This window comes from Microcoleus sp. Pol7_B2, from assembly GCF_036701035.1.
In the GTDB taxonomy this organism is placed as follows: domain Bacteria; phylum Cyanobacteriota; class Cyanobacteriia; order Cyanobacteriales; family Microcoleaceae; genus Microcoleus.
On the sequence record NZ_JAUBQB010000011.1, the window covers coordinates 1 to 56666 of the forward strand.

Here is a 56666-nt window from a genome sequence, read left to right on the forward strand (position 1 = left end):
AATACTTGGGCTGATGTGATCAACCGCGCTAACTTGGGTATGGAAGTAATGCACGAGCGCAATGCTCACAACTTCCCGCTTGATTTGGCTGCTGGTGAAACAACTCCCGTAGCTTTGGTTGCTCCTTCTATCAATGGCTAAGTTTTAGCTTGAGATTACAAAAAGCGCTCCTAGAAATAGGGGCGCTTTTTGTTTGGAGAAAAATATTTTTAGAGACTTTATTGTGATATCTAGTCCGGTAGCATGGGGAGCATCCCAATTTGGGTTTTAGAGGAGTGTTGGCTGTGAGAGTACGAAGCGAGATATATAAACTTTTCTGTGCGGGACGCTCGCAGGGTCTAAGCATACTTGCACATAAGCTAAGGCATATATCAGCAGCGGATAAGCAGCAACAGTTCAAATGATTCGCTGCCGGAGATTCCTAGGAATGGAAGGATTTTTATTTTTTATTTAATAGTTAATTTTGCTTCGCTAGTGCGATCGCCCATTCCCCCAGTAATCGTAACAGTTCCAGGTCGCAGCGCTTGAAATGTGCCCGCTGATTGCGTTTGAGCGAGCAACGGCTCCGGATTGGGATATTTGCTGGGTGCACCAGGTATTGGTTGCTGATAGTAGGGAGTCGAAAATCGGAAATGAGTCACTGGCGGAAGCAATCTCCCCTTTGAATCGGAGAGAATTATTTTAAAGGTAATACGATCGCCCACGCGCACGGTTGCAACTTCTGGTAGAATCCGAAGTGTCCAATCAGGCGGGTAAACAATACCGGACATAGAGAGTGTTTCTCCACCTTTTTTGGCAAACACGGCAAACTTTCCCGGCGCAATACCCGTCACAGTTCCATCTGGGGAAACTTTGACGACTTCTTCATAATCGGACGACCACACCCACTGTTTCTCGGACTGCGTAGAATCTCCTGGAATACACCCTGAAGCGGCGTCGGTACTCCCGATTTTTAGCTTAGTCGTTTGACCCACAATTAAAGGCTCAACTTCCCAAGAATTGTAGTTAAGGCAAGGGGGATTATATATACCTAGAAATTCTCTCAACTCCCATACCGTAATACCTATGAATCCGAATAACAGGACGATCGCTGTTACGCAGCCGAACCCGATAAATTCCTTCTGTTTGTTATTCATATTTAATATTGATTTTTTTTGTATCTATAACTTTATGAACCAGTGCGCCGAGCGCTCTAGCTTTGTATGCCACCGAGAAAAGTGGCACAGAAATAAATAAAATGCTATTATTTTTTACAGTGGGAATAATGCGCTAAAGTATCTCGGAATAAATTGGTGATTTCATAGCAGATAAAATAGCATTCATTCACTCACTTTTATTAAAAATATCGGCGTTAATTTGTGTGGCATCTGCCTTAAATCTGCGGTTGACATATCAAAATTTTATGCAATAGGTATTGTAAAGTTGAATCGCTAAGTATAACATTACGGTCAGCCAAGGGTAATATAATGGATGCACAAAAACATCGAATAATATAGGTAAGTTATCCTAAAAAAATAACCGACATGATACTTAAAACTCAGAGATTGGTTTTGAAACAGATTTTGGAGAGCGACCTCAACACGCTCCACAGAATTTTCACTGATTCCTATGTCAGGAGATATCTGTGTGACGGCGAAATCTGGTCGCTGCAACAAGTAGAAGAAATGCTTGCCGAGAATCAAAAGCTTTTTTCAGAAAAGAAATTCGGTCTTTGGTCGATCGAGACAAAAACCGAGCAAGAAGTCATTGGATTTGTGGGTTTGTGGTATTTTTTTCAAGAAGAACAGCCCCAGTTAGTTTACGCATTGCTGCCAACAGCCACTAAAAAAGGCTACGCTAGTGAAGCTGCAACCAAAATATTGGAGTATGGTTTTAATGAACTTGGCTTTGAGTATGTTGTCGCAAGCTGCGATCGCCCAAACATTGAGTCGCAAAAAGTCGCAGAAAGACTCGGAATGAGGCAAGTAGAAGAAAGATTTATGAATGGAAACCCGATATTATTCTTTAGAATCGATAAGTAGTAATTAGCAATAAGGGCGCAATGCACAAATGGCTTTCGGTGGTGGGGATTGGCGAAGACGGATTATCGGGATTGAGTGCGATCGCCCGTACCCTACTCGATCGAGCTCAAGTCGTTGTCGGCGGTACCCGTCACCTCGCAATGCTACCAACTGACGACACCCGCGAACAATTGCTTTGGGCTTCGCCCATACAAGCAACCGTCGATCAAATCATCCGCCGCCGGGGACAGCCTGTGTGTGTGCTAGCCAGCGGCGATCCGATGTGTCACGGAATTGGGGTAACACTGTCGCGCCAAATTCCCATTTCGGAAATGACTGTGATTCCCGCAGCATCGGCTTTTAGTCTTGCTTGCGCCCGTTTGGGTTGGCCGCTGGCCCAAGTTGAGACTTTCAGTTTGACAAATCGCCCGATCGCATCGATCGCACTTGCATTGTCGCCGGGGGCGCGCTTGCTGGTGCTGAGCGCTGACAGACACACGCCGGGAAACGTGGCACAATTGTTGACGCAGCGGGGGTTTGGCAGCAGTTTGATGACCGTGTTCGAGCGGATGGGAGGGGGAGCGGAACGGCGGAGCGAGGGGGTAGCAGCAGCCTGGAATGCAGCGGATTTGGCTGATTTGAACACGATCGCGATCGCAGTTGCAGCAGATCGACAAACTCTTATCCTCCCCCGAACTGCGGGTTTGCCGGATGCTGCTTATCGCCACGACGGACAACTTACCAAGCGGGAGGTTCGAGCCGTTACTCTGTCAACGTTAGCACCGATTCCCGGAGAGTTGCTTTGGGATGTGGGTGCGGGCTGCGGGTCGATCGCGATCGAATGGATGCGGAGTCATCCTCGGTGCAGGGCGATCGCGATCGAACGCCATCCGACTCGATTGCAATACATCGCTGAAAATGCCTCGACTTTCGGCGTTCCCGAACTTGAAATCGTTGCGGGAGAAGCGCCGGAAGCCCTGATAAATTTGCCTCAACCGAATGCTATTTTCATCGGCGGCGGTGTCACTGGAGAAGCTGTGCTGGAAACTTGCTGGAATGCTTTAGGTGAAGGCGGCCGATTAGTTGTGAATGCGGTGACAGTTGAGAGCGAATTTAAAGTTTTGCAATGGCACGATCTTTATGGCGGGGAACTAATTAGAATTGGGATTCAGCGAGTAGGGGCGATCGGTTCTTTTCAGGGTTGGAAACCGCTGGCACCCGTAACTCAGTGGGCGGTAGTTAAAAGGTAAAAATATAATAAAAACGAGATTATACATCAAGAATATTATCCCGCAATTGCGATAAAATTGTATGTCACCGTACCCCGAGCCGTCGGAGGCCAGAGTCAGGACATTAGCAGTCATATAAAATAATCCCCGATCTTCTATTTATAAATACTTTGGCGAGATTTGAGTTCATAGTAGATGGCCCACCAGTATCCCAACAAGCTCGCAGGCGAGATCGTCTTAAAGCTTGGAAAATGACGGTTAGGCAAGAGGCTGAAAAATACTGGTCTTCAGAGCAAAAAACAGCTACGGGGTTCGTTATGCTCCAGATAACTTATTTCTACGATTCTGTTAAAATTGATGTGGACAACATAGTAAAGCCAATTCAAGATGCAATTATTGGCTTAGCCTACGTGGATGACGATCAAATAACCGATGTTCTAGTCCGGAAGAGGAATTTATCGGGTAACTTTACAGTAGAAAATATGACCTCGACCCTAGCGGAAGGATTTGCTCGTGGCAATGAATTCTTGCACATTGTCGTAATTTATGATCCTGACCAAGAGGTACTGACATGATGGCAACCCCAACTGCAAACATAGAAAGAGAGCGATTGCTGAAATTAGCAGAGGAGTATCGTGAGAGAGGTTACGAGGTTTTATTTCATCCCAACCTTGAAGATTTACCTGACTTCCTGAAAAGCTATCGCCCCGATATGATAGTGCGCCTGGGTAAAGAGTCAGTAGTTATTGCAGTCAAGTCACGCTCGTCACTCAATTCATCCTCTACTCAATATTTACGCAATTTAGCCCAAGCAGTAGCAGAAAATCCTGGTTGGAGGTTTGAGTTAGTGATGACTAACCCGGAGGATGCAGTCTATTTGCCCAAAGCTGAGGGTTCTCTTCAAGAGCATGAAATAGAAGCGCGCTTGCAAGTAGCAAAGCAACTTGTAGCACAACAACATCTAGAGTCAGCTATGCTATATTCCTGGTCTTTAGTTGAGGCAACTTTGAGAATTGTTGCGGAAAAAGAAGAGCTAACTTTGACAAGATTACAGCCACTTTTTTTAGTAAAACAACTGGCAACTGAGGGGGTAATTTCCCAATCAGAGTATCAGTTACTAATGAATGCACTTTCATTGCGTAACGCAATTGCTCATGGCTTCAAAACTACACAACTTACGCAAAACTCTGTATGCGAACTGATTGAGATTGCAGAGCAACTATTGAAATCTCTGCATACTGGCGAAGAAGCAAGCTAACATTTTAAAAAGCATAAGAGTTACGCGCTGAACACGAAAAAGCCAGCTTTGAGATTGCTCTCCCGTTGCACAATGACAGAAAATCGTAGTGGTGCGTAAGTCCTGTCCTGTAAAAAAAATAGGTTGGGTTTAACACAAGTAAACCCCACCTACCAATTCAATTAAAATTCAGAATTTAGCCTTGATTCACAACAGTCGGTTTTAAACTTTCCTGTGACTTCGATCGATCTAAACCATTTTGAACTTCCACAGATTCCTTAATCGGTTTCCGCGTCTCAATTAAACTCAAAGCTTTGTTGACACTTTCAGGTAAAATCACTACCAAACTGCCGGCCGGCGCCTCATCTAAAGCCTTGTTAACAGCCGTTGTTTCGTCGAGAATCAACTCGTATTCAACTTGAGATTTCTTCGCGGTTCCTGCAGAAATCGCCTCTGCAATTCCCTGGCAAATTAACTTGGCAACAGCACCGGGTTCTCGCCCGCGCCTGTCAATATCTTCCTTCACAATAATACGATCGAACATCTCGGCCGAAAGTTTGCCCAGCGTGACAAAATCTTCATCTCGCCGGTCTCCGGGGGCGCCGACTACCCCTATCCGCTGTCCCGGCCAATTCAGCACGAAACTGCCCAAAGCTTTGTAGCTGTGGGGGTTGTGGGCGTAGTCCAGCAAAGCGTGATAGTTGCCCAATTTAAACAAATTCATCCGTCCGGGAGTTTGACCCACCGATGCTTGGAAGCTTGACAAAGCAGATCGAATATCTTCTATTTTCACTCCTTGGGCAAAAGCCGCCAAACAAGCTGCTAAAGCATTAGCAATCATAAACGGCGCGCGCCCGCCCATCGTCAGTGGCACGTTCACAGCCTGCTCAATTCTCAGCGTCCAATCGCCTTTCAATATCGACAAATACCCATTTTCGTAAATCGCTGCCAGCCCGCCTGCAGCGGTATGTTTGGCAACCAGTTCGTTGTCCGGGTTCATCGAAAAATATGCAATTTGAGCCTTGACACGCTGCGCCATTTGTGCTACTAACGGGTCATCTGCATTCAAAACTGCATAGCCTTTGGGCATTACCGACTCGACGAGGACGCTCTTGAGTTTGGCTAGTTGTTCCACGGTGTCGATGTCGCCAATTCCCAAGTGATCAGCCGCGACGTTCAAGACGACGCCGACATCGCACTGATCGAAGCCGAGGCCCGATCGCAAAATTCCGCCTCTAGCCGTTTCCAGCACCGCCACTTCCACCGTCGGGTCAGACAAAATCAATTGAGCACTCTGCGGCCCGGTATTGTCTCCGCTTTCGACCAAATAATCGCCGATGTAAGTGCCGTCGGTAGTCGTGTAGCCGGTAATCTGACCGGTCTGCTTGACAATGTGGGCAAGCAGGCGAGTGGTTGTCGTTTTGCCGTTGGTTCCCGTTACCGCTAAAATCGGCACCCGGCTGGGTTGAGGCGAGGGGAAAAGCATATCGAAGACGGCACCGGCGACGTTGCGGGGTAAACCTTGACTCGGGGCGACGTGCATTCTGAAACCCGGTGCTGCGTTGACTTCGACGATGACGCCGTTGACATCGCGCAGGGGTTGGGAGATGTCGGGAGTTACTACGTCAATGCCGGCAATGTCCAAACCGATAATTTTGGCGACTCTGGAAAACAGCCAGACGTTTTCCGGGTGGATTTCGTCGGTGCGATCGACTGCAATTCCACCGGTACTCAAGTTTGCTGTCGCGCGCAAAAATACTCTTTCGCCGGCGGGCACTACGGAGTCCATCGCGTATCCTTGTTTTTGCAGCAAATCCAGGGACAATTTGTCGATCGTGATCCGGGTGAGCACGTTGTCGTGTCCGTCTCCTCGCTGCGGGTCGCGGTTTACTTCTTCAATAAGCTGTTCTACTGTAGACTTGCCGTTACCCACGACGTTAGCGGGGACTCGTTCTGCAACTGCTATGACTTGCCCGTTGACTACTAATACTCTGTGGTCGCGGCCGAGGTAATAGCGCTCGACTATCACGCTTTTTGTTTTTGATGCCGCGCTGGCTAAGTCGTAGGCTTCTTCTGCTGCTTCCCAGGAATTGATGTCGATCGTAATGCCGCGGCCGTGGTTGCCGTCTAGGGGTTTGAGGACGATCGGATAACCGCCGACATCTTCGATCGCCCCGCGCAGTTCATCCAAATAATGAATCACCGTCCCTCTGGGAACCGGCACACCGGCGCTGGCGAGGATATTTTTGGTACCTTCCTTGTCACAGGCAAGTTCTACTCCCAAAACTCCGGTCCGGTTGCTCAGAGTTGCCTGAATCCGCTTTTGGTGAACCCCGTAGCCGAGTTGAATCATAAACCGGGCGCTCAAAGGTATCCAAGGAATGCCGCGCGCTTCTGCTTCCTTAATCAGTGTTTCCGTGCTCGGCCCCAGGGCCGCCGACGCAGCAAACTCTCTCAGGTCTCTCAAATCTTGGACTAATTCTGCTGCTGGATAAGTGCCTGTCTCGGCAATGCTTTGGCACATCCGCACGCCTGCCCGGGCTGCATAGCGACCGGCTTGTTCGTGTTGATACTCGATTACTACTTGGTAAATGCCTGGGGTCGCAGTCTCGCGGGTGCGACCGAACCCGACCGGCATTCCTGCCATTTCCTGAAGTTCTAGGGCGACGTGTTCGATTACGTGTCCCATCATTGTGCCTTCTCTGACCCGTTGCAGGAATCCTCCCTGATGGCCTGGAGAACAGTGATGGTCGTTCAAACTCGGAAGTGCGGCGATCAACCCTTCGTAGAAGCCAGGAATTTCCGCTGTGGTTTTATCTGCCCACTCCTCTAAATCCAGACGCATCAGGACGAGTTTCTGGCGTCGGATGCTCCAGTAGTTGGGGCCGCGTAAGGTCTGGATTTTAAGTATTTTCATGGCAATTAGAGGGGTATGGGGCGCGAAATCTTATAGATAATTGGAGCATTTATTCAATTTCGATCTAGATTGCTCGATCGACTGTTCGCTGCGAACAGTTTGGGAGTGAATTTCCAGTTATGGGCTACCCAATTGAAAATTCATGCCCCTACGATCGGCTAAAAACAAGTACAGGCCAATGGCTAGCCAAAAGTCAAAGCCCGAAGCTAGAATTTTCTGTGGTTCGGCCTGGGGTCAGACCGTGGCTGCTTCGGAATATATTCTATTTTTGTATCCATGATTCGGCCGGAATGTCGCCTAATTTCTGCCGAATCAATGACCAGAGATGTTCTACGTTAGTTGGCTGTGCGGCATTCGGGGGGCCAGCCAGACTCGGAACAGGCTCCTGATGGCATTGGTTTGCCGAGGGGCATATTGTAGCAATCTCCGTGACACAGAACGTGCAAGCGCATATTGAACAGACTTAAGGGTTCTGTCGCTCCTACCATAGACTCATTGGTATAAAAATTTTCCCTAGAATCAACAATAGTCACAGTGCCTTTACCAAGAATTTTCATAGTATCGTCTCCCTCAAACAAGGCGCACGTGTCTTCGTCAATACCAATAGCGAGGCGATCTGGATGGCAAGCCACAGCCGACAGCAAGCGAGCCATGCGGTTGCGGTTGTGAAAATGCTGGTCTACGATGATCTCAGGAATAATGTTAAGTCCGTTTGCCATGTCTACTAAAGAGCGGTTTGGTGACGCGCCACTCCCACCGCCTGCAATCATGTGATATCCCATCACCGCAGCACCTGCGCTGGTGCCAGCGAGGGTAATCTTGCCTTCGAGAGTTTCTTTGCGAATTTTCTCCATCAGCGGGGTGTCCGCCAGCAGTCCACAAAGTCGCAGTTGGTCGCCGCCTGTGATGAATACGCCCGTACAGTCTTCTAAGTAATCTTTCCAGACGGGGTTTTCGCCTTGTTCGCGTTCGCGGATGTCCACTACTTTGACGGCGCTAACGCCCATTTCGTCAAATATTGTGCGGTAGCGGTTGCTAATTCCTTCGGGATCTCGCGAAGCGCACGGAACGATCGCCAGCCGAGCGTTTGCACCCCCAGCACGGCAAAAAAAGGTGTTCAGAATCTCTCGCCCGTGAACTTTGTCTTCGGCTCCCCCGATGACCATAATCGAGGTTTTTGTGCGCTGGGGAATATTGTGTTCAAGGGCTTGAGATGTCAACTGCTGCATGGTGTGTCTTCCTCTGTTGGATGTGAAATTCAATTTTGCCGTTGCTGTGGGTACAATAGGGCTTTTTAAGAATAAATTTTTGTTTGTGCCAGTGAGGTGCGATCGCCGATCGCACTATCCCGCAGTTGTTTGGGGCGAATTTACTTGCAGTCGCTGTCATGAAAAACAGATTATTTTTGTACAAAATCGGCCCGCCGACACAGGAAGAGAATTTAACTTGCCAAAATTTTCAGAAATTATAAGAAATTATAAAGAATAAAGCAATTACTGAAAACTGAACTCCCTCTAAAGGTCAAACTAGAGGTGATGTATCAATGAAATTCCAATAATCGTGCGATTTGACGTTGTTACCCTATTTCCAGAATTTTTCCGGGCTCCCCTAGAGTCGGGACTGATGGGCAAAGCCTTAGCTAAAAAGATTGCTGAGGTGAATTTTGTCAATCCCCGCGATTTTACCACAGACAAACACCAGCGAGTCGATGATGAGCCTTACGGGGGCGGAGTAGGGATGCTGATGAAACCGGAACCGATTTTTGCTGCGGTGGAGTCGCTGCCGGTTTTGCCGCGGCGAGAGGTGATTTTGCTGACTCCCCAGGGGGAACCGATGCAGCAGGCGATGTTTCGGGAGTTGGCGGCCCATCGCGATCAGTTGGTGTTGATTTGCGGTCATTATGAGGGTGTGGACGATCGAGTCCTGCATTTGGTCACTCGCGAGGTGTCTTTGGGGGATTTCGTGCTCACGGGGGGCGAAATTCCGGCTTTGGCTTTGATTAATGGGGTTTTGCGATTGCTGCGAGGAACTGTGGCGAAGGAAGATTCCCTAAAGTTTGAGAGTTTTGAGGACGGACTTTTGGATTATCCGCAGTACACTCGACCGGCGGATTTTCGGGGATTGAAGGTGCCCGACGTGTTGCTGTCTGGTAATCACGCAGAAATTGCTCGCTGGCGTCGGGAACAGCAAATTGAAAGAACTCGATCGCGCCGATCGGATTTGTACGATCGGTGGTTGCAGGAGAGGGGAGAATAAGATTTGAGGATGTAGCCGTTATTAGTTGGATCTTCAGGGATGATTAGCAATTTAAAGCTAATAGAACTCCCCAGGCAGCACTAAGTTACAGTTTTGGTTCTTGAAGCTTTCAAGCCTTCAGCAGCTAAAAGATGTCTTAGTCGCTCGATCTCAGCTTTAGTTCCGACAAAAACAGAACCAGGCATCTTCTTTTTTAAGTTCATCGCTTCAGCTAATGACAATTCCATAGCCTGACGCAGGATTTTTGTTACAACTGTTGCACGTTGTTATTCTTCCAATACAATCAAGTTCCAATTCCCTTCGTTTGCTAAAATTTATTTTCTCATTTCGTTAGGTATAGCATCAGTATTATCTAACGCGATTGCCTGAGAGCAATAATGACAGCTAGAAGATAGATGCCAGACAACTTTTTTGTCGAAGACAGACTGACCAACCGACATCTGTATGTCTTTGCTACAATTACCGCAAAGTCCGTAAATCAAGACCATTCTTTTTCAGCTATCTCCCCGCAAATATGAAATAATTGTCTTTTGGTATACTTCCAAAACCTAAATTTTACATGAACATCCGCATCGGCAACGGCTACGACATTCACTGCTTAGTTCCTGAACGCCCCCTCATCCTTGGCGGCGTCCACATTCCCCACGAATTAGGCTTATTAGGACACAGCGACGCCGACGTACTTACCCACGCTATCATGGACGCTATGCTCGGAGCTCTCAGCTTAGGAGATATCGGGCTTTATTTCCCGCCAACTGACCCGAAATGGAAGGGTGCGGATAGTCTCGTATTGTTGGCACAAGTCAATCAGTTAATTTTAGATAAAGGCTGGGAAATCGGCAATATTGATTCTGTGGTGGTGGCGGAACGTCCAAAGCTGAAACCGCATATTGGGCAAATGCGCGATCGGCTTTCTACTGTCCTACAATTAAAACCAGACCAAATCGGCATCAAAGCTACTACCAACGAAAAGTTAGGCCCCGTGGGGAGAGAAGAAGGAATTGCAGCCTACGCTGTAGTTTTGCTGGGCAAAAAATAGAACTCTACAATTCTTTAATCCAAAATCGCTAGGAAGCCTGAAATCATGGAGACTGACACCTGGGAATTACAATTTCCTGTAGACGCGGATGTCATCGCGTTGGATAAGGACGATCGCATAGTCGTGCTAATTGAGGTTAAAATTATTCAAGCTCAAGAAGCAGACGCAAAACAGAAAATTGTCGATCGCGCGATCGATTGGCTGAAAGCTATGTTAGCTAAGCTGTCCGAAAAAAACGCGATCGTTCCCTATGCTATGTTTATTGACGCGGAACAAATTCTGATTTTTAAATGGGATGGTGTGAATTTATCGGAGCCTGTTTGCACTCTCAATACTGGTGAAATATGTCGCTATTATATGCCGAGTTTTGGCAGTAAATGGATCTCTGAAAGTACCATTGAGGGGGTGATTCAGTCGTGGCTGCATGACTTAGATTATAACTGGAAATCCCAAATTCCGCCAGCATCAGAGGAGATAGCAGCCATCGGTTTGCTCCCGTTACTCGCAGGTGGTACAACAAAATCAGGAGTTGAATTAGGTGGCAATTATATATATCGAGACAAACTTTCTGATGAGTATTACTACAGGGCGTGAGGCTGAAGCAATTATGTTGCTCAGAGATTTGTCCTCATCTGTTCAGTTGGTCATACCCAGCATTTGTTACATGGAGGCTTTGTCAGCTTTCGAGGACGAGTTGAAGCGACGAAAATATTTTAAGGAACAGCTAAACCGCAAAATTAGCGAAACAAAGCGAGATGTAACATCTGAACAGGCTGCATCTCTATTTTTTCACTTAGAAGAGTCATTACTCTACTATGTAGAACGAATAGATGAAAGGAAATTTCGCTTGCGTGAAGCGATAAGTAGGATGTCTAGAAATGCAGAAATGATTGCATTAAATCCAGAAATTGTCGAAGCAAGCTTAAACGAAACTTTGATCGGAAAAGACCCAACAGACAATTTGATTCTACACTGTATCCTCAGTCATGCACGCTCGCATTCTACAGAAACAAAAGTATTTCTCAGCGGTAACGTCAAAGAATTTGGTCTACCGGAAGTTCAAGATGTTTTGCGAGAAGCCGGGATTACAAAGTATTTCTCTGTCACTAAAAACTTTCTAGGTTGGCTACAATCTCAGTCATAATTGCACGCAGGTGGTACAGTAAATTATTATGAAAAATTTCCCTATTTTACATTCAAAGCGCCGCTGGCTGGCTGTTCTCCTGGCTGCAATTGCAGCGATCGCTCTCTCAGCTTGTAGTCCCGTGCGATCAACTAAGTTAGTAGACAGACTCATCGTTCCCACCCCTAGCGGCCCGGGTACCTTTAACTACCCGCTAAACCAATCTGCATACAGCGTTTTTGGCTATATGTACGAGGGATTGATTAACGAAAACGGCTTGACCTCGGAGTTAGAACCCGGTTTAGCCGAGTCCTGGGAAGTTTCTAAAGATGGCAAAAAGATTGTCTTCACCCTGCGAGAGGGTTTGAAATGGTCGGACGGCGAACAGATGACTACTGATGACATTATCTTCAGCTATGAAAAGATTTATTTCAATGATAAAATTCCTAGCGGTTTGAAAGATAATCTGAGGGTTGGGATGAGTCGCCAATTCCCAAAAGTAAAAAAAATAGACAGCCGGCGCGTTGAATTTTCCGTTGCAGAGCCCTTTGCTCCATTTATTAGATATGCTGGGGGAATCCCAATTTTACCAGCTCATATTTTACAGGAAGCTGTCGAAAATACAGATGCCGATGGTCAGCCTAAATTCCTGACTACTTGGGGGACGGATACTGACCCTAAAAAAATTGTGGGGAATGGTCAATATCGAATGCTGAGCTACACTCCCAATCAGCGCGTGGTTTTGGAAAGAAATCCGTATTTTTGGCGCAAAGATGCTGAGGGAAATGTCCAGCCTTACATCCAGCAAATTGTTTGGCAAATTATCGAAAATACTGACAATCAACTGCTGAATTTTCGATCGGGCGATTTGGATACTCTGAACGTGGAACCGGAAGTGTTTCCGCTGCTGAAACGGGAGGAAAAACGCGGCAAATACACGGTATTCAACGGCGGTCCGGATACTGGCAGCGTCTTTGTGTGTTTCAATCTGAATAAGGGGCGCAATGCTCAAAATCAGCCGTTTGTAGACCCAATTAAGTCTCGGTGGTTTGCGAGTAAGGAATTTCGGCAGGCGATCGCCTATGGCATCAACCGCGAGGCGATGACTAACAATATCTATCGCGGACTTGGCGCGCCACTGCATTCCCCAATTCCGGCGCAAAGCCCGTTCTACCTGTCCCCAGAACAGGGATTGAAAACTTACAGTTACGATCGACAAAAAGCCAAAGAGTTACTGTTAAGTGCTGGCTTCAAGTATAATAGTAACGGCGAATTGTTGGATGCTGAAGGCAACAAAGTGCGATTTACTTTGTTGATGGCGGCTGGTAAAAAAGTTCGGGAACAAATGGGAACGCAAATTAAGCAAGATTTAGGCAAACTGGGGATGCAAATTGATACGCAGTTTCTCAGTTTTAACACTTATGTGGAAAAACTGCGATTGACGCGGAATTGGGATACTTACCTCGGTGGTTTTACGGGAGGTACTGAACCGCACAGCGGCTACAATATTTGGTCAGTCAATGGCACTTTGCACAGTTTCAACCAGGGCCCGCAATCCGGAGAACCCCCGATTAAAGGTTGGGAAGTGTACGACTGGGAGCAGAAAATCGATGACCTTTATGTGAAGGCTTCCCAGGAGCTTGATGAGGCGAAGCGCAAGGAGCTTTATGGAGAAACGCAGCGGATTATAGCGGAACAAGTTCCTTTTGTTTATATGGTAAATCCGCTGACTTTTGAGGCGGTGCGCGATCGCGTTTCGGGAATTCGCTACAGTGCTCTGGGCGGTGCTTTTTGGAATTTGTACGAGTTGCAAATAACAGAATAGTCAGCAGTTATTAGTCATTAGTCAGTCATTAATTAATGGAACCTAAAATTTTACAGAAGTTACTCGAATCTGTGGCTGCCGGCGATATTAGCCCCATCGCAGCTTTGGATAAATTAAAGCATTTTGACTTTGAACAAGTCGGTGATTTTGCCAAAATTGACCACCACCGCACTTTAAGAACGGGTTTTCCTGAAGTAATTTGGGGCCCAGGGAAAACGCCAGACCAAATTGTTGAGATTATCGAGGCGATGCGCGGGCGAAATTCTGCGGTGATGGCCACGCGAATCGAACCGGAAGTTTTCGAGCAATTGCAACAAAAAATACCCGATTTGTGCTACTACCAAAAGGCTCGAATTTGTGCAATTTCTCCTAATTCCCCAACTCCGCAGCATCCGGGTACTGTGACTATTATCAGTGCGGGAACGGCGGATTTGCCTGTAGCGGAAGAGGCGGCAATTACTGCGGAACTTTGCGGTTTTCAGGTGCGACGTTTGTGGGATGTCGGAGTTGCCGGCATTCACCGTTTGCTGAGCAACCGGCACGTCATTGCCGGTGCTGATGTGTTGATTGCGGTTGCGGGCATGGAAGGTGCTTTGGCGAGTGTGGTTGCGGGTTTGGCAGATTGTCCGGTGATTGCTGTGCCGACGAGTGTAGGTTACGGCGCGAGTTTTGGCGGGATTGCTCCTCTTTTAACTATGCTCAATTCTTGTGCGGCTGGTGTGGGTGTGGTGAATATTGATAATGGGTTTGGGGCGGCGATTTTGGCTTGTCAAATTCTGAGAACTGCTGGGAAAGTGGAGAGAAGAGGAGAGGGGGAGAATGGGAGTGAGGGGGAATAGTTAGAAACCCCCTCGATTAGATAAGATTAAAGCTAACTGTCACAGGACGATCAATTTTTAGGGTGCATCTTGCACCATTCTCAAGAACAGGCAAGATGCGTGTTCCACAAAGAGTGAGTTTTCTTGTGGGGTGGGCATCCTGCCCGCCCGTAAAAAACCTAATTGAAAATGGTGCCACATCTCAGGTGCGTCAGACTTCGTTATTGAAAGATTATTGAAGATTTCCGGTAGTAGAGCACCTTACCATATATGCCAGTTGCGTCCAAGACGGCCAGACTCGGCGGTTGAAACCGCGTCTAAACTTGCTTCTCGTCCCAGCAGAGGAGGACTAAAGAATACATGAGGTATTATTGCCGGATTTGATATTACTTGCTGCCCAGCCAAATCGGATAAGCAGAAGAATCCTCAGCTTTCAACTTTTGGGCCTGATAACTCTTGCTAGTCCAACTAGCAACTGTTTGCAGGCTTTCTGTTAAACAACTTTCGCTGCCAAACGCTTCAAATCCCAAAGTCCACCACGCGCTGCCGTTAATGTTCAACTGAGTAAGTTCCACGCTGCAACCTTGGGGAATTGGGGCTTCGACAGGCACAGATATCAGGACGCCAGGGGCCGAAACTTGATAAAGACGTTGCGCTCGCTTTTTCTTGACTCCCACCCACTTTCCTGTCGCCACAATATCCGCCGGTATCGGCGCCATGGTGTCCGCACAAACCCACTTCAGCCACTTTTCGGCTTTGCCTTCCCAGCGATTGGCGAACTGCATCGTCCCTAACTCTGCCTGACGCCACTTTACCTCCAAGGTTTTCCCACGCAGCTTCACTCCCAAGTAGTCGCAGTTAGGTACTAGCAAATATATGTCTTCCCGTTCTTCAGGAGGCGAAAGATACGCGCCGAGACTCTCGCTTCCAAACCATTGATTGAGCGATTTTGGCAGTGCACCGCTATAAAACCACCGCATTTCCAGACTGGCCCGCATAAATTTTTCCTCCGTTCCACAATTTTCGTCAAACCCAGACTGGATTTGCCATACACCATCGACTTTTGTGCCTCTCCACTCTATCCTCCCCCCTCCGGGGCCCAGAGTCTACCCACAGTCATACCATTGTTAGATTTTAGATTTGAGATTTTAGACTTGGGAAAGACTGACTATATAAGGGTTTAGAGCTTGCCTACAGTTGCATTTTTTTTTAAACTGGTGTCAGAGCGAGGTCTTTTAAAAAAATTTCTCACAATCCTTTACATATCTTCACAAGTCTGTTACATTTATTTACAGTACACTAAAAACCATTTAGGAAAAAAAAGATGACTAACCGAGGCTTAATGCTGGACGACCAAGGCAAAATGAACAATTTTGCGATCGAGCCGACAGTATACATCGATGACGAACCCCGCACCGGCTTTACCCCCTACGCAGAACGCTTAAACGGCCGCCTTGCCATGATTGGCTTTGTTTCTCTCTTGGCTTTAGAAGTTTCGACCAAGCACGGGCTGATTAGCTGGCTGACTCACCTGTAATGATTTTGTTAACAATTAAACTATATGGCTATGGATCGCTGGCGTTACACAAACAGCGATCCATAGCTTAACTATTTTTAGGGGCAAGGTTTGGTGAGACAATTAAAATTAAATATTTTTGTTTTACCCTACCCGTAAAAAGAATGCTCAAACGAATTGCGGCAATACTTCTGGTGGTTCTAAGCCTCACATTAACCGGTTGTGTGTCTAAAGTCACCGGACTCAAAAGCTACGTTGATACTGGCGACGGCTATCAATTTCTCTATCCTAACGGCTGGCTGCCGATCGCGGTTTCTAACGGGCCCGATGTGGTGTTCCGCGATTTGATTCAGCAAACCGAGAACGTCAGCGTGGTAATCAGTCCAGTCGCCAAGGACAAAACTCTGGCGGATTTGGGAACGCCGACGGATGTGGGATACAAGCTCAGCAAAAGTGCGATCGCCCCGAGTGATTCCGGCCGCGAAGCTGAATTAGTCAATGCAGAAGCTCGTGAATCGCGATCGAAAAACTATTACATTTTAGAATACGCCGTTAAGTTGCCAAACCAAGAACGGCACAACTTAGCGAGTGTAGCCGTCAGCCGCGGCAAACTTTTTACGCTTAACGTTTCCACTACCGAAGAACGCTGGCCGAAGGTAAAAGAAGCTTTTGAGAAAGTTGTTAAATCTTTCTCTGTTTATTAGGGAATTGGGAATTGGGAATTGGGCATGGGGCATGGGGCATTGTTGACTGTTGACTGTTCGCTGTTGACTGTTGACTGTTCGCTGGAAACCTCACCACAGTTAACTGTCAACTGTCAACTGTCAACTGTCAACTGAACTTCTTAACTTATGAAAATTCCAACTTTTGTATTAGCTTCAGCTTCTCCAGCGCGCCGCCGTCTGCTAGAAAATGCCGGCATTCAAGCTGTGATTTGCCCCAGCGATTTTGATGAAGGGCAAATACAAATGAAAGATGCCACTAATTTAGTGCAGGTTTTAGCAGAGGGAAAAGCTGAGGCTGTAGCTAAGTTTTTACTGGCTAATTCTCACCCGCAAATCTCCAATCCCAAATCGTGTTTGGTGTTGGGATGTGATTCAATTTTGCTCATAGATGGCGAAATTCACGGCAAACCCAAGGATGCGGAAGAAGCAATCTCGCGCTGGCAGAAAATGCGCGGTAAGGTGGGCGAACTCTATACGGGTCATGCTTTAATTGATACTAGATTCGATGACTTTGATCAGGCCAGGTCGCGATCGGTCATTCGCTGCCAAGTTACAAAAGTTCATTTTGCGGAAGTTACCTCGCGCCAAATAGCGGCTTACGTCGCTACCGGAGAGCCCCTCGCCTGTGCAGGCTGTTTTGCACTGGAAGGTAAAGGCGGCTTTTTTGTGGAACAAATCGAAGGATGTCACACAAATGTGATCGGTTTGAGCTTACCTCTGCTGCGGCAAATGCTCACCGAAATGGGATATGATGTGGCGGATTTCTGGAAATCTTAAAGTTTGGTGGACACCGGACAATTTACATAGCCCATAATCCCAGAAATCGGGAGGCACAGCAACAGTGAAATGCGTTCCCAGGCATAGCCTAGGAAGAGTATTAATTTTGCCTTTCCTCTTGTGGAATGGCCGTTTCGCCTGTCCGTGCTATGCAAATTAGCCTTGCCCACCAGTTGGTAATTATCCTAGAGCGATCGCCCCCTCCGATACAGATATAAACTGAAGTTGATCCGGCGAAACATCCTTCACCAAACCCAAGATATTGCCGGTGCTAGCTTCTCTAATCACCGTCGCCTTAGTATTCAACAGTCTAAACTCCAGAGTTTGAGGGGTTCCCGGAGGATAAGGCCCGCTACTGTCGTAAGCTCTGGCATCACCAATTGTTAAAAACCTTTCGCTCAAAGCAATATCATTTCCCGTCAATCCTCCCGCCAATCCAATTACATCACCTTCAGCCGGATTGTAATCGAGAATAAAATCTGCAGGCACTTCCTCTACATCAAAATTTCCACTAGGAGGCGGTTGAAGCGAACCAATTTCCCCCGAAGTTGCTCCCACTTCTGTGCGGAGGACAAACAAATCTGCGCCTTCACTTCCCCAAAGTCTATCAATTCCAGCATCACCGATTAGAGTATCATTTCCACTCTCTCCTACTAAAGCATCATTTCCTTTACCGCCGCGAATAAAGTCATTGGCCGTGCCTCCATAAACGTAGTCATCACCTTGATCTCCGCTGACAAAATCGCTGCCACATTCTCCATAAACAATGTCAAAATCTTGGCCGCCGCGAATAGTATCGCTGCCACAACCTCCGATTAAAGTATCTGTGCCACTGTTACCGTTCATCAGTTCCGCACCACCGGAACCTCTGACAAAATCGTTGCCAGCTAAGGCCCGCAAACCTCCGGGAGTATTCCGCAGAATTCCATTTGCTAATTGAAATACGTCGTCAGTGGGAGTTAAGTCAAAAAAGTTGGGGTCGCTGGCTGGATTTGGCAATGGCCCTGTGAGTAATTTGGTGTTTGGGGGATCAGCAATAATTGGGTCTGAATTTTCAGCTAATGCTCTAATTTCTCCGAGATTTGTTTCTAACATCCTAATTTTCTCCTTTTTTGATTGACTTTGTTGATATTCTGATTTTAACAAAGGTTCCAATTAAGAAATATGCGGGAATCAGGGGTTAAAACAATCCAATTATTGTCAAAGTTGCCGGAGGTCTTTATTCAACAAGCCTAGGTTATTGACACCAATCTGCGCGTCCAAATCCGCAAATATTTTGAACTGTATACCAATAATTCTGGGGATCGCGTACTCTATTACCCGTCAGCAGTCAGCGTGGGAAAACCCAGAGACTGCTAATTGTCATGAAACCTTGAGTTAAGTTCGGAATAATTAATATGCTAGACACTGCGATCGAATCTATTCAAGCCAGAGAAATCCTCGACTCCCGCGGCCGCCCCACCATTGAAGCTGAAGTTTACCTAGCCAACGGTGTTGTAGGACTCGCCCAAGTCCCCAGCGGCGCCTCTACAGGCTCTTTTGAAGCCCACGAACTCCGCGATGGCGACAACAAACGTTACGGCGGCAAAGGAGTCCTAAAAGCCGTCGATAACGTCGAGCACAAAATTGCCCCCGCTTTGGCTAATCTAGATGCGATCGACCAAGCACTGGTAGACAAAACCATGATTGACTTGGACGGTTCCCCGAACAAATCCCACCTCGGCGCAAATGCCATTCTCGGAGTCTCCTTAGCCACAGCAAAGGCGGCCGCCGAAACTTTAGGACTCCCCCTTTACCGGTACTTGGGCGGGCCCTTGGCGAACGTTTTGCCCGTACCACTGATGAACGTGATCAACGGGGGATCTCACGCTAACAATAATGTGGACATTCAAGAATTTATGATTGTCCCTGTGGGTGCGCCTTCTTTTAAAGAAGCTTTACGCTGGGGTGCAGAGGTATTTGAATCCTTGAGTAAAGTCTTAAAAGCTGAGGGTTTGCTGACTGGTGTGGGTGATGAAGGCGGTTTTGCGCCTAATCTTAAATCCAATCAAGCAGCTTTGGATTTGTTGATTGCAGCTATTGAAAAAGCTGGCTATAAGCCGGGTGAACAAGTAGCTTTAGCTTTGGATGTTGCTGCTAGCGAATTTTACAAAGATGGGCAGTACACTTACGACGGTGTTGCTCATTCGCCGGCAGAATTAATCGATTATTTGGATGGTTTGGTGAGTCAATATCCCATTATTTCGATTGAAGATGGTTTGCACGAAGACGATTGGGACAGTTGGGTAGCGCTGACGCAGAAAATGGGCAGCAAAGTTCAATTGGTGGGTGACGATTTGTTTGTTACTAATCGCACGCGGCTGCAAAAAGGAATTGATTTGAAAGCTAGCAATTCGATTTTGATTAAGCTGAATCAAATTGGTTCTTTGACAGAGACTTTGGATACGATCGACCTCGGCAAACGGAACAGCTATCGAGCGGTCATCAGCCACCGTTCCGGTGAAACTGAAGATACCACAATTGCAGATTTAGCGGTAGCGACTCGCGCCGGTCAAATTAAGACTGGTTCTTTGTGTCGCAGCGAACGGGTGGCTAAATACAACCGTTTGTTACGAATTGAGGACCAATTGGGCGATCGGGCAATTTATGCTGGGTCGATCGGTTACGGGCCAAAATAACACTTGGTAATCGGTAATTGGGAATTGGTAATTGGTAATCGGTAATTGGGAATGGGTAATTGGTAATCGGTAATCGGTTAGTTTTTAATTTTCATCACCAATGCCCAATGCCCAATGCCCAATGCCCAATTACCAATTAAGGATAGAAAGCTAATTGTGGCAAACCCAAAGTTTCTTCCCAACCCATCATCAAGTTCATGCACTGGATGCCTTGACCGGCTTGTCCCTTAATTAAATTGTCGATCGCCGATAGCACAATCACCCTGTCAGTACGCGGATCGACTTCGATGCCGATATAACAAAGATTCGTGCCGCAAGCCCATTTTGTTTGCGGATAAACTCCAGCCGGTAACACTTTTACCCAAGGACAATTGCGGTAAAAAGCACTGAAAATTGTGATTAAATCTTCCCGCACCAAACCCGGATCACGCAAAGTTGCGTACACAGTCGCCAGAATTCCCCGCACCATCGGAATGAGGTGGGGAGTAAACTGAACTTTAATATCGTGTCCCGCTAAATCGCTGCAAATTTGCTCGATTTCTGGCGTGTGGCGGTGGCGGCCAACGCCGTAAGCGCCCAGAGAACCCTCTGCTTCAGCCAACAAGAGATTAACTTCGGCTTTGCGGCCCCCTCCCGAAGCACCGGATTTGGCGTCGATAATTGCTGTTTCTGGCACAATGAGACCTTGTTTGAGCAAAGGTGCCAGGGCTAACAAACTAGCAGTGACGTAGCAGCCGGCACAGCCTACTAACTGAGCATCTTTAATTCGATCGCGATACAATTCTGGCAAACCGTAAACAGCCGTTGCAGCCAGTTCAGCGTCTGATCGATCCCCGCCGTACCAAGCTTTGTAAGTTTCCAGGTTTTCAAATCTGTAGTCAGCCGACAAATCCAAGACTTTGCAGCCTTTTTCTATCAGCGTCGGTGCCATTTTGCAAGCTAAACCGTTCGGCAGGGACAGAAACACAACTTCACATTTTGCCGCTATTTTGTCGAGGTCGATCGCCTCGACTGTCAAATCAATGCAGTTAGTCAGATGCGGATAAAGGCTGGAAAAAGGTTTTCCCGCACTGCTATCCCCGCCCAAATAGACTACTTCAGCCGCTGGGTGATCTGCCAGCAGTCGCACAAGTTGCACGCCGCCGTACCCTGAAGCGCCGATAATTCCTACAGGCACACGTCCAACATCTCCCATTTTCCTTTATCCCCTCAGCCTTTGAAGTCAAAAACGCTTGAACTTTTGCTGCATTGTAGTACCAAACGCCAACTTTGGTGGCAAAGAATTGTGTTGTTTTGTTTTGGAGGTGCATTTTTGTTAATTTTCGGCTGTTTGACCGATCGCCAAAACCCTAAAATTAACAAACTGATGTGCGATCGTGCTATAAAAAACTTACTTTAACCCATCCCCAAACCGGAGATTAACATTTTTCCCTCGAAGCTCGAACCTCGAAGCTCAACATCCATCCGTTAAATCTGTTAAATCTTGTACACGGCTTCGTTGCCGAACTTCCTATGGGCATAGTTGTAGAAAACGTATCAAAACAGTTTGGCAGTTTCCAAGCACTCGATCGAGTCAGCTTAGAAATTGAATCTGGTTCCCTAGTCGCATTGCTGGGCCCGTCTGGATCCGGCAAGTCTACACTGCTGCGACTGATTGCGGGTTTAGAAATGCCCGACTCCGGCAAAATCTGGCTGACAGGTCAAGATGCGACCAATACTAGCGTCCAAGACCGCAAAATTGGGTTCGTGTTTCAGCACTACGCGCTATTCAAGCACATGACAGTGCGAAAAAACATCGCTTTCGGGATGCAAATTCAGAAAACACCACCCGCGAAAGTCAAATCCCGGGTAGAAGAATTGTTGAATTTAGTGCAATTGGCAGGATTGGGCGATAGATACCCGTCGCAACTTTCAGGAGGCCAGCGACAGCGGGTGGCTCTCGCCAGAGCCCTGGCTGTGGAACCGAAAGTGTTACTGCTAGACGAACCTTTTGGAGCTCTTGATGCCAAAGTTCGCAAAGACTTGCGTGCTTGGTTGCGGCGACTGCACGACGAAGTACACGTTACCACAGTCTTTGTGACCCATGATCAAGAAGAAGCGATGGAAGTTGCCGATCAAATTACAGTAATGAATAAAGGTAAAATCGAACAAGTCGGCACACCCGCAGAAATTTACGACCATCCCGCTAGTGCTTTCGTAATGAGTTTTATCGGGCCAGTCAATGTATTGCCCAGCAGTTCAAGAATGTTTCAAGACAACGGCTTTGACTCAGCCAACCCAGAGATTTTCTTGCGCCCTCACGACGTAGTAATTGAAACTACAGAAAATAGCGCAACAGTGCCTGCAAGAATCAGTCGCTTGATTCATTTGGGATGGGAAATTCAGGTAGAATTAACCTTAGATGACGGTCAAGTAGTAAACGCTAATTTGACTAGAGAAAGATTCGATAGCTTGAACTTGCAGCCCCAGCAAAGAGTGTTCGTAAAGCCGAAAGATGCCAAGTCCTTTCCACTTTTTTATTCCATCTAAGAGCAATTCTGAAAACTCAAGCTAAATTTAGATTGGATACTGCCTTTGCAAGAATGTGGCGCGGTGCGGTGTCTCTACAAAAAAAAATCTAGGGACACGGCACCGCGCCGTGTCCCTAATCTTTTATACTGACAACTGTCCGCTGACTACTGCGCGCTGAGTTAGTCTTTAATTTTGTTGACAGCTTTTTTGACTTGTTGCTCAAAGGATGTAGCTTGTGTATTGGAAGGATTTTTCATTTTTTCAATGTCAGCGTCTCCCTGAACTTCGTTGGGTCCTTTGCTGGCTTTTTCTTGAGTTTCTTCCAAGGACATTGGTTTTTTCAGTACAGCTTCTTGAGATTCTTTTTCAATTCCTAAAAGTTGGTCTTCACCTTTGGTGGGGCTGCTAGTAACTGCAAAAGCCGGGAAAGCATTAGAAACAAACATCAAGGCACAAAAACAAACAGCTATTAAAGTGCGGACTAAACGCTTGGCAGGGAAGTTAAAGCTGATAAAAGACATACAAAATTTCTCCGTTTTTAGAAGTTTTGATCGCTAAGATTGTTAACAGGCTGAAGCTCACTCATATTCTGCACAATCTTTAACTCAAGTTTGAGAACAGCAACCGTTGCTTTTTTTCAAATTGAGCTAATATATAATATTTAGCTGAAAAAGCTGGTATTTGAAATCCTTCTCAGGGAATATTTCTAGATGACTGGCGTCGGTCGCCCCAAGACCTTTATGTAGAAGGCACTTGTGTAGAATCAAAAAAATTCTCTATAAGTGCCTTCGGATGCGCCTCACATAGCGGTATCAATCTCAGTAACTGGTTTTATCGTGGGGTGGGGGCGGGTTTATTTAGCCTGTTTGCAATGTGAGAGGGCGCTTGAGTGAATCCGCAGAGCGGTTTGTTGAAAATATTGCAAGATACAAGATATGAGATGCGCCCGACTATCCACTGACTAATGACTAATAACCAATGGCTGCTGCTGTCGCACGGGAACTTGATATTTTGCTAGATAAGTTTTAATTTCTCCTACACTGAGTTGCCCGTAATGCAGCAGGGAAGCCAGCAGGGCTGCTTCTGCTTTGCCCTCCGTGACGGCTTCGTAGATGTGGTGACAGTTGCCGGCGCCACCGGAAGCAATGACGGGAATTTCGACCATTTCGGCAATGCTTCGAGTTAATTCCAAATCGTAACCGGCTTGAGTGCCGTCCGAGTCCATGCTTGTCACCAGAATTTCGCCGGCGCCGCGCTGTTCGGCTTCCTTTGCCCACGCGATCGCATCTTTTCCGGTATTTTCTCGCCCTCCGCGCACATACACGTCCCAACCAGGATTATCTGCCTCTTGTCGTTTGCGGGCGTCGATCGCCACTACAATGCACTGATTACCAAATCGATCGCTGGCTTTGTCAATTAAACTCGGATCGCGCACCGCCGCCGAATTAATACTCACCTTGTCTGCGCCCGCCCTCAATAAACTTTTAATGGTGTCTAAGGATTGGATACCGCCGCCCACCGTCAAAGGGATAAATACGCGATCGGCCGTTCGGTACACCACATCGATCATAATATTCCGGTCTTCGTGAGTCGCTGTAATGTCCAGAAACACCAACTCGTCAGCACCCGCATCATTGTAAACCTGAGCCATTTCTACCGGATCGCCAGCATCCTGAAGATTGACAAAATTGACACCTTTGACCACGCGACCGGCTTTCACATCCAGACAAGGTAAAATTCTTTTCGACAACATACAATTCTCTTCCAATTTAACTTACTCGGCGGGAAGTCCCCCGCTATAACTGTACTCATCTTAGCGGTGGGATGAAAGCCAGGGTAGTTTTTTCCCGTCCTGTTTGTGTTCTGGACTCCTAGCTGGAGAACGAGTTAAACAGGCAAGAATTAACCAATCTCTCAGCTATCACAAGACGCTAACAATCAATAAAATTAGTTTTAAAAATTTGATAAATCCTCATAAATTTCGCAACGATTGCCACAACCAAGCAGTCAAAAGCGATATCTATGGCATTTAGCAGCTTACTCTAGCATAGAGGATTTTTACTCTTAGTGGTTCCCTACGCTCCTCACCAACAGTTAATCTCAGAACAAAAGACCTTAATCAGTCTGATTCGGGGCATGCTAGAAAATTATTAAAATTATTCCAAACGTTTCTGCTGGAATGGACTTTGACACGCCACAGCTTATTGCTGTTTAGCCAAATTTCTTAAAAATCGCTGAGGGTCATAAGAATGGGGGGAGGTAAAATAGGCACTTTTCTAACAATTGTTTTTTACACAGCAATTATGATCGCTGGTTCATTGGTGACAAGTTAAGACTTAATTGCATTTGTCAATCAGTAATATTACTCAAAAAGACTGTTTTTTTAGGAATGGAAAATTCACGATTTGAGAGGGAGTAAGTATAAATATCATGGGAGGCATGATTTCTCGGTCGCCCAAATCTCAGTTTTCTGCCCAAAATCCGAGTAAATATTGAGCATAATTGCTGATTGACAAATGCTTTCTTAGCTTAACTTGTTACCAATGATGCACAATAAAAGATATCAGCTCAGAGACGGTTCCCTTAAACCATTGCCTGGTAAGTTTTGCAGCTTGCTTGTTACCTCGCTAGCTCAGTTTTGCTTCAGAAAGTGCTATTTACCAGATGCGATCGCCCTGTCACCCATAACTGCATGAGTTGAGTTCACTAAACCTATGCAGAGCATTCATCAACTTCTTTGAAGGACGGGCATCTTTCCCGAATTTCTAGTCAACGCCTGACAAGTAATCAATTCAGTACCCCCGAAAAATACAAATTGTTGGTGATAAATTCCTCATTTTTCCTGGTAAGGTGGGGATTGTTTTTGCTAGTATCAACCACAAAATCTCAAACAAAATATAAACCGTAAGCAGCATCAACTCTCTCGCAAACATCAAGGTTAAAATCATCGTCTTCAAGCCTGTGGAGTGCCATGAATCACGAAAAAATGGCAAACGCTAGAGAGAATTTTCAGGACAAACTCTCTCTAAAAGTGGTGCCGGAAAACCAAGTCATCGTTGTTGAAAATATGGCTGTCAATAACTTGGTAAAAACTCACTTCCTAGCTAAAGTAATTAGCGATTGCGGATGGTCAAAATTGACCCTACCGTTGAAATACAAGGCTGAAAGAGACGGTAAAACTTACTTAGACATTGGTCGGTTTTTTGCACCATCGAGTAAGAGTTTCCACGTAGGTCTGAATCAGGTGGCTCGCCTTCTGTTGGAAGTGCGTAGCTGGACTTGTTGCAATTGCCAAACAAAGCACGATAGAGATGTGAACTCTGCTATCATTATTGGCGATGAAGGGCTTGGATTATTAGCGTTAGGAACTAGCACTACTGCCCATGGACAGAATGTAAGTTCGACGTTTGGAAGGAAATGTTCGATATGAGCGGCTGTTCCGGTTGAAATTGGAAGCTTACACCATAGGGAGTAGTGGACAGAACTCTGGATCTGCATACCAGCCCACACCCCCTACCCCCCGCCTAGCTCTACTGTGTACAGACAAGTTGATCGCTGACCCATATTGTAGAAACCCTGTTTCCTGGATTCTTGATTTCTCGTTTTGCCGAATCAATAACTTAAAATTCATGAAAATAAGCTTCCTTTCTGAGATTCATGCGAAACTTGGGTTTGAGGAATGGTGTTGAAAGATTTCGGACTTGTGTGTACACGCTAGCCCCCTAGCCAGAGAGCCATTTTCCCACTTTTTTCTGGCCGATCAAAATAAATAAAATTTGTCTTCGCTCTGGGGCAGGCAGTATGATCAGGTACAATCTTGGTAGACAGTCTGTTTTAACTGCCTGCTTTGGTAGATCGAATCATAAATACCTTCGCTAGCTCGATCGAATTTATGGTTCACAAATCCTGCAGAGGCTAGGTGCATCGACGATGGACTAAAAAATCTAAAATCTGAAGTCTCAAATCTCAATTCGGTTAATTTTGTGTCGTTTCTAGGACTGTTGTGACGAGTGCAACCCAATCCACATATGGTACTTCGCACAGAAGGCGGCAATCGCTACTTGCCGCTCTCCGGCAGCAATTGCTGGACAGTAGGGCGGAGCGATGACAATAATTTTGTACTGACAGATCGCTGGATTTCCCGTAATCACGCGATGTTACAGCAAATGGAGACAGGAGAGTTCTACCTGATCGACTTGGGCAGCCGCAATGGTTCCTTTGTCAACGGGCGGCGGGTCAGTATTCCTGTCACTCTCAGAAATGGCGATCGAATTATTTTCGGTCAAACCGAATTGGACTTCTACAACCCAACCGCCGGTCATCGGCACGATCCACCAATACACGAGACAGACTCTGAAGATTTTACGGCGACTTTGACGGTGCGTAGCCTGATTAGCGTCATGGTAATGGACATCCGAGACTTTACAGTTTTGACTAGGCAGCTAGACGAAACCCTCCTCTCGGAAGTCATCGGCAATTGGTTCCGCAAAGCAGGACAGATCATTCGCGAACACGGCAGTTGGGTGGACAAATACATCGGTGATGCCATCATGGCGGTCTGGTTCCACAAAACCAGCGGTGTCAGCAGCGAGGAAATGATGCGGATTTGCCAAGCTTTGAGCGAACTGCACAAGGCAACAGACGAACTCAGCAGCCGTTACCCCCTGCCTTTTCCTTTGCGAGTCGGGGCCGGCATCAATACTGGTTATGCAATGGTGGGAAATTCTGGCAGCAGCGACCGATCGGACTATACCGCCTTGGGAGATACTGTAAACGCAGCATTTCGCCTGGAATCTTGCACCAAGCAACTCGGCAAGGATATCGCTGTGGGAGAAACTACCTACAAATACCTGACGCAATTGGGGGCCCAGGGCGCTTTCGAGCAGCACACCGTTGCTTTAAAGGGTTACGACACTCCCACCGTGACTTACGGCGGTACTTATGCTGATTTGAATGCTTTTCTCAAAACGAAAGGAAAAAGTTCTTGATAGCGAGAAAATTGGGTGCGGGGCAAAAATTAACCCCTTAAAATAGCAGTCCGAGTTTTTCATTTGCAGGGCCTTATATAAACTTGTCTGCGATGCTCAAAAGTCGGCTATTATCATATACTGTCCGCGTTGTCAATACCCCAATGTAAATTTTATAACAGCCCTCTACCTATTGCGGATTTATCTGAAAAACTGCATAAGCAAAATGGTAGTCTCTACATAAATGCTGTGTATGAAATTGGGAGACAAAACTTCATGAAACGATTGGGTCGTCTATTGGCAGTATTGGGCTTAGTGCTGGGCTGCTTTGCATGGGCTGGAGACCAAAGCGCGATCGCGGCATCATTAAGCCGTATCGTCTTGCCATCATCCTCGCTCCTAGCTGTTGAAGCTCCGGCTAGAACCAATCGCGCCGATGAGAAGCTTGCCACAGAATACGGCAAAAAACTTGATTTGAACAACAGCGCCGTCCGGGACTTTCGGGAATTTCGAGGGTTGTATCCCACTTTAGCTCGACTAATTATTAAGAATGCTCCTTACGAAAATGTTGAGGACGTACTCAATATTTCAGACTTGACGGATGCTCAGAAAAAAGTGCTGCAAGCTAACATGGACAAATTCACCGTAACTGATGTTGAATCAGTCTTTATTGAAGGAGACAACCGGTTGAATAATGGTCTCTACGACTAGGTAGCAGCGGGTCTCATTTGAAGGCAGAAGTCATTGGGCAGAAGGCATTCGGCAGAAAGAAAATATTTTTTTTCTATAGGCTGATGACTTCTGCCTTTAATTTCTGAACACTTACTTTCTACCACCATTGGGCAAAAGCCGACCAAAATTCGCTAGATTGAAATAAGCGGGTTCCCAAAATTCCTCTGTAGACTCAATTCTTTAATCTAAAATCTAAAATATCAATACTTCGGACAGTTTTATATCTAATCGAGTGTCCGAAACCCAGACTGGCTATATGGTGGACTATTATTTCAAGGTTTAAGTAAGCGCCCTAAGTTTCCTAAAATGCGTTAAAAATGGCAGGGCTTTCTCTGTAAGCCTTACAGGGCCGTTAAAAAACTGTCCGAAGTATTGAAATATAAGCTCGCTCGACTGACATTAGTTCAAGTCCCCAGATTCATCTGTAGACTCAATTCTAAAATCTAAAATCTAAAATCTAAAATCTAAAATCTAAAATCGACTGGCGGCAGACTTATGACTGACAAATTTGACGTATTGGTAATAGGTGCTGGCGCGGCGGGTTTGTACACAGCACTTTGCCTGCCAGAGCATTTGCACGTGGGCTTGATCAATAAAAATACCCTGCCTGTTTCTGCCAGCGATTGGGCTCAAGGAGGGATTGCCGCGGCGCTCGCCCCTGAAGATTCGGCAGCACTGCACGTTCAGGATACACTGGCTGCAGGAGCCGGTCTTTGCGATTTGGATGCGGTGAAATTTTTAGTTGAGGAAGCTTCGGCCTGCATTGACTCCCTAGTGAAAATGGGCGTTGCATTCGATCGCACCGGCCCCGATTTAGCCCTCACCCTAGAAGCAGCCCACTCACGCCGCCGAGTTCTCCACGCCGCCGACACTACGGGCAAAGCCGTTATCAGTACGCTGACAGCAAAAGTATTAAGCCGCAAAAACATTCAACTCGTATCCCCTGCCTTTGCTTTGAGTCTGTGGCTAGACGAAACCGGGCGCTGCCAGGGGATTAGCTCGATTTGTGGCTCACAAGTCAAGTGGCTGCAGGCCAAAGCCGTGGTGCTGGCGACAGGCGGCGGCGGACAGGTTTTTGCTCAAACGACCAATCCGTCGGTAAGTACCGGGGATGGGGTAGCAATTGCTTGGCGCGCCGGGGCGCTGCTGCGAGACTTAGAATTTGTGCAGTTTCACCCGACGGCGCTGAGCACAGCGGGCGCGCCTCGGTTTCTCATTAGCGAAGCGGTGCGGGGAGAAGGAGCTCATTTGGTTGACAGTAAGGGATATCGCTTTGCTTTTGACTCTCACCCCAGCGGGGAGCTCGCCCCTAGGGATGTTGTCAGCCGCGCAATTTTCCGCCACTTGCAAAAGACGGGGGAACCTCATGTTTGGCTTGATTTGCGCCCGATTGCGGTCGATCGACTGCGCTACAGGTTTCCGAATATTATTCAAGTGTGCGCTGATTGGGGAATTGATATTTTTTCCGAACCGGTGCCGGTGACGCCCGCCGCCCATTACTGGATGGGAGGAATTGTCGCTGACAAGTTTAACCAAACTTCGATTCCGGGTTTGTACGCGGTGGGAGAAACTGCGAGCACGGGGGTACACGGCGCTAATCGGTTGGCGAGCAATTCGCTGCTGGAATGTCTGGTTTTTGGGGCGCAGATGGGACTTTTGCAGCTAGAAGGTGGAACGCCCGAGGCATTCGCCGATCGGTTCGAGGCGGGGGAAATCTTGGAAAAATCGATTTCTGAAAAGGACATTGAGGCGATCGAAAAGTTGCGGGTCGAATTGCCGAATTTGGTGTGGCAGAGTGCGGGAATTTGCCGGGGACAACGCGATTTGGAAAGTGCGATCGTCCAACTTGAGATTTGGCGGCAAGAATTTGCTTCGCTGCCTTTGAGTCAAACGCTTGATAATTTACGGCCCGGACAAATTATTGATTTTTCCCCTGCTGAGGCGGAAAATAGCTCGATTTTGCGAAATTGGGGAGAAGTGGGGAATTTATTGGATATTGGCTATTTAATTGTCAAAAGTGCTGCGTTTCGCACCGAAAGTCGCGGCGGTCATTACCGAGTGGACTATCCCCTCACCGATCCGGATTGGTGCAGCCATACTTTAATTAACCAATCGAATTGGTACAAATCTCCGCGAATAGAAGATTGAAAATTTATTGAAAATTTAGGGTCAGCGCGTTCCCGTACCGTCACTTTCGGGGGTCCCGTTCGGGGGTGGTTCGTATTGTTTTGGGTCATTTGGAAACCTAGAGGTTTGTGCAACTGTCAAAACTCTCGGCGTCGATGGCGTCGGGATCTCGCCCGCGCTACGGGCTTTTGTGAAATTGCTAGTTGAGTTGCTGGCAAGTCGAGCCGCATTTGCGGTGCCGACTATATTCACTTGCACGCAGGCAGCCAGGGTTGCCGTTGTTGTGAGCTGAATCAAAGTACGCATAGTATTCACAGCCTTATTCAAATCACCGCAATAGATCCACGTCTGTACCACCTATTATATCTGTCAATTTCCGTATTTCCACTGATATCTTTACATTTACTTTAATTAACTTTCATAAGTTTACATAAACTTTTTTACATTAACGCTTTTTGGCGATTTGAATTTGGTTTCACATTGTGATTTATTTTAATATTTTGTAACATTTAGATAAGACGGCAAGTTGCTCTCATAAGTTTTATATTTTGCTAAATCTATCTAATGGCAGATGACAGATCTAAGAGTTTTAAGTTGTGTGATTTTAGATTTTAGATTTCACTACTTTGGACATTTTTTTGAACGGTTTCAAAAAGCTTAGAAGCCTTACAGTTTAAGGAGCGAGCTATTTTTTTTAGTTAGCTGCATAGGGGACGCCTGAAATAATATCTACCTTACAGCCCAAGTAGGGTTTGAAGTATAAAAATTACTCAAATTTTGTCTGAAATAATTGAGTTTTTAGATAAAAAATTGAATAATTACAAATGACTTATCAATATCGAACTGGGGACTTTACCTACAGTGGCATTATTTTTTGAAACTGGTCTTAATTAATAAAAGTGATATTGATTTTTCCCGCGTTCTTTAGCACGATACATCGCAACATCGGCATTCTTAACTAACATCTCTGGCTCTTGACCGTCCATGGGATATAAACTAATGCCAATACTTGTAGTTACAGAAACGGTATGTTCTTCTAAAATAAAAGGCTGCATGATGGCGTCGCAAATTTTTTCAGCTACTTTCGCAGCTTCCTCGCGACCTGGAATTGCGGGCAAAATGACTGTGAACTCGTCGCCGCCCAACCGCGAGATTGTATCGCTACCACGCAAGCATTTTTTGAGCCTACTGGCAACTGTTTTTAAGAGTAAATCGCCCACATTGTGTCCGAGATTGTCGTTGATTGACTTAAATCCATCTAAATCTAAAAACAGTAAAGCTACCAATTCTTGAGTGCTGGAGGCTATTTCTAGAGACCGATGCAAGCATTCGTAGAACCTTTGGCGGTTGGGCAAACCGGTAAGGGCATCGTGATAAGCTTGGTGGCTGAGTTCAGCGTTTTTTTGTTCTAGGGCATTTGCCCGGAGTTGGCGCTCGGTAATATCTCTGATTGCTCCGACTAAAAATAGGTTGCCGGCAGCATCTTTATGCAGGGATCTTTTAGTCGCAATCAGATGCGTAATTCCGTGAGCGTCAGTAAAATATTCTTCATTTTCTCGCGGCTGGTGAGTTTGCAATACTAATTCGTCTTGCTGCCAAAATATCTCGGCTTCGGCTTGGGGAAATAATTCGTAATCGGTTCGGCAAGTTAAAATTTCTAAAGGATAGCCAATAAACCGACAATATGCCTGATTCAAAACAACGCAGCGGTGATTTCGATCTTTGACAAAAATCGGGTCGGTAATTGTATCGATTAGTGATTGTAAAAATTCTTTAGACCGTTTTAATTCTTCTTGCAAGTGCGCCAGATAACCCACAACTGCGGCACCAGAACCCAAAAGACTGAGGATGGGAGGAATTAACGGTAGCCACCAACCGGCTAAAAAGACTAAGTATAAAGTGGCACTCAGGCCGAGACAGATACTCGATAAACAATAAGCCGATCGACCAAGCGAGCGCAAATTCCAACTCACATTTGCTCCCGCCCAAGACCAAAGTAAAATCCACAGCAACTCCGCAGCCTCTGGCAAGACATTGATACCCCCGCGCCCGTCGAGAGCCGCACTCAAAATTTGGCTCAAGAAGTGAGCCTGAAGCTCGACTCCCGGTATTTGCTGGGGAGGACCAAACCAACCGGAACTGTAAGCATTTTGGTAAAAGTCTTTGAGGCTGGGGGCATTTGAGCCGATCAAGACAACGCGCGATCGTACAAAATCAGCAGGTACTCTGCCAGAAAGCACATCGCCCATCGATGCAGTGCGAAAACTGCCTCGCGGGCCGCGCAGGTTGGTCAAAATTTGATAGCCACGGCTGTCCGATCGAACGTAAGCACCGTCATTCGGTTGAAAAGGCCGAAAAACCCCCTTGCCTAACTGCAAGTATTTAGGATTGACTCTTGCTCGCTGAGGGGAAATTCCTTCGCTTTTGAGGTAAAGCAAAGCCAGTCTGAGTGCGAAACTTTGATGAGTTTTGCCGTCTCCGGGCCAAGCGTAGAGCAAAGTTCGCCGCACTTTTGAGTCAGCATCGATGACAACGTTGTTGAAACCAATTCGATCGAGCTTGTCAAGTACCGGAGGCGGGCGAACTCCGAAGCGGGTTTCGTCTGGCATCAACTCAATGCCGATTAAGTTGGGAATAGTTTTAAAAGTTTTGAGCAATTCGGCGTTACCCGGTTGAGTTGGCAAATCTCGGTAAACGTCGAGGCCGATCGCCCGCGGCTTGCCAGCGTGCAATTTTTGCAGCAATTGCGCCAAGACAGCATCCGAAATTGGGTAGCCGTATTTTTGCAAGTCAGCTTCCTTAATTTCTACAATGACGATGCGCGAGTCAATGGGCTCGGCCGGCCGCCAGCGCACAAATTGGTCGAAAGCAGCCCATTCCCACACCTGAAAAAATCCGAACCAGCGCATTACAATCACCGTACTAGCAACCGCACTCGCAGTAATCAATACTCGGCGTTCTTGATCGACCCATTTTTTGATACTTTCTAGCATATTTTGGGGATGTGGGCCTCGCCCTGTGAGCATCTAAACTACTACTACCTATAGGTTTTACATCTCCGGGGCGATCTGCTCAGTCGATTTTAGATTTTAGATTTTAGATTATCCAATTTTTTGGTTTTTCGGTGCGGGCGAGTAGATTTTAGATTTTAGATTATCCAATTTTTTGGTTTTTCGGTGCGATCGGGCTGCAACAGGAGAAACCGGGTTTCGCAACCAAAATATGTCATTTCAACAATCATTCTGGAAGCAGAAACCCGGTTTATTGCATTTTTTATGATGTAAAAGTTTTAGGAGTTATTCGGCTATCTACATACTAGAAACCCCGAACTTGTTTTAATATTTTTCGTTCTCACTAATCTTTACTATTTTTTTATTGATTATAGATGCAAGATTTTAGATTGATTTCGCAGCACGAGCCAACGATAAACTAAGTTAAAAACCAGGATATTTCCTGCCCATCAATCTAAAATCTGTCATCTAACATCTCCAACTTTCCTGTCAGTTTTGAAAGTTGCGGGGGCCCGTGTAACCCGATAAATCAGCGAGTTTATCCAAAGATTGTGTCCCCGAATAAAACTGACCATTAATCTCCCAAGTCGGGAAACCTTTAATATTAGCAGCAGCAGCTTCGCAAAGTGCAGTGCGGGAATTTTGGCCTTTGGGATCGCATTCAACATAATCGATTATGGCAGCACCTTCTTTACCAAAAAGCATTTTTTGGTCGTGGCAGTGGGGACACCAGTAAGCGCTGTATTCTTTCGCGCCGATTTGTCGGAGGTGGCGAGCCAAAGCAATTTGTGCCGGGCCGGAGGTTGTAGTGATGGGAGGAGGTGCAATACCGGGGGTAGAGACAGTAGAGACAGGTGCGCTGACGCTGTTGTAGAGTCCCAAGGCACCGATCGAACTCACCATTGCCACCAAAATGCCTGTAAACACCAACTGTCCAATATCTTCCCACTCGCGCCCGACTAGCACCAGCACAAACAGCGACAGCGAAAATAAGGCAGAAGTGATGCAGTAAATGCACAGTTCCTGAATTTCAAAAGCCATCAAATAAATCAAATAGCTACTGAAAATTACCATCGCAGCGGTGATGATAAATAGCGCTTGCCAAGTGTTTTTTTCTAGTTGAGAGTGCAGTCCTTTTTTGGTGTCGGGATTTACAGCTTTGGGAGCCAATGCCAGGATTGCTATGCTCAGGTAAGCCAGACAGCCTAACAAACTTAAAGGCACAGTGCCAAAGACTGTAGCGTAGGGACTGTTGAGAACTTTGTCGCAGCCACTGGTGGGACAAATGACCGAGCCAGTCGTGAATTTAGCGATCGTGAGATAGGCCGTTTCTACGACGCCTATGGCTGCGATCGCTGCCATCACAGTCCTAGACCAGCGATGAATCCAAGGGGTTGAACGTCGGCGAATCATTTTTTGATTTGGTAATTGATAATTGGGACGTTGAAAGAATAAGGAATTTGGGCAACTAGCAAGGTAAGGGTTTTAACGGATTTAACGGATGGATGTTGAGGGAAGAAGTCAGAAGTCAGAGAAAAGAAATCTATCCATGTATCCGTGACTTCCGTGTCGTGAATCAAAGAAATTGGGAATTGGTGATTGATAAGTGTGCTTTTTTCACTGTTAGCTCTTCATTTGCAGCTATTACCGATTACCCATTACCCCTTCCCATTTTACGTTTTACTTGTGACTTTGCCCGGTTCCGGTGTTGGCCCTCTTGAGCCATTAGCATCTCTATTTTCCTGTTCGCGCTCTTTCTGTGACAAGCTGCGGCGGGCGGCTTCTACAAACTGACTGACGCGGATCGGATCGATGGGCTGCTCGATGCGGCCGTTTCGCTTCAGGGAACTCGATACGATTACGCCGTCAGCGGCCTGCATGAGGGTGGAAATGTTTTCCCACGAGGCGCCGCTGCCGATGAAAACAGGAATTCCCGCCGCTGCTGCACTCGCGAGTTCTAAGTCTTCGAGATTGGGAGGGCTACCAGTTGTCCAGCCGGAAAGGATTACGGCGTCGGCTAAAGCGCGCCCGATCGTCTCTTGGACGGCTGTGGTCAAGTTCGGGCTGCCTAGGGGTCGCCCGTGCTTGACTAACACGTCTGCTAATATTTTGACATCGCTGCCCAATTCCCGGCGGTAGCGCAGAAGCTGGTGAGCTTGGCCTTCAATTAAGCCTTGGTCTGTAGCCATGATGCCGTTAAGGACGTTGACGCGGATGAATTGAGCTCCTGTGCAGGAGGCGATGGCGATCGCGCTTTGGGCGTCGTTTCGCAGCACGTTAACGCCGATCGGCAGCGTCACGAGATTTGTTAGCCTCTCGACTACCAGAGTCATGGCACTTACCACAGCCGGATCTACGCTGTCTTTGGCAAAAGGAGCGTCGAAAAAGTTCTCGACAATGATACCGTTTGCGCCACCAGAAGCCAGCGCTGTAGCCTCTTGCTCGGCTCTTCCGATAATAGCTTTGAGGTTTCCCCCCCAGCGGGGAGAAGTTGGCAAAGGCTGTAAATGTACGACACCGATTATGGGATTCGGCGTTTTGAATATTTGTTTTAAGTCCACGGATTTTCCTGAAACCACCAAGTTCACTGACGGCTGACGGCGGATTTTGACGGTATATTCTAGAATTCTATATCCACGGGGGCGATTCGGTTGACTTAATCGGGTCGCCAAGTTGCTCAAACCCCGCAGCCATAACAGTTTAGATTTTAGATTTTAGATTTTAGATTTTACATAGGCGACCTACTCACCTCACTTAAAGACGGATACTTGCTTCTAGACAGGAGTCCTCGAAAGCAAAAAAGTTTAGATTTTAGCGAGATATCCCAGATTCATCTGTAGAGTCAATGCTTTAATCTTTAATCTAAAATCGACTGACTACAATCGGGGTTGAAAGCTTGACAGCAGTTGCATTCTTTTTTATACCTTGGTGTCGGCAGGGGTTTATCCTTCTCTATCGAGGTTAAGTGGTGAAACTTGTTCTCATAATTTTGGCTGTCACCGCAGGATTGGGGGCGGCAATCGAAGTGCTGCTGCGGGTGCTGCTGGGTTTTGGTAATCCCTTGATTTATATTGCCGATGCCGAGTGCGGCTATTTGTTGGCGCCCAACCAGAAGGTGCGTCGCTTGGGCAACCGCATTGAGATTAACGAGTATTCGATGCGTAGCCCAGCGATCGCCCCGATACCCCCTCCAGAAACTCTGCGCGTCTTGCTGTTGGGAGATTCTGTCGCCAACGGCGGTTGGTGGACACATCAGACAGATACCATCTCCGAAATTATGGCTCGGAATTTGAGACTGCAAGTACAGAATCTGGCGAGCGCTCCACAATTAGGTTCACAAGTCAACTATTTAAATTTTGAAGTTCTCAACGCCTCAGCCAATTCTTGGGGGCCGAGGAATCAACTTGCTTACGCCAAGCGGTTCGGTGTTTTTGGGGCAAATGCTGTGGTGTTGCTGCTCAATACGGACGATTTTTTTGCATCGGCTCCCTGTCCTCTGGTTGTGGGTCGCGATCGATCTTACCCGGATCACAAACCCCGATCGGCTACGCTAGAGTTATTGAGCCGCTACCTGCTACCTGCCGTGCCGACTCCCCAATTGGCAGCACCCAGAGCCACAAGCGGCGATGTAGTAGGCTGCAACTTAGAAGCTATTCGCCAAATCCAGAAAATAGCTGTATCCGCCAACGTCGAGTTTTTGCTAGCCGTCACGCCCAAGCGAGGCGAACTCGGCGGCCCGGGCCCTCGCGACTGGGAAGTCAAAGCTAGAGCGCGTCTCGCCGAAGTCGTAGAAACAGAGAAAATTACTTACATAGATTTTCTTCCCATTTTCAATTGTGCGGTCGAATTTCCAACTTTGTATCGAGACAGCATTCACCTGAGTCCTCAAGGAAATCAGCTAGTTAGCAAAACCATCAGTCGTCAAATAGTCGCTCTTTTTTGGCATAAATCGTGACTTTACCTAAAGACGGATACTTGCCCACGACTCCGGTTGTCAAGAGCAAAAAAGTTGAAACCTTAGTTCAAGCCCCCAGATTCATCTGCAGAGTCAATCTAAAGCCTAAAATCGTTCGACTGAGCGCAACTCCACGCACGCGCTCGCCGAACTTCTCACGCCGAATTGTCCAATATCAAATCGACTGATATCGAATCCGGTTGCATGGGAACAGTTACCCTCTTCAACGAACAACAAACCCAAACTGTAAAAGCACCCGGAAACGACAGGATTTGTCTCGATTTAGCTAACTTGCAAAGTAGACTCTAGCTCTTTCGGATACCAAGCTTGACCGTCGAGAGCCATTTGCTCTATCACACTCGCAAGCCGCAGAGCTTTGAGAGCTTGTTCTCCTCCGACAGAAGGCTGATTTCCACCCCGCACGCAATTAATAAAATGCTCCAATTCGGCGTGGAGCGGTTCAATATTGCTGGTGTAAACTTTCTCGATCAACCCATCTTGACGGTATAGCACCTGACCGTAATCCGTCACGTAATTGGCGGTTGTTTGTCGGTGAATCAAGATTTCGTTGTTGAGAAAATCTGCCTCTGTCAGAGAATTCTTGCAGTGAGCCACGATTGAACGGAGTTTGCGGTGCGTCACCTTACTGGCAGTCAAGGTGGCGACAATGCCGTTAGCAAAGTTCAACGTCGCTGTCACGTAGTCTAAATAACCTGAATCTGAGGCCCTGCTGCCGCTGGCGGTCAGCTTCACCACTTGGGAATCTGCCAATTCCAAAAGCAAGTCGATGTCGTGGATCATTAAATCCAAAACTACCGATACGTCGTTAGCCCGCTGGGAATAGGGACTCATCCGGTGAGCTTCCAATGCCAGTAACTCTTCAGTTTTCAGCACTTTGCCGAGTTCCTGAAAAGCTGGATTGAACCGCTCGATGTGACCCACTTGTAAAATCCGGTGGGCTTCAGCAGCCGCGTTGACCAAAGATTCGGCTTCGGCAATGCTGGCCGCGATCGGCTTTTCAATTAAAACGTGAACACCCGCTTGGAGACAAGACATCCCCACAGGGTGATGCAGGCGAGTTGGAACGGCGACGCAAACTGCATCTACGTGGGCGAGCAAATCTCGGTAGTCTTCAAAGAAGCGAACCCGGTATTTGCTTGCTACATCTATTCCCCGCTCTACATTTATGTCTGCAACACCCACGAGTTCGATATCTTTTAGCAAGCTCAGAACTCGCGTGTGATGCTGGCCCATATTGCCAACCCCAATCACCCCAATGCGGAGGGGTTCAGGTTGACTTCGCTGGGCGAAAACGTTTGCGTATCCCAATGACATCCTATCTAGCACTCCTGGATTCTCCTCCACCACCACAGGAATCAAGCCCCTTGGCTTCCTTCAGCTACTCACAGCCATCCAGATAGTACCACAGTCAAACTATTTGTGAAGAATTTCTAAGTTCAGTTGCGATTATGGCATCAGGCAATTAAGCAGAAGCTAGTCATACACAAGGGTAAAATACAGGGGTCAAATGTCTGGAAATTGCGTATTGACAAATTTAGTTAAGTATGAATCTAACTCGGGGGCGCTCGTCCGCAGTCAGCAGTCACTTCTGAGAAAATATTCTGGTGGCAAAATTTTGCTCCCGATTCGGAGAAAGAGCTCTGGCTTTCAAAATAGCCGCTACCAAAAACGCATAGGATAAAACTCCCACCAAGGCCAGCAAAAGTACGCTGGCTGCTCCTGACGCATTCCACAAAGCGTGAAGTGCCGAAGCGCTGAAATAACCTACGCCCAAAATAGGCCAGCGCTTCCTGGGTTTGAGGGCGCTCAAACCGATAAAATATCCCAAATAGCCGCTGTAAGCCATGTGTCCGGCGGCGGAACCCAAAATGCGGGGAATTAGCAACTGCAATCCTACTAATTGTCCCGCATCCGCCCCTGCTTGCAGGGTGACATTTTGGATGACATTGGGAACGTACTGCCCCAGAGTTTCTAACAGTGTAAAGCCGACAGCCGAGGCACTTCCTAACAGAATTCCGTCTAAAGGTTCCCAAACGCCGATTCGATCGCGCCACGGATTTTTTAGCCAATTTCCCAGCAACATCGCTCCCAAAACGGGCAGGGCTTTCAGCAATTCTTCCATTAGACCCGCCCCGAAAAACATTCTGTTCAAAAAAGGCAAAAAACTGATTGTTTCGCCTTCGGTTGGCAGGCGGCCGGGCAAAATTTCTCTAAATACGAATATAAATCCAATCAATAAGGGGCTGATCACAATCAGGACTGTAGCTAAAGCCGAACCAAGCAAGACCCACCAAGGCTTGTGTTTGCCGCACAGTTGATAGATAAAGTAGTAAGCCGCACCGGCGAGGTAAGCTGACAGCAGCAAGTTGAATGCTGCGGAATTTCCAACGGCGACAAACATCGACACGACAACAATAACTGTGGCGATACCTGGATATAAGTAAGCTTTTTGGCTTAATTGTTTGCCAGTGGAGGCGATGGGGAATAATTGAGTTAAAGTGAGAGCGTCTTTTTCGCTACCAGCAAAATTGCCCGTTTGTGGTGCTCTTAATCCGGGTTGATTTTGGTAAGAGGTTACGGGAGATTCAAATATAAATTCAGGGCCGTCAAGGCCGAGACTGATGCGATCGCCTGTTTCTAAAGTTTGGCAGCCAGAGAGCTTTTTTCCGTTGATATAAGTTCCGTTAGCGCTGTTGAGGTCGCAAATTTCCCATCTCGTCAAAGTACCCTGAGTTAGGGGACGGATCATGGCGTGGCGACGGGAAACCATGCCGTGACCGATCAACTCTAAAGCTATTTGACAATTGCGATCGCGTCCGATAACCAATTCCCCTTCTTCAGAAAGTTGGTACTTGGATACTGGGGTTCCCAGAGCGTCTTTGGCTGGCACTTGTCGCAGAAATCCGATTTCATTAGTCATGAGTTATGAGTCATTAGTCATTAGTCATTAGTCATTGGTCATGAGCTCGCGAGCTGTTAGCTGATGTTATTTTTGAGCAGTCTTTATTCCACAGTTATTGGTTGTTAGCTGCTGACTAATTACTAATTACTAATTACTAATTACTAATTACTGCTGACTAATGACTAATGACTAAAAACTCTGCTTATAGATTTGCCCTGGCATCCTGAACGGCTGCATAGAAAAATATGCCAGTTAGCGGTACGCTCAGGGCGAGGATGATGCCCGTGACTAAATTGCCAAGTTGAGCTTCTCCCGATGACAGCTCAAAGATGGAGCCGACTGCCGCGATCGCAGTGATGCACGAAAGAGCTAAGAGTAAACCACTTTTCGGAGTTCCTGCCATCATACTGATTTTACTGCCTTGGGGGAAAATTTATGCTTGACTAATGCTTCATTCAGTGCCAGCTTGTTTTCTACTCTGTCTACAAACAGCACTCCGTTGAGGTGATCCATTTCGTGCTGAATTGCCCTCGACAGTAACTCTGTTGCTATCAGGGTTTGTGGGCGGCCGTATTCGTCGCGGTAGGATACTTCAATGACTTCTGGGCGTTTGACTTCTAAATAAACTCCCGGAATGCTCAAACACCCTTCTTGCAAGATGCAGATATCGCCGCTGCTACTTTTGATGGTGGGGTTGATCAAAACAATTGGGGGCGTGGCGGGGTTTTCCGGGTCACAGTCGAGGACAATTACTTGTTTGTGGACTCCGACTTGGGGGGCTGCCAAACCGATACCGTCGGCACTGTACATGGTTTGCAGCATTTCTCGGACTAGCTGCCGAATTTCTGCATCGACGCTTTTGACGCGCTTGGCTGGCTGCCGCAGGACGCGATCGCCTAATGTGTGTATTGTTAGGGGCGGTTTTTCTAACTTTTTCTTTTCAATCAAGACCTGAGCCGTCATAGAACCTCGCGGGATGTTTGGAAACCCCCAACTAAAGCTGTTGGGGAATGAAATTGGAACCAATACTATTATTTTCAATATTAATCTAATTTTAAGTAGCCATGACTGGAAACGCACCAAACCAACGGCCGGTTATTTCTCTGGGGCTTTCGCCTGTTTTAGTGGCAGTAGAGCTTTTAGGTGCGATCGCGATTTTGCTGGCTGTGTTGCTCATCGTCAAGTTTTGGGCGGTTTTGCCCGATCGAATTCCGATACATTTCGGCTTGGGGGGGCTGGCTGATGCTTGGGGCGACAAGGTGACAATTTGGATCATGCCGGCGGTTGCTGCCATTATTTTTGCGGTTTTAACTGCGGTTTCGCGCTATCCCCATACTTTTAATTATCCGGTACGGATTACTTCTGAGAACGCTCGCCGGCAATATCTGTTGGGGCGAGGCCTTTTGGCTTGGCTGAAGGCGGAGATTTGCTGGCTGTTGGCGTTTGTGGTGCGGCAGCAAATTCTGGTCGCTTTGGGCAATGCTCAAAGGTTTAGTGTGGAGTTAGTTTTGGGGATAATTATTTTGATATTTGGGACGGTTGGCGTGTATTTGCTCAAGGCTTATTCTGCTCGCTAAATGTAGCGCCAAAAACTTACATCTACCCAAAGAATAAGTTTATTGATATTAATAAAAATTAACCACCCATGATATTATGTTCTAACTATCAACGAAATAAAATTAGTTGGTAAATTAGTTGGTAAATTAGTTTGTAATGAGGACTAAACTCCTCATATAACTTTGAGGAGTTCAGTCCTCATTACAAACATTTTTGATGGTGGCTAATTGACTGGACATAATAGGAATCACAGCCCAGAGGTTTGTGCTACGGTAAACGCCGATCGACTAACCCATCAGATATGTTTGCTGATTGTTCATCGGCAATACTCGCAACCGTCGATTTTTCAAATCAGGTTCTAAGCCTAGTTCTTCCATGGGAATTACCCCCAGCAAAACAGCAGAAACGCCTTCGGGCAATTCTAAACAATCAAATCTGCCTTCTCTCCCCTCTACAATAATTTGAGCGCCTGCAAAAAATCGACATTTTTTGATACCAGCCGATGTTTCTACATCTCTTTCTCCTACTTGTTTTAAACCGAGTTGGCTAATAATGGGAGCTGGCAAGGAAAGCAGAGTTGCTCCGGTATCGACAACAACGTTATTGAGGGTAACAGAGCGAACTTCCCGAGCAGCAATGAATCCCCGTTCAGCCATAACTAGATCGATGCGATTCGTGACGGCGATTGTTGTAACAACTTGACCCCTTTGTTTTTCTTGCAGATTGGGGAGTACCAGGGTCATAGTACGTTACCTCATTTGAGTGTAATTAGTGGAGATTTCTATTGTAATATTATCTAGAATCCTGCTTAGTTAGTTAAAATCGTTTTATTGACCAGCCACAGTTAGAATTTGTCTCAACGCATGACACCCGAACCAAACTCTTCTCAACCCAATCGCCCTGAATCTAACGTGACTGTAGAAAGTCTGAACGGTGCGAACCCTAATGTGCCACCAGAATCAGGGATAATCGTCGCTACTGCTGAACCCGAAAAACCGGTGCCACCGCCTCCAACTCGCAAGGTTTTTTTGCCGCAGCAGCCGGAACAAACGACTACTGAGAAGTCGGGGTCCGTGCTGACGCTGGGGTTGATCGCAGCGATGATTTTTGGGCTGGCCAATGACAACATTTGGCTGGGCTTAATTGGCGCCGTGGGTGCCATCAGCATATCGCTGCGGCTGATGTGGCCGAGTTGGGGCAAAATCTGGGCGCAGGTAATTCCGCCGACTTGGCGCACTCTGATCGTCGCCTGCTTCGGGCTTTTAGCTGGGATTGTTGGCTTGCTGATGCTCAGCGGTAGTAATACTGAACCGGGAAGCCGCAACATCCAAATCAACTGGGACGCCATCGGCGCTCTCGGCGAGTTGATCGGCGCTTTGGGCCAAATTTTGATCGCTATTTTGGGCGTTTACGTGGCTTGGCGGCAGTACGTGATCTCGAAAGATTTGACGATTCAGCAAAATCGAATTACGCAGCAGCAAACAATCGATGCTTATTTTCAAGGGGTTTCCGACTTAGCCCTTGACGAACAAGGGTTTTTGGAAGACTGGCCGCAGGAAAGGGCGATCGCAGAAGGCCGCACCGCTGCGATTATGAGCAGTGTAGATGCTGAAGGTAAAGCTAAAATTCTGCGGTTTTTGTCGCAGTCGAGATTGGTTACTCCTCTGAAGCGCGATCGGCTTTTAGGCCGCCCCATCCTTGACGGCGACGGCGGCTACGCTGAAGACAGAGATCACGGTATCCGCGTTATCGATCTCAATGTCATGTTAGCGGGTGCTGACCTGGCTGGCACCGATTTGCGCTGGACCGATTTGAGCGAAGCCAACCTCGTCCGCGCCAATCTCAGCAAGTGCGATTTAGTGAAAGCCAACCTCTCGCGCGCTGTCTTGTACGACGCCAATCTCGCTCGCGCCGACATGAGAGCCGCCGCATTATTCTACGGCTCGGCACAAACTGCATCCCCCCGCAGCCGTACCGAATTTCCCAACTATCAAACGGGTGAACATACCGGCGCTGTGGTGGAACGTGTTGATTTCACCGGTGTCAAGCGGCTGTCGGAGGAGCAACGCTATTACTGCTGCGCTTGGTGCGGCTCGAAGTCGAGAGAGACTATTCCCGGCGGCTGCGAAGGGATTCCCAATAAACTCGGACGTTAAAATTAGCAGTACCGCTGTACTTAGGTATATATTTGGCGATCGCTTGGCAGCGGACTATACTTTAATTTTAAATCTACAGTCTTGCGCTGTTTTAGCCCTGACAAATAAGGATTTAAGGCTAGAAGTAATTCCGCGCCTGGAGCGCTCCAAAAGCCTGGAAGGGTTAATTTTTGTTGCTGCTAGGTGCTTTTTTATGGGACGATAAATGGCACCTAGAAAGCACTAATTTAGGTAACAGCTCTGCAGATGATGGGCAGCAGCATTCTATGGCTTTTTAGCCGCTGTTACTTTTGCTAATGCGCGGCTTCACAACTCTGGGAATGCAAATGGAAGTAGCAGGGCTAATAATTAATATTTGGGAGTTTTTTAGTGTATTAGTGGCAGATTTAAGCTATTAGTAAAGTTGCCATAATTTAGGGCAGTTGCTATTTGTTGTATTTGTAAAATAGGCTGAGCATTACAGTCGGATATTTCGGTTTTGGATCTTTAACGCTACTCATAAATTCCGTTGATAGGCAATCATTTCACCCCTAAGCTTACGGTATTGTCGAGCTTTCAATAGCACTCGGTTTAGTGTTGATTGATCCGCCTTGTTGGGGATATGGTGTTATGAAATTATTTGCTACATTTCTGCTGTACATGGCTGTGAAATTTGCTGTGAGGGTGTAGGTAGCTTAAGACACTTCTCCATATCTTTTGCATAAACTTAATTTACTCTATTTCCCAAGCTGCCTGAAAAAAGTCTCTTTCGCATAGCATAGCGTAGCGATAGGTTGCTTCTACCTCTGGCCCAGCCTCTGCGTAGCGATCGACCAAACTTTCCAGCCGTTTTGCTAAAATCTCAAAATCCGAGCTGTTATAGGTGGAAATCCAGTCGCTAAAGGCGTGTTCCGGTATATTAGGTTTAGCTAGTTGCTGTCCCAAAAAAGCATACAACCGCAAGCAAGGAGTCATGGTGGCTACTGTCAAACCTACACTACTCCCCCAGGCTGTCGCTAATAAAAAATCTGTGTAGCGGCGGGTAGCGATTCCCGGTTTTGCCTCTTGCAAGTTTACCCCCCATTTGGCTGCATATCCTTGATGCAAACGAAGTTCTTCTAAAACGCCGCTACCGAGATTGTGGAGGATTTCAAACCCCTCCCAGTCGGGTGCTTTTGCCGCAGCGATACTGTAAGCGCGAGCGAAGGCTCCCAGAAAAAATGCGTCTTGTGCAACGTAATATGCAAAACTATTTTGGGGGAGGCTGCCGTCAGCAATGCCTCTGACAAAGGGATGTTGCAGACAAGCTTCGCTTAAGTCTTGATTTGCTTGCCAAAGATAATTGGAATTTGTCATGCCATTTTGAATCGATGGGTTATGATTGTAATTTTTATAGTCTGACTAAACATCTATAATAACAGATGTTTTTGCTTGGCGTGTGTCAGTCTTATGGTATCTTTTATTTTTCGTATTTAAGAAAATAGATAAGTTTTGGTATGCGGCTATGTTGTGGGCTGCTGTTGTCTGCCTAAAAGAGCGAAATTACGTGCCGAACCTCTCTCGTGAAGCAGCCAGGGTGTTTGGGGAAAAATAAACTTTTGATTGAACGGTTGAAAAGCCGATTTTTAAATAGAAACTGCAATGAACGATACACCTAAGTATTCCTTGGTAATACCTATCTATAACGAAGAAGAAAATCTCGCTGAACTTTATCGGCGAATTAGTGCCGTGATGGAGCGAATGGACGGCGCAGTAGAATTAATTTTAATCAATGATGGCAGCCGCGATCGCTCTCTCGAACTTTTGCGAGAATTGCACGAAAAAGACTCGCGAATTTGTTACCTCAGTTTTGCCCGCAATTTCGGTCATCAAATAGCTGTAACTGCTGGTTTAAACTTTTCTAGAGGTCAAGTTGTAGTCATCATGGACGGCGATTTGCAAGACCCGCCAGAGCTAATTATAGAGATGGTAGAACAATGGCAGCAGGGCTATCAAGTTGTTTATGCTCAGCGCACTCACCGCCGTCAAGAAGGTTGGTTTAAGCGGTTGCCTGCTTATATGTATTATCGCATTTTGCGCCATCTTGCTGATGTTGATATTCCGATAGATACCGGAGATTTTTGTTTGATGGATAGGTGCGTGGTGGATGTGCTAAATGCGATGCCTGAACGCAACCGCTACATTCGGGGACTGCGCGCTTGGATTGGTTTTAAACAAACGGCGGTTAAGTTTGAACGCGATCCGCGTTTTGCTGGGGAGGTCAAGTATACATTCAGAAAATCTTTGAGTTTGGCGATGAATGGTTTAGTATCTTTTTCAAAAGTTCCCCTCCGACTTTCGATTTATATGGGATTATTTGCGGCATTTGTATCTGTGTTAATGGCTTTTTTGATTTTGTATTGGCGGATTTTTTATCCAAGTTCGGCCTTAACGGGTTTGACAATTGTGATGATGGCGGTTTTCTTTTTGGGTGCGGTGCAGTTGGTTAGTATTGGGATTTTGGGCCAGTATATAGGGCGTATTTACGAGGAGGTGAAGGGCCGGCCGCTTTATACTTTGGCAGAAGTGGCTGGTTTTAGCGATCGACACCGATCGCCAAAATAATTTTAGCAAACAACTGTTAACTCATCGTGCCTCAATTATCGAATTTATGAGATAATTTAAGATCGTAAAATCTTCTCAAGACTGATGTTTAAACTTTACGAGTATTCCCCCTCGGGCAATTGCTATAAAGTTCGCTTGCTTTTAACTCAACTTAATATTCCCTTCGATCGCACAGAAATTAATATTCTCGAAGGAAAAAGCCGCACACCTGAATTTTTGGTCAAAAATCCCAATGGCCGCATTCCGGTGTTAGAAATCGCACCGGGTAAATTTCTGTTTGAATCGAATGCGATTATGTTTTACTTGAGCGAAGAAACTGAGTTTTTCCCCACGGATAAATTTGAACGGGCTCAAGTCATGCAGTGGTTGTTTTTTGAACAGTACAGCCACGAACCTTTTATTGCTACTTCTCGTTTTTGGTATATGACAGGGAAAGCACAAGAATATCAGGAAGCACTTCAACAAAAACAAGCACCGGGTTATGCTGCTTTGGGGGTGATGGAACAGCATTTAGCAGAAAATGAGTTTTTTGCGGGCGATCGCTATACAATTGCTGACATCGGTTTATTTGCTTATACTCACGTTGCTGACGAAGGCGGATTTGATTTAACCAGATTTCCAGCAATTCAAACTTGGATCGATCGCGTAAAAAGTCAACCTCGATATATAAAAATTACACAATGAAATTAAATTGAGGCTAATTGCATCAAAGCTCGAAATCGTTCATCATCTCGGATACTGTCAAAATCGGGGTTGTGTTTTGCTTCGTTTCGGCTAAAACGAGGTGAAATATCAATCGCTTTCTCTAGATTATCGATAGCCTGTCCAATCTCACCTTGTAGTGCGTAGCAGCAGGCTTTACCGTAATAGCCACTCTCATGCTTAGGATTTTGCTTAATAGCTTGTTCACACTCAGCAAGGGCTTCGGTGTATCGACCAGCCCTTGCCAAAATAATGCCACGATTAGCCCTGAGTATCACTTCTTGAGGGTTTAAGCTAATTGCTTCATCAATGGCTGTAATAGCTTTCTCAAAATTTTTGAGAAGACTTAATGCTAGTGCTTGAGTGTTCAGTGCTTGAAGATTCTTAGAATCAATTTTAAAAGCTCGATCGCCAGCAGTAAGGGCTTCCTCATATCGCTCTAGATGAAGGAGAGCAGTCCCTCGATTTGCCCAAGCAGTAACAGATTTAGGATCGAGGTCAATCACTGTTTTATAACTTTCCAGTGCTTCCTCATATCTCTCTAGATTTCTGAGCGTATTCCCTCGATTTACCCAAGCCTCAACAGATGTACGATCGAGGCCGAGCGCTTTTTGATAACTTTCTAGCGCTTCCTCATATCGCTCTAAATTATGGAGTAAGCCGCCTCGATTTACCCAAGCATCAACATATTCAGGATCGAGGTCAATCGCTTTTTCCAAACTTTCCAGCGCTTCCTCATATCTCTCTAGATTGCCTAGTACAACCCCTCTCTTTCTCCAAGCCTCAACAGATTCAGGATCGAGGTCAGTCGCTTTTTCAAAACTTTCCAGCGCTTCCTCATATCGCTCTAGATTGCCTAGAGCAACACCCTGCCCAACAAAAAAGGATGCATTACCTTGGTCTAACTCCAGTGCTTTCTGATAGCAATCCAGTGCATCCTTGTAACGTTCTGCACTTTCCAGTAAGTCACCAAGCATTGAAAAAAGAGTATGCTTCAGTTTCGGATCGCAGTGAGTTAATTTTTCACACTGGCTTTTCCCTTGCAACAGTGAATCAGTTATTTCTCTGAATGTATTGCAACGTAAAGACTTATAGATCAGTCCTGCACACTTGCCTAGACTATCCTTGAGATCGCCAACATAGCCCAACAGGGATTGAATAGATACTTCAATTTGTTTGGAAAATTCCTCAATTGCTTGTTCTGAAGGAGTATTCTCACCTTTAAATTTAATCTTGTACTTTGTTGGGTGTATATGTAGAAACTTCCAGCCAAAGCTGAGAGCTCTTCCCGAATCTTTAAAAAATTTGTCTGTCGCTTTGGGAAGCAGATTCTGGTTCTCTTCACTTATCTCTGCACAAATAAAAGCAAAGGGAGCCATAAATACATCTGGTTCTTTCAGATACACTGCGGTAAAGACCTGTTCAATATATTTTTGGAGTCCTTCCTTTCCATTGCCAAAAAGATTGTAATAGAGACACTCTGCTATCAGTTCTCGCCACTTTTTATCCTCATACTGATCGGGTAAAAACATTTCAGTAGTAACAAGTTCATCGGCTTGTTGCTGGAAGTAATCGGCTAGTAAAGCATGAGTTTTGCGAAACTGGTTTTGAGGCTCCAGAGAACAAGATTTGCGAAAGACATCCCGCGCCACATCATCTAAGCGGTAGTGCCCTTTGGTAAACTCAACAAAATCTAAGTCTTTCAACCATTCAAAGTAAGCCTCTGCATTATCCGCATCTTGTTGTAAGCCTAATTCAACGCTTCCAAGCAAATATTGAATCATCGCCCGATCGAACCATCGACAACAAGCTACCACATACAAAACTTTCCGATGCCGGGACTCTATCCCCTGCAAAAGTAATTTAGCGATCTCTTGGTTACCTTGGGAAAAATCAGGTTTTTGACCTTGCTCTTGTTGCTTCCGTACCCAATCTAGATAATAGGGTAATCCCTGTGTTGCTTTGTAGATTTTGGCGCGTATACCGCCATTTTCAATGCCAATTTGCTTGAGATATTCCTCTGTATCCTTCCTGCTAAACTTCTTAAGTGGCACCTCAAGGATCAACTTCCGATCCTGGTTGAGCTTGCGCCAACCCTCATCTGCTTGCAGCGATCGCCGCCCTACAACCACGAGCCTTACTGGTGCACAAGACAACGCAGTATCTTCCACCAAATACTGCCACAGCCATTGATTCAGGTAAGACTGTGCTTTTTCATAGGTATCCAAAATCAGCACGAGCGATCGTCCTCTGCTTTGGGCAAATTGCATCAGACTTTCAGCAAATGCCTGCGTCAGTTTGGAAACTGGCTGTAACATCAGAGCCTGTAGCTCAGGCTGGTCTTTGGTCGCAGGGTGATTCCGCACTCGCTGCTCGATCGATTCTTGCAAGCTGTCTGCATCCTCTCCAATCGCCGCTAATGCAGAAAAACCTACCCCTGAAACATTAAAGGATGTCGGCTTACTTGAGGTGGAGGTCAAACCTATTAGGTTTAGCCAGATGAAGCGTTGAAACCAGCTTGTAATCTTCTTTGCTTCTTCGCTGCTAGTTGTTTTACCATCAATTGACTCATGACTCAACTTGTATAGAGTTGACTCAAACTGCTCCTCCTTTTGTTTGAATGAATCGGCGATCGTTTCACATCCAAAACGCTCAACAGCCTGCTCATGTAGCTTTCGCATCAATTTTAGAGGAGTTTCGATATCGGGCGTTTTCGCAAAACAAATCTCCAGAAAATCAACTTCGCCTGCATGGGCATCCTTTAACCGCCCCAGTAACGTTGTTTTACCAACTCCGCCAGTTCCCCAAATATTGAATAGCAAGGGTTGTCCCTCAGATTCGTTGAGTGCTAAGGCAAAGCGTTCTAACAGCCTTTTCGCCTCATCTCGTTCTATGTAATGTCTATCTGGCACTCGCGATCGCATCGGAGATTGACGATTAATCTCGGACTGAGCCGACTGCTGACTCTGTTTCTTTGCTAATTGTGCCGCTTTTAATTGTGCCTTTAGTCGAGCAACTTCTTCTCGCTTTTCATCCAGTTGAATCTTCAGGTGTACTGGAATCGTCGAACTGGTGTAGTGTGCCGCTTGTACTTCCATCAATGCAAGCGCTTTTTGATGAGCAATTAGTATTTTTTCCAGATCGGCGCAATCATCCATTGACTTCCCCATCTCTCAATCTTGCTTCCAATTCTGCCACCTCTCGCCGTTTTTCCTCTAGGTCAATCCGCAGATGACCAGGCATTTGCAGCTTCCCAAAGCCAGCAGCCTGTTCTTCTAGAATAGCCAGCGATCGCTTCGCCATTGCCAAGGCAGGGGTCATCACTTCTTGATGTGTCATCACCCTAGGCAACTCTGGACTCTGGGTTTGGCTGGGCAGTCCCTTGCCACCGCGCAACATAGCCACTGGGAAATCCTCCGTCGCTGCATCAAAAAACGGGATTTGTTCTGCGTGACAGAGGTTACGGGCACTCTGTGGAACTGTTTTTCCCAAGTGAGTCATGACGTTGGAAATTCTGACGAGGCGATCGCCCGGTTGATTTGCCGCTCCCTTCAGCGCCTCAATCAGATGATAGGTATAGAGACTGAGGATGGCATCTGGACGCACCCAAGAACTTTGATTTCCTCGTGATGAGGTGAACACCGCCCGGCCTTCCCCCTGCTTCAGGGCATCAATCACCCCTTTCGGCAACGCTGTAGGCAAAAAGTCTGCTGGCAGATTATTCTTAGCGGTAGCCATCCCCTCCGCATGACAACTATCAATGATGACCCAGAGACGTTTAGCCTCGATCTTGCGTAACTTCTCACTCAAGGTTTCGGCTGAAAGGGCTGTTTGTGGAATGGCTTGCCCATCAAAATCATGTTGGAGTAAGTAGTAAGCATTACTGGCGAGGTCAAACATACCATGCCCAGAATAGTAAATGACGATCGTGGCATCTGGGTCTGCATCTGCAGATCCTTTTAACCAGTCCAGATCATCCAAAATGGCACTGCGAGTCGCACCCTGGTTCTGTAACAACCGGACATGATCGGGCGTATTGGGATATGCACAAAAATTTGCGTCAGTGAGCAAATCTTTGAGCGCTTGAGCATCCTTGGCTGTTTCTGGAAGCGATCCCCTGGGGTCAGCAGTATTACCAACACCAATCAACAGCGCGTAACCGTGGGTAAATAGATCGGACATCTAAAAAAAACTCCAGCAGAAAACAACAATCCCTCAACCTGTATTAATAATATATAGTTCCTAAACCAGGATAAACTAAAAAACACAATCAAGCTACTTCCCAAATAAATACTAGACTAAGCTGTTAGTTTTAGTGCTTACTCGTTATCGCTACCTTTCTTCCAGTTTCGCTCGATAGCGGGCAGCATTGGCAACTTTCAAATTGTACAAACTACTGGTCTTATTCACGTATGTATGCGTATAGATTGACAAATACTTCACCATCGTGTCGGTATATTTTACAAGCCATTTTCGGTGCTTTTTTACTTTAAAACAGCGCCTATTTATTCCGAAATTAATTAACAAAAATCATGAGTAAAAACCAGCCTTTTTTCGGTTCCGTAGATGGTAAAAATCTTTTAATACTGCCAATAAGTCTCTCCTTTTCCATAAACAGCTTCAGCGACAAAGCCATTGGCAAAGCGCAACTGTGCGTTGCACAAACAAGCTTTGTAGAAATCCGGCTGAGTGTCCAAAAATATGGCATCTGGCGCCTCTTGAAGGAAAATCTATAGCACTGCAGCAAAAATTAGAATCAAGATAATCAGACTCTTGAACTGATTAAGCAACAGTATCAATGCGCTCGATTTACAGCACTTTCCGATGCTATGAGGTACAATTAAGAATTACGGCTTTATGGGCGTAGTTGGATTTAGCTTGACACTACCGGCAACCAGAGCCGCTGCGATGGATTTAGACCGGGTTTTTGTAGGTTTAGGACGCGGAGTTTGCTACTGTGACGTAAATCGAAGAATATCCAGCGCCAATGCTCTACCCATCCCGGCAAAACCTGCGAGATCACAACGGAAATTCCTGGCAGGCGATCGCCTTTAAGCGTATTCATCCCGGTGGTAGTGCGATTGTCTCGACTTTTGGGAGTTTATTGATCGATTGAGTGCTTCAGATGATAACTTTGCCTCCATCGAAGCCGCCGTAGAAGAAGGACGCACCGTTTATGGCAACCTGTTGAAAACCATTGGGTTTATCCTACCCGTCAACGGTGGAGAGGCGATGACCATAGTGGTGGGAATCTTGGCTGGTATCACCTTGCCAATTTTGCCCGTGCAGATTCTCTGGGTGAATATGGTGAGTTCCGTCGCCCTTAGTGCCACTCTAGCTTTTGAGCCCTTATCGGCTGACACTATGCGCGGTTTGCTCCTCTTGCATAATGTGATAGCGATCGTCACTCTAATTGGCGCGGCTGGCATTAATGCGTTTGAGTGCGAGTTTCCTAATGGTAGTGCTGGCATTAATGACTATGGCACTGCGCTGTGGTTGACGGGAATGTTGATGAGCACGATCGGCTCTGATTACTTTCCGAAAACAGCCCAAGGGCGGGTGCTTTGTTTTTTGCTGGCGTTGTGTGCGATCGCGCTAGGCGGTTATTTTACAGCAACCCTGGCTACATTTTTTGTGAGCCAGGAGGCCGAGAGCGATCGAGCAGAAATAGCGGCTACACAATCTATTCAAGCTTTGGAAACAGAAATTACTGAACTGCCAACAGAGGTTCAAGCCTGCTTCACTAAAAGGTTTAGACCTGTGAATTGCTAACCTTAGAGTTGAGCATGAGGTCGATCGTTCTCGATGCTATAGTAGACAAACGATTATGTCTGTCCAATTATAGATAATATTCTAATCTCAACTCTGCCAAGCGACAGAGGATATTTAAATTCTTTACTTTTACTATAAAATTACCGTCTAACCACTCAACGCAAAAATATTTAGAACGCTGGAAAAAATCAACCGAATCAATTTATGATTGGAAATCAAAAATCCCCACTTTATCAAGCCTAAGTCAAATTGTTTAACTGTTCAATAGTGCGGACAGTTTTTCTAGGCACAAAGGCGGATTTTCTCAATACTTTGAAGCCCAGCAGATAATTAAATCAATGTCATCTCCACTCCTGACTTGCCTTTAATTTGACTTTTTTACGATCCTTGCCCTCTAAAGCTTGTAGTATCGTTACCAAAAATGCCCGCAGTATTGAATGTTAACCTGGTTCTATTTATTACATTGACACGAGAAACTCATGGAAAACACATTGTTCGATCGCACATTCCGCGACAGCGAAGGCCAAATTGTTATAGCTCAGACCCCAAATCTACCACTGAGTGTCGGGATTGTAGCTAGTTTATTAACGCTCATTGTTACAACAGGTAAAATTAATTTAGGGTTGGAGCTAGTAGCTTTTGGCTCTTTGTTTACTTGGGCTTGGGAAGAATTATTTCAAGGAGTTAATTACTTTCGTAGAGCATTAGGTTTGATTGTGCTTGTCGGTCTGATTGTAGGGAAACTTCAATAATTAGGTAAGCATAAATCAAATCAATAAAGTATAGCAAAACCTTGAATCAGGCGGATGAGGAACGGTGGAGAGGTTGACCGGCTGTCATGGACAATCCAAAAATTAACACCAATAGGATGTGGGAACACCTGAAAAATCCTCCACTCATTCGCTACCTGCTACGATGGACGCTTGGCTGGGCGATCGTGCAGGTGTTGGCATATTTTGAAACGGTTCTGATTGTTTCTATTTTTGCAGCCATTCTCGCCTTTGTGCTTAACTCTCCAGTCAAATTTGTATCTCGTTTCATCCCTCGTTGGGTACCGCTTGTGCTGGTGTTTTTACTTGCCTTGTTGATTCTAGGTGGGTTAATGGCAACGTTAGGATTAGCTATCATTTCCCAAGCACAGCATTTATTGGAACAGGCTCCTCAATTTTTAGAGTGGGCGATCGCACTGTTGGAAACACTCCAATCGTTTCTGCAAAAGCGCATTACGGTCGATTTCAGCACCTTTGAGACACAACTGCGCGAATAACCCCTCGGCATCATGGGCATGGGTTTTTCCACACAGCAAAATGTGTTATTCAACTTGCTAGATGTGATTGTGATTGCGGTGGTTCGCTTCTTTATGCTGCTAGATGGTAGACGACTAGGGAATCTGATCGTGAGACTCTTTCCATCCGGATTACGCGATGATTTGACCAGGGCAATTCAAAATAATTTTCTTGGTTTCTTTGGTGTCGGGTGCTGTTATCAATCTTCTTCGGCATCTCTACCTTTGTGCTGTTTATTTTGCCTAATATTCCCTATGCACTGGTCATGGCAGCAGTCGCAGGCGCATTTTACATGATTCCCGGTATTGGCTGGCGCAACGATTGGGATTAGCCTCATCTGCCTGATTATTCTGCCTCAAGGAATTCTGCTCAGCTTGAAAGTTTTAGTGGTTTGCATTGTCTTACAGCAGGTTGAAAAAAACTTACTCAGGCCCCGTATTATGCAAGACTCCATTAATATAAATCCAGTCATTATGTTCTTTGCGCTATTATAGCAATCCTAAATGAGTCGTAAATTTTTTACCCCACCCCAACCCTCCCCTTACCAAGGGGAGGGAGTAAGAATTCACAAATGATTTAGGATTGCTATAGTGGGGGCGCCAGTCGCTGGATTGGTCAGAGTTTTTCTGTCGCTCCCGATCGCAGGCGTAATAATCAGCCTCCTGGATATTGATGAAATACCTGGGGAAAAGACAGAATAACCTTCTGGTTGATGTTGAAGCTAGTTGTGGTGAGGTTTCGATTACAACATTTTTTGTTCAATCTCTAGGAGAGAAATTATGAAAGGTTTAAAGGGAAAAAACGCACTCATTACTGGAGCGAGTTCAGGCATTGGGCAGGCGATCGCCATTCGTCTCGCTCAAGAAGGTTGCAACATTGCCGTTAACTATCGCAAAAGCTTAGAAGAGGCAGAAGATACTGAAGAAATAGCTCTGCAAAAAGCCTGTGGACAAGCATCGGAATGCGGGGTTGAAACGCTATTAGTTCAGGGAGATGTCTCCAAAGAAGACGACATCCTTCGTATGGTGAATACTGTCATTGATAAATTTGGTAGTCTGGATATCCTGATTAATAATGCTGGGATTCAAACAGAAAGCGCATCCCATGAAGTCCCAACCGATGAATTCGATCGCATAATTGCCGTCAATTTGCGAGGTGCATATCTCTGTGCGCGGGAAACCATTAAGCATCTGTTAGAGCAGCAGCGCTCTGGGGTGATTATCAATATTTCGAGTGTGCATGAAATCATTCCCCGCCCGATGTATATCAGCTATTCCATCAGCAAAGGTGGCATGGGAAATCTGACTAAAACCCTAGCGTTGGAATACGCCAACCGAGGCATCCGTGTCAATGCTATTGCGCCCGGTGCGACGATTACACCGATTAATGAAAGCTGGACTGACAATCCAGAACAAAAGGCAGTGGTCGAAAGCCATATCCCAATGGGACGGGCAGGCACATCGGAGGAAATGGCTGCAGCAACGGCATTTCTGGCATCAGATGAAGCGGCTTACATTACTGGACAAACGCTCTATATTGATGGTGGATTGACCCTCTATGCTGACTTTCGCGAAGCTTGGTCTGCCTAAATTAACTGGGAGAAACTATGGGGAGGAAATAGGCTATCGCTGTCATTTTACCTAAAAAAGGATTTGTTTGGGCGATCGCTTTTTTTACTTACCGGACACTAGACTAAACCGCACTAAGGTGTCATGCAGATACAGCCGTTCCCGCTGTTATGAGGTACAATAGCAACAGCTAACTTTCCCAATTGTTTAAAGGTTGAGGATTTATTAAATTGAGGGCAACTGCTATTATTCTCTCAATCATAGATGCGTTAGTTGGATCGAATCTCCGCAAAAAAGATTTGAGTTGTGACCACCAGAGTTCAATAGGGTTAAAATAGGCGAGAGTAAGCAGATAAACAAATAACACTCGCGCCTAAAGATTCAATCATTGGTACAATTGATGCTAGTTTATGACCGGGTAAATTCTGCATCACTACTACTGCTCCGGCCCATAATTCAGGACACACAAATTTCTCAATAAATACCGCAAATGCTGCTCCATCCATTGAATCATTCATTGTCATTACTGCCCGCACTTGGTTGATACTAATTGCACCTATAGCTGTAATCTTTGCGCCTCGATTAAATGGTTTTAATAAGGATACTCTTGTCCCCGGTTGCGAACCGGCATGAGTTCTGGCGAAACGAGCGTAGAATCCCAGTTTCATCCAAAAAG

General features: G+C 46.3%; 55 protein-coding genes and 2 pseudogenes. 35 read left to right on the plus strand and 22 right to left on the minus strand.

The genetic code is table 11. The features are described 5' to 3' along the window. Positions 1-141 (plus strand): annotated as a pseudogene (locus QUA57_RS06530) (photosystem II q(b) protein); the annotation flags it as partial. A 305-nt stretch (positions 142-446) separates the two neighbouring features. Here the strand turns inward: QUA57_RS06530 and QUA57_RS06535 are convergent. Continuing rightward, on the minus strand, positions 447-1136 hold the full coding sequence (locus QUA57_RS06535) for an Ig-like domain-containing protein (RefSeq protein ID WP_333060034.1): 690 nt from the start codon (positions 1134-1136) through the stop codon (positions 447-449). A gap of 387 nt (positions 1137-1523) precedes the next feature. Here QUA57_RS06535 and QUA57_RS06540 point away from each other — a divergent pair, with 387 nt between their 5' ends. The 4 genes from QUA57_RS06540 to QUA57_RS06555 all read left to right on the plus strand — a co-directional run bounded on the left by QUA57_RS06540 (position 1524) and on the right by QUA57_RS06555 (position 4487). Beyond that, positions 1524-2021 carry a GNAT family N-acetyltransferase gene (locus QUA57_RS06540; RefSeq protein WP_333060035.1) on the plus strand — a complete coding sequence of 166 codons (498 nt, stop codon included), beginning with the start codon at positions 1524-1526 and terminating at the stop codon, positions 2019-2021. Positions 2022-2041: 20 nt separating this feature from the next. Continuing rightward, entirely contained in the window at positions 2042-3250 is a 1209-nt protein-coding gene (gene cbiE / locus QUA57_RS06545) for a precorrin-6y C5,15-methyltransferase (decarboxylating) subunit CbiE (RefSeq protein WP_333060036.1), read from the plus strand. A 149-nt stretch (positions 3251-3399) separates the two neighbouring features. Continuing rightward, the gene (locus QUA57_RS06550) at positions 3400-3804 is read left to right on the plus strand and encodes a RusA family crossover junction endodeoxyribonuclease (RefSeq protein ID WP_333060037.1); all 405 of its coding nucleotides are present in this window, start codon (positions 3400-3402) and stop codon (positions 3802-3804) included. Beyond that, on the plus strand, positions 3804-4487 hold the full coding sequence (locus tag QUA57_RS06555) for a hypothetical protein (RefSeq protein ID WP_333060119.1): 684 nt from the start codon (positions 3804-3806) through the stop codon (positions 4485-4487). The genes QUA57_RS06550 and QUA57_RS06555 overlap by 1 nt, the downstream gene beginning before the upstream one ends. Positions 4488-4662: 175 nt before the next feature. On the opposite strand, the gene cphA is transcribed toward QUA57_RS06555, so the two are convergent. Continuing rightward, positions 4663-7383 carry a cyanophycin synthetase gene (gene cphA / locus QUA57_RS06560; RefSeq protein ID WP_333060038.1) on the minus strand — a complete coding sequence of 907 codons (2721 nt, stop codon included), beginning with the start codon at positions 7381-7383 and terminating at the stop codon, positions 4663-4665. Positions 7384-7718: 335 nt separating this feature from the next. Next, a complete protein-coding gene (locus QUA57_RS06565; RefSeq protein ID WP_333041076.1) occupies positions 7719-8612 on the minus strand; it encodes a cyanophycinase in 894 nt (297 codons plus the stop codon). Here QUA57_RS06565 and QUA57_RS06570 point away from each other — a divergent pair. From QUA57_RS06570 to larB, 7 genes are all read left to right on the plus strand, one after another. Further along, the gene (locus tag QUA57_RS06570) at positions 8611-8871 is read left to right on the plus strand and encodes a hypothetical protein (protein ID WP_333060039.1); all 261 of its coding nucleotides are present in this window, start codon (positions 8611-8613) and stop codon (positions 8869-8871) included. The genes QUA57_RS06565 and QUA57_RS06570 overlap by 2 nt on opposite strands. Positions 8872-8943: 72 nt before the next feature. Beyond that, on the plus strand, positions 8944-9639 hold the full coding sequence (gene trmD / locus QUA57_RS06575) for a tRNA (guanosine(37)-N1)-methyltransferase TrmD (protein ID WP_333060040.1): 696 nt from the start codon (positions 8944-8946) through the stop codon (positions 9637-9639). A 559-nt stretch (positions 9640-10198) separates the two neighbouring features. After that, positions 10199-10678 (plus strand): 2-C-methyl-D-erythritol 2,4-cyclodiphosphate synthase, encoded by a 480-nt coding sequence (gene ispF / locus QUA57_RS06580; RefSeq protein WP_333060042.1) that lies wholly within the window; start codon positions 10199-10201, stop codon positions 10676-10678. Positions 10679-10723: 45 nt separating this feature from the next. Then, positions 10724-11272: a hypothetical protein gene (locus tag QUA57_RS06585; RefSeq protein ID WP_333060043.1), complete on the plus strand. Its 549-nt coding sequence runs from the start codon at positions 10724-10726 to the stop codon at positions 11270-11272. Further along, positions 11250-11822 (plus strand): PIN domain-containing protein, encoded by a 573-nt coding sequence (locus QUA57_RS06590; protein ID WP_333060044.1) that lies wholly within the window; start codon positions 11250-11252, stop codon positions 11820-11822. The genes QUA57_RS06585 and QUA57_RS06590 overlap by 23 nt, the downstream gene beginning before the upstream one ends. A 28-nt stretch (positions 11823-11850) precedes the next feature. Further along, positions 11851-13626, plus strand: coding sequence for an ABC transporter substrate-binding protein (locus QUA57_RS06595; protein WP_333060045.1), 1776 nt, complete (start codon positions 11851-11853; stop codon positions 13624-13626). Between the two features lie 35 nt (positions 13627-13661). Then, entirely contained in the window at positions 13662-14465 is an 804-nt protein-coding gene (gene larB, locus QUA57_RS06600; RefSeq protein ID WP_333060046.1) for a nickel pincer cofactor biosynthesis protein LarB, read from the plus strand. Positions 14466-14830: 365 nt separating this feature from the next. On the opposite strand, the gene QUA57_RS06605 is transcribed toward larB, so the two are convergent. Further along, a complete protein-coding gene (locus QUA57_RS06605) occupies positions 14831-15442 on the minus strand; it encodes a hypothetical protein (protein ID WP_333041085.1) in 612 nt (203 codons plus the stop codon). 326 nt (positions 15443-15768) lie between these two features. Between QUA57_RS06605 and QUA57_RS06610 the strand changes: the two genes are divergently transcribed. The 3 genes from QUA57_RS06610 to QUA57_RS06620 all read left to right on the plus strand — a co-directional run bounded on the left by QUA57_RS06610 (position 15769) and on the right by QUA57_RS06620 (position 17462). After that, complete coding sequence (locus QUA57_RS06610; protein ID WP_193973911.1) at positions 15769-15981, plus strand: chlorophyll a/b-binding protein; 213 nt, start codon at positions 15769-15771, stop codon at positions 15979-15981. Positions 15982-16124: 143 nt separating this feature from the next. Beyond that, a complete protein-coding gene (gene psbP / locus QUA57_RS06615) occupies positions 16125-16664 on the plus strand; it encodes a photosystem II reaction center PsbP (RefSeq protein ID WP_333060047.1) in 540 nt (179 codons plus the stop codon). A gap of 147 nt (positions 16665-16811) precedes the next feature. Continuing rightward, positions 16812-17462 carry a nucleoside triphosphate pyrophosphatase gene (locus QUA57_RS06620; RefSeq protein ID WP_333060049.1) on the plus strand — a complete coding sequence of 217 codons (651 nt, stop codon included), beginning with the start codon at positions 16812-16814 and terminating at the stop codon, positions 17460-17462. Positions 17463-17642: 180 nt separating this feature from the next. Here the strand turns inward: QUA57_RS06620 and QUA57_RS06625 are convergent, their stop codons facing one another. Beyond that, on the minus strand, positions 17643-18557 hold the full coding sequence (locus QUA57_RS06625) for a calcium-binding protein (protein WP_333060050.1): 915 nt from the start codon (positions 18555-18557) through the stop codon (positions 17643-17645). Positions 18558-18859: 302 nt separating this feature from the next. On the opposite strand from QUA57_RS06625, the gene eno reads away from it, so the two are divergent. Beyond that, on the plus strand, positions 18860-20140 hold the full coding sequence (gene eno / locus QUA57_RS06630; protein WP_445242244.1) for a phosphopyruvate hydratase: 1281 nt from the start codon (positions 18860-18862) through the stop codon (positions 20138-20140). Between the two features lie 136 nt (positions 20141-20276). Here the strand turns inward: eno and argC are convergent, their stop codons facing one another. Then, a complete protein-coding gene (gene argC / locus QUA57_RS06635; RefSeq protein ID WP_333041095.1) occupies positions 20277-21335 on the minus strand; it encodes an N-acetyl-gamma-glutamyl-phosphate reductase in 1059 nt (352 codons plus the stop codon). 317 nt (positions 21336-21652) lie between these two features. Between argC and QUA57_RS06640 the strand changes: the two genes are divergently transcribed. Continuing rightward, positions 21653-22669, plus strand: a complete 1017-nt coding sequence (locus tag QUA57_RS06640; RefSeq protein WP_333060051.1) for a sulfate/molybdate ABC transporter ATP-binding protein — start codon at positions 21653-21655, stop codon at positions 22667-22669. A 161-nt stretch (positions 22670-22830) separates the two neighbouring features. Here QUA57_RS06640 and QUA57_RS06645 read toward each other — a convergent pair whose 3' ends face one another. Both QUA57_RS06645 and hisF read right to left on the minus strand, forming a co-directional pair. Continuing rightward, positions 22831-23172: a low temperature-induced protein gene (locus tag QUA57_RS06645; protein ID WP_333041098.1), complete on the minus strand. Its 342-nt coding sequence runs from the start codon at positions 23170-23172 to the stop codon at positions 22831-22833. Positions 23173-23612: 440 nt separating this feature from the next. Continuing rightward, positions 23613-24404 carry an imidazole glycerol phosphate synthase subunit HisF gene (hisF, locus tag QUA57_RS06650; protein ID WP_333060052.1) on the minus strand — a complete coding sequence of 264 codons (792 nt, stop codon included), beginning with the start codon at positions 24402-24404 and terminating at the stop codon, positions 23613-23615. Between the two features lie 1218 nt (positions 24405-25622). Here hisF and QUA57_RS06655 point away from each other — a divergent pair. The 4 genes from QUA57_RS06655 to nadB all read left to right on the plus strand — a co-directional run bounded on the left by QUA57_RS06655 (position 25623) and on the right by nadB (position 30498). Beyond that, the gene (locus QUA57_RS06655) at positions 25623-26081 is read left to right on the plus strand and encodes a zinc ribbon domain-containing protein (RefSeq protein ID WP_333060053.1); all 459 of its coding nucleotides are present in this window, start codon (positions 25623-25625) and stop codon (positions 26079-26081) included. Between the two features lie 598 nt (positions 26082-26679). Continuing rightward, on the plus strand, positions 26680-27639 hold the full coding sequence (locus tag QUA57_RS06660; protein ID WP_333041108.1) for an adenylate/guanylate cyclase domain-containing protein: 960 nt from the start codon (positions 26680-26682) through the stop codon (positions 27637-27639). Between the two features lie 255 nt (positions 27640-27894). Further along, a complete protein-coding gene (psbU, locus tag QUA57_RS06665) occupies positions 27895-28329 on the plus strand; it encodes a photosystem II complex extrinsic protein PsbU (protein WP_006635850.1) in 435 nt (144 codons plus the stop codon). 516 nt (positions 28330-28845) lie between these two features. Further along, a complete protein-coding gene (gene nadB, locus QUA57_RS06670; RefSeq protein WP_333060054.1) occupies positions 28846-30498 on the plus strand; it encodes an L-aspartate oxidase in 1653 nt (550 codons plus the stop codon). Positions 30499-30519: 21 nt separating this feature from the next. On the opposite strand, the gene QUA57_RS06675 is transcribed toward nadB, so the two are convergent. The 4 genes from QUA57_RS06675 to btpA form a co-directional block, all read right to left on the minus strand. Beyond that, positions 30520-30783, minus strand: a complete 264-nt coding sequence (locus QUA57_RS06675) for a hypothetical protein (RefSeq protein WP_333060055.1) — start codon at positions 30781-30783, stop codon at positions 30520-30522. A gap of 584 nt (positions 30784-31367) precedes the next feature. Next, a complete protein-coding gene (locus QUA57_RS06680; RefSeq protein WP_333060057.1) occupies positions 31368-33503 on the minus strand; it encodes a CHASE2 domain-containing protein in 2136 nt (711 codons plus the stop codon). A gap of 474 nt (positions 33504-33977) precedes the next feature. Continuing rightward, on the minus strand, positions 33978-34901 hold the full coding sequence (locus QUA57_RS06685; RefSeq protein ID WP_333060058.1) for a vitamin K epoxide reductase family protein: 924 nt from the start codon (positions 34899-34901) through the stop codon (positions 33978-33980). A gap of 260 nt (positions 34902-35161) precedes the next feature. Continuing rightward, on the minus strand, positions 35162-36049 hold the full coding sequence (gene btpA, locus QUA57_RS06690; RefSeq protein ID WP_333041132.1) for a photosystem I biogenesis protein BtpA: 888 nt from the start codon (positions 36047-36049) through the stop codon (positions 35162-35164). A gap of 407 nt (positions 36050-36456) precedes the next feature. Between btpA and QUA57_RS06695 the strand changes: the two genes are divergently transcribed. Continuing rightward, entirely contained in the window at positions 36457-37443 is a 987-nt protein-coding gene (locus tag QUA57_RS06695) for a GDSL-type esterase/lipase family protein (RefSeq protein ID WP_333060059.1), read from the plus strand. 282 nt (positions 37444-37725) lie between these two features. Here QUA57_RS06695 and QUA57_RS06700 read toward each other — a convergent pair whose 3' ends face one another. From QUA57_RS06700 to def, 4 genes are all read right to left on the minus strand, one after another. Beyond that, on the minus strand, positions 37726-38778 hold the full coding sequence (locus QUA57_RS06700; protein ID WP_333041122.1) for a Gfo/Idh/MocA family oxidoreductase: 1053 nt from the start codon (positions 38776-38778) through the stop codon (positions 37726-37728). 268 nt (positions 38779-39046) lie between these two features. After that, a complete protein-coding gene (locus tag QUA57_RS06705; protein ID WP_333060060.1) occupies positions 39047-40384 on the minus strand; it encodes a PrsW family glutamic-type intramembrane protease in 1338 nt (445 codons plus the stop codon). Between the two features lie 184 nt (positions 40385-40568). Continuing rightward, positions 40569-40769, minus strand: a complete 201-nt coding sequence (locus QUA57_RS06710) for a hypothetical protein (protein ID WP_199292547.1) — start codon at positions 40767-40769, stop codon at positions 40569-40571. Further along, positions 40769-41329 (minus strand): peptide deformylase, encoded by a 561-nt coding sequence (def, locus tag QUA57_RS06715; protein WP_190659061.1) that lies wholly within the window; start codon positions 41327-41329, stop codon positions 40769-40771. Before def ends, QUA57_RS06710 begins: the two co-directional genes overlap by 1 nt. A gap of 101 nt (positions 41330-41430) precedes the next feature. On the opposite strand from def, the gene QUA57_RS06720 reads away from it, so the two are divergent. After that, positions 41431-41943 (plus strand): DUF1648 domain-containing protein, encoded by a 513-nt coding sequence (locus QUA57_RS06720; protein WP_333060061.1) that lies wholly within the window; start codon positions 41431-41433, stop codon positions 41941-41943. A 267-nt stretch (positions 41944-42210) separates the two neighbouring features. Here the strand turns inward: QUA57_RS06720 and QUA57_RS06725 are convergent, their stop codons facing one another. Beyond that, positions 42211-42666, minus strand: coding sequence for an aspartyl protease (locus QUA57_RS06725; RefSeq protein ID WP_333060062.1), 456 nt, complete (start codon positions 42664-42666; stop codon positions 42211-42213). Positions 42667-42786: 120 nt separating this feature from the next. Between QUA57_RS06725 and QUA57_RS06730 the strand changes: the two genes are divergently transcribed. Then, positions 42787-44079: a pentapeptide repeat-containing protein gene (locus QUA57_RS06730; protein WP_333060121.1), complete on the plus strand. Its 1293-nt coding sequence runs from the start codon at positions 42787-42789 to the stop codon at positions 44077-44079. Between the two features lie 711 nt (positions 44080-44790). On the opposite strand, the gene QUA57_RS06735 is transcribed toward QUA57_RS06730, so the two are convergent. Beyond that, positions 44791-45414, minus strand: coding sequence for a TenA family protein (locus tag QUA57_RS06735; protein WP_333060063.1), 624 nt, complete (start codon positions 45412-45414; stop codon positions 44791-44793). A 285-nt stretch (positions 45415-45699) separates the two neighbouring features. Here QUA57_RS06735 and QUA57_RS06740 point away from each other — a divergent pair, with 285 nt between their 5' ends. Continuing rightward, positions 45700-46662 (plus strand): glycosyltransferase family 2 protein, encoded by a 963-nt coding sequence (locus tag QUA57_RS06740; RefSeq protein ID WP_333060064.1) that lies wholly within the window; start codon positions 45700-45702, stop codon positions 46660-46662. An 84-nt stretch (positions 46663-46746) separates the two neighbouring features. After that, positions 46747-47346, plus strand: coding sequence for a glutathione S-transferase family protein (locus QUA57_RS06745; RefSeq protein WP_333060065.1), 600 nt, complete (start codon positions 46747-46749; stop codon positions 47344-47346). Between the two features lie 2 nt (positions 47347-47348). On the opposite strand, the gene QUA57_RS06750 is transcribed toward QUA57_RS06745, so the two are convergent. Both QUA57_RS06750 and QUA57_RS06755 read right to left on the minus strand, forming a co-directional pair. Further along, the gene (locus QUA57_RS06750) at positions 47349-50186 is read right to left on the minus strand and encodes a tetratricopeptide repeat protein (protein WP_333060066.1); all 2838 of its coding nucleotides are present in this window, start codon (positions 50184-50186) and stop codon (positions 47349-47351) included. 328 nt (positions 50187-50514) lie between these two features. Then, positions 50515-51546, minus strand: coding sequence for a caspase family protein (locus QUA57_RS06755; RefSeq protein ID WP_333060067.1), 1032 nt, complete (start codon positions 51544-51546; stop codon positions 50515-50517). 350 nt (positions 51547-51896) lie between these two features. On the opposite strand from QUA57_RS06755, the gene QUA57_RS06760 reads away from it, so the two are divergent. Continuing rightward, positions 51897-52100: a hypothetical protein gene (locus tag QUA57_RS06760; protein ID WP_333060068.1), complete on the plus strand. Its 204-nt coding sequence runs from the start codon at positions 51897-51899 to the stop codon at positions 52098-52100. Here the strand turns inward: QUA57_RS06760 and QUA57_RS28645 are convergent. Further along, positions 52095-52163: a hypothetical protein gene (locus QUA57_RS28645; RefSeq protein WP_445242254.1), complete on the minus strand. Its 69-nt coding sequence runs from the start codon at positions 52161-52163 to the stop codon at positions 52095-52097. The genes QUA57_RS06760 and QUA57_RS28645 overlap by 6 nt on opposite strands. 188 nt (positions 52164-52351) lie before the next feature. On the opposite strand from QUA57_RS28645, the gene QUA57_RS06765 reads away from it, so the two are divergent. From QUA57_RS06765 to QUA57_RS06795, 8 genes and pseudogenes are all read left to right on the plus strand, one after another. Continuing rightward, complete coding sequence (locus tag QUA57_RS06765) at positions 52352-52480, plus strand: DUF3122 domain-containing protein (RefSeq protein WP_333042544.1); 129 nt, start codon at positions 52352-52354, stop codon at positions 52478-52480. Between the two features lie 5 nt (positions 52481-52485). Continuing rightward, positions 52486-52734, plus strand: a pseudogene (locus QUA57_RS06770) (cation transporting ATPase C-terminal domain-containing protein); the annotation flags it as partial. Beyond that, a complete protein-coding gene (locus QUA57_RS06775) occupies positions 52729-53136 on the plus strand; it encodes a potassium channel family protein (protein WP_333060124.1) in 408 nt (135 codons plus the stop codon). The pseudogene QUA57_RS06770 and the gene QUA57_RS06775, both read left to right, overlap by 6 nt. 479 nt (positions 53137-53615) lie before the next feature. Then, positions 53616-53888 carry a hypothetical protein gene (locus QUA57_RS06780; protein ID WP_333060069.1) on the plus strand — a complete coding sequence of 91 codons (273 nt, stop codon included), beginning with the start codon at positions 53616-53618 and terminating at the stop codon, positions 53886-53888. A gap of 86 nt (positions 53889-53974) precedes the next feature. Then, positions 53975-54403: an AI-2E family transporter gene (locus QUA57_RS06785; protein WP_333060070.1), complete on the plus strand. Its 429-nt coding sequence runs from the start codon at positions 53975-53977 to the stop codon at positions 54401-54403. Positions 54404-54612: 209 nt separating this feature from the next. Then, positions 54613-54753 (plus strand): hypothetical protein, encoded by a 141-nt coding sequence (locus tag QUA57_RS06790; RefSeq protein WP_333060071.1) that lies wholly within the window; start codon positions 54613-54615, stop codon positions 54751-54753. Then, positions 54728-54916 (plus strand): AI-2E family transporter, encoded by a 189-nt coding sequence (locus QUA57_RS28650; protein WP_445304461.1) that lies wholly within the window; start codon positions 54728-54730, stop codon positions 54914-54916. Before QUA57_RS06790 ends, QUA57_RS28650 begins: the two co-directional genes overlap by 26 nt. Before the next feature lie 285 nt (positions 54917-55201). Further along, positions 55202-56011, plus strand: a complete 810-nt coding sequence (locus QUA57_RS06795; protein WP_333060072.1) for an SDR family oxidoreductase — start codon at positions 55202-55204, stop codon at positions 56009-56011. A 308-nt stretch (positions 56012-56319) separates the two neighbouring features. Here the strand turns inward: QUA57_RS06795 and QUA57_RS06800 are convergent, their stop codons facing one another. After that, positions 56320-56658, minus strand: a complete 339-nt coding sequence (locus tag QUA57_RS06800; protein ID WP_333060073.1) for a transposase — start codon at positions 56656-56658, stop codon at positions 56320-56322. Positions 56659-56666: the final 8 nt, after the last annotated feature.

What these genes read in the sequence shown, in the direction of transcription:
- QUA57_RS06535 (WP_333060034.1), bottom strand. Translation starts at nt 1,136, where the DNA reads ATGAATAACAAACAGAAGGAATTTATCGGGTTCGGCTGCGTAACAGCG.
- QUA57_RS06540 (WP_333060035.1), top strand. Translation starts at nt 1,524, where the DNA reads ATGATACTTAAAACTCAGAGATTGGTTTTGAAACAGATTTTGGAGAGC.
- cbiE (WP_333060036.1), top strand. Translation starts at nt 2,042, where the DNA reads ATGCACAAATGGCTTTCGGTGGTGGGGATTGGCGAAGACGGATTATCG.
- QUA57_RS06555 (WP_333060119.1), top strand. Translation starts at nt 3,804, where the DNA reads ATGGCAACCCCAACTGCAAACATAGAAAGAGAGCGATTGCTGAAATTA.
- cphA (WP_333060038.1), bottom strand. Translation starts at nt 7,383, where the DNA reads ATGAAAATACTTAAAATCCAGACCTTACGCGGCCCCAACTACTGGAGC.
- QUA57_RS06570 (WP_333060039.1), top strand. Translation starts at nt 8,611, where the DNA reads ATGGTGTGTCTTCCTCTGTTGGATGTGAAATTCAATTTTGCCGTTGCT.
- QUA57_RS06565 (WP_333041076.1), bottom strand. Translation starts at nt 8,612, where the DNA reads ATGCAGCAGTTGACATCTCAAGCCCTTGAACACAATATTCCCCAGCGC.
- ispF (WP_333060042.1), top strand. Translation starts at nt 10,199, where the DNA reads ATGAACATCCGCATCGGCAACGGCTACGACATTCACTGCTTAGTTCCT.
- QUA57_RS06585 (WP_333060043.1), top strand. Translation starts at nt 10,724, where the DNA reads ATGGAGACTGACACCTGGGAATTACAATTTCCTGTAGACGCGGATGTC.
- QUA57_RS06590 (WP_333060044.1), top strand. Translation starts at nt 11,250, where the DNA reads ATGAGTATTACTACAGGGCGTGAGGCTGAAGCAATTATGTTGCTCAGA.
- QUA57_RS06595 (WP_333060045.1), top strand. Translation starts at nt 11,851, where the DNA reads ATGAAAAATTTCCCTATTTTACATTCAAAGCGCCGCTGGCTGGCTGTT.
- larB (WP_333060046.1), top strand. Translation starts at nt 13,662, where the DNA reads ATGGAACCTAAAATTTTACAGAAGTTACTCGAATCTGTGGCTGCCGGC.
- QUA57_RS06605 (WP_333041085.1), bottom strand. Translation starts at nt 15,442, where the DNA reads ATGCGGGCCAGTCTGGAAATGCGGTGGTTTTATAGCGGTGCACTGCCA.
- QUA57_RS06610 (WP_193973911.1), top strand. Translation starts at nt 15,769, where the DNA reads ATGACTAACCGAGGCTTAATGCTGGACGACCAAGGCAAAATGAACAAT.
- psbP (WP_333060047.1), top strand. Translation starts at nt 16,125, where the DNA reads ATGCTCAAACGAATTGCGGCAATACTTCTGGTGGTTCTAAGCCTCACA.
- QUA57_RS06620 (WP_333060049.1), top strand. Translation starts at nt 16,812, where the DNA reads ATGAAAATTCCAACTTTTGTATTAGCTTCAGCTTCTCCAGCGCGCCGC.
- QUA57_RS06625 (WP_333060050.1), bottom strand. Translation starts at nt 18,557, where the DNA reads ATGTTAGAAACAAATCTCGGAGAAATTAGAGCATTAGCTGAAAATTCA.
- eno (WP_445242244.1), top strand. Translation starts at nt 18,860, where the DNA reads ATGCTAGACACTGCGATCGAATCTATTCAAGCCAGAGAAATCCTCGAC.
- argC (WP_333041095.1), bottom strand. Translation starts at nt 21,335, where the DNA reads ATGGGAGATGTTGGACGTGTGCCTGTAGGAATTATCGGCGCTTCAGGG.
- QUA57_RS06640 (WP_333060051.1), top strand. Translation starts at nt 21,653, where the DNA reads ATGGGCATAGTTGTAGAAAACGTATCAAAACAGTTTGGCAGTTTCCAA.
- QUA57_RS06645 (WP_333041098.1), bottom strand. Translation starts at nt 23,172, where the DNA reads ATGTCTTTTATCAGCTTTAACTTCCCTGCCAAGCGTTTAGTCCGCACT.
- hisF (WP_333060052.1), bottom strand. Translation starts at nt 24,404, where the DNA reads ATGTTGTCGAAAAGAATTTTACCTTGTCTGGATGTGAAAGCCGGTCGC.
- QUA57_RS06655 (WP_333060053.1), top strand. Translation starts at nt 25,623, where the DNA reads ATGAATCACGAAAAAATGGCAAACGCTAGAGAGAATTTTCAGGACAAA.
- QUA57_RS06660 (WP_333041108.1), top strand. Translation starts at nt 26,680, where the DNA reads ATGGTACTTCGCACAGAAGGCGGCAATCGCTACTTGCCGCTCTCCGGC.
- psbU (WP_006635850.1), top strand. Translation starts at nt 27,895, where the DNA reads ATGAAACGATTGGGTCGTCTATTGGCAGTATTGGGCTTAGTGCTGGGC.
- nadB (WP_333060054.1), top strand. Translation starts at nt 28,846, where the DNA reads ATGACTGACAAATTTGACGTATTGGTAATAGGTGCTGGCGCGGCGGGT.
- QUA57_RS06675 (WP_333060055.1), bottom strand. Translation starts at nt 30,783, where the DNA reads ATGCGTACTTTGATTCAGCTCACAACAACGGCAACCCTGGCTGCCTGC.
- QUA57_RS06680 (WP_333060057.1), bottom strand. Translation starts at nt 33,503, where the DNA reads ATGCTCACAGGGCGAGGCCCACATCCCCAAAATATGCTAGAAAGTATC.
- QUA57_RS06685 (WP_333060058.1), bottom strand. Translation starts at nt 34,901, where the DNA reads ATGATTCGCCGACGTTCAACCCCTTGGATTCATCGCTGGTCTAGGACT.
- QUA57_RS06700 (WP_333041122.1), bottom strand. Translation starts at nt 38,778, where the DNA reads ATGTCATTGGGATACGCAAACGTTTTCGCCCAGCGAAGTCAACCTGAA.
- QUA57_RS06705 (WP_333060060.1), bottom strand. Translation starts at nt 40,384, where the DNA reads ATGACTAATGAAATCGGATTTCTGCGACAAGTGCCAGCCAAAGACGCT.
- QUA57_RS06710 (WP_199292547.1), bottom strand. Translation starts at nt 40,769, where the DNA reads ATGGCAGGAACTCCGAAAAGTGGTTTACTCTTAGCTCTTTCGTGCATC.
- def (WP_190659061.1), bottom strand. Translation starts at nt 41,329, where the DNA reads ATGACGGCTCAGGTCTTGATTGAAAAGAAAAAGTTAGAAAAACCGCCC.
- QUA57_RS06720 (WP_333060061.1), top strand. Translation starts at nt 41,431, where the DNA reads ATGACTGGAAACGCACCAAACCAACGGCCGGTTATTTCTCTGGGGCTT.
- QUA57_RS06725 (WP_333060062.1), bottom strand. Translation starts at nt 42,666, where the DNA reads ATGACCCTGGTACTCCCCAATCTGCAAGAAAAACAAAGGGGTCAAGTT.
- QUA57_RS06730 (WP_333060121.1), top strand. Translation starts at nt 42,787, where the DNA reads ATGACACCCGAACCAAACTCTTCTCAACCCAATCGCCCTGAATCTAAC.
- QUA57_RS06735 (WP_333060063.1), bottom strand. Translation starts at nt 45,414, where the DNA reads ATGACAAATTCCAATTATCTTTGGCAAGCAAATCAAGACTTAAGCGAA.
- QUA57_RS06740 (WP_333060064.1), top strand. Translation starts at nt 45,700, where the DNA reads ATGAACGATACACCTAAGTATTCCTTGGTAATACCTATCTATAACGAA.
- QUA57_RS06745 (WP_333060065.1), top strand. Translation starts at nt 46,747, where the DNA reads ATGTTTAAACTTTACGAGTATTCCCCCTCGGGCAATTGCTATAAAGTT.
- QUA57_RS06755 (WP_333060067.1), bottom strand. Translation starts at nt 51,546, where the DNA reads ATGTCCGATCTATTTACCCACGGTTACGCGCTGTTGATTGGTGTTGGT.
- QUA57_RS06760 (WP_333060068.1), top strand. Translation starts at nt 51,897, where the DNA reads ATGAGTAAAAACCAGCCTTTTTTCGGTTCCGTAGATGGTAAAAATCTT.
- QUA57_RS06765 (WP_333042544.1), top strand. Translation starts at nt 52,352, where the DNA reads ATGCTCTACCCATCCCGGCAAAACCTGCGAGATCACAACGGAAATTCC.
- QUA57_RS06775 (WP_333060124.1), top strand. Translation starts at nt 52,729, where the DNA reads ATGCGCGGTTTGCTCCTCTTGCATAATGTGATAGCGATCGTCACTCTA.
- QUA57_RS06780 (WP_333060069.1), top strand. Translation starts at nt 53,616, where the DNA reads ATGGAAAACACATTGTTCGATCGCACATTCCGCGACAGCGAAGGCCAA.
- QUA57_RS06785 (WP_333060070.1), top strand. Translation starts at nt 53,975, where the DNA reads ATGGACAATCCAAAAATTAACACCAATAGGATGTGGGAACACCTGAAA.
- QUA57_RS06795 (WP_333060072.1), top strand. Translation starts at nt 55,202, where the DNA reads ATGAAAGGTTTAAAGGGAAAAAACGCACTCATTACTGGAGCGAGTTCA.
- QUA57_RS06800 (WP_333060073.1), bottom strand. Translation starts at nt 56,658, where the DNA reads ATGAAACTGGGATTCTACGCTCGTTTCGCCAGAACTCATGCCGGTTCG.